57 protein-coding genes, 2 tRNA genes and 1 pseudogene are annotated in these 53,880 nt (G+C 64.6%); 23 read left to right on the top strand and 37 right to left on the bottom strand.

Annotated features, from left to right (window positions below; genetic code table 11):
- Nucleotides 1-108 precede the first annotated feature (108 nt).
- Nucleotides 109-438 carry an Arc family DNA-binding protein gene (locus tag D4Q52_RS19845; RefSeq protein WP_349627419.1) on the top strand — a complete coding sequence of 110 codons (330 nt, stop codon included), beginning with the start codon at nt 109-111 and terminating at the stop codon, nt 436-438.
- A gap of 262 nt (nt 439-700) precedes the next feature.
- On the opposite strand, the gene D4Q52_RS26550 is transcribed toward D4Q52_RS19845, so the two are convergent.
- Together D4Q52_RS26550 and D4Q52_RS19835 are read right to left on the bottom strand one after the other, a co-directional pair.
- A complete protein-coding gene (locus D4Q52_RS26550; protein ID WP_182915373.1) occupies nt 701-1,285 on the bottom strand; it encodes a hypothetical protein in 585 nt (194 codons plus the stop codon).
- Between the two features lie 398 nt (nt 1,286-1,683).
- Nucleotides 1,684-2,046, bottom strand: a complete 363-nt coding sequence (locus D4Q52_RS19835; RefSeq protein WP_147407833.1) for a hypothetical protein — start codon at nt 2,044-2,046, stop codon at nt 1,684-1,686.
- A gap of 150 nt (nt 2,047-2,196) precedes the next feature.
- Between D4Q52_RS19835 and D4Q52_RS19830 the strand changes: the two genes are divergently transcribed.
- Together D4Q52_RS19830 and D4Q52_RS19825 are read left to right on the top strand one after the other, a co-directional pair.
- The gene (locus tag D4Q52_RS19830; RefSeq protein WP_119858299.1) at nt 2,197-2,481 is read left to right on the top strand and encodes a hypothetical protein; all 285 of its coding nucleotides are present in this window, start codon (nt 2,197-2,199) and stop codon (nt 2,479-2,481) included.
- 540 nt (nt 2,482-3,021) lie between these two features.
- Complete coding sequence (locus D4Q52_RS19825; protein WP_119858298.1) at nt 3,022-3,591, top strand: hypothetical protein; 570 nt, start codon at nt 3,022-3,024, stop codon at nt 3,589-3,591.
- Nucleotides 3,592-4,105: 514 nt separating this feature from the next.
- On the opposite strand, the gene D4Q52_RS19820 is transcribed toward D4Q52_RS19825, so the two are convergent.
- Nucleotides 4,106-4,897, bottom strand: coding sequence for a hypothetical protein (locus tag D4Q52_RS19820; protein WP_147407832.1), 792 nt, complete (start codon nt 4,895-4,897; stop codon nt 4,106-4,108).
- A 449-nt stretch (nt 4,898-5,346) separates the two neighbouring features.
- On the opposite strand from D4Q52_RS19820, the gene D4Q52_RS19815 reads away from it, so the two are divergent.
- The 3 genes from D4Q52_RS19815 to D4Q52_RS19805 are packed head-to-tail and all read left to right on the top strand — an operon-like array spanning nt 5,347 to nt 6,683.
- Nucleotides 5,347-6,087, top strand: coding sequence for a hypothetical protein (locus D4Q52_RS19815; protein WP_147407831.1), 741 nt, complete (start codon nt 5,347-5,349; stop codon nt 6,085-6,087).
- Nucleotides 6,088-6,121: 34 nt separating this feature from the next.
- Nucleotides 6,122-6,367, top strand: a complete 246-nt coding sequence (locus tag D4Q52_RS19810; protein ID WP_234831260.1) for a hypothetical protein — start codon at nt 6,122-6,124, stop codon at nt 6,365-6,367.
- 49 nt (nt 6,368-6,416) lie between these two features.
- Complete coding sequence (locus D4Q52_RS19805) at nt 6,417-6,683, top strand: hypothetical protein (protein WP_182915372.1); 267 nt, start codon at nt 6,417-6,419, stop codon at nt 6,681-6,683.
- A 582-nt stretch (nt 6,684-7,265) separates the two neighbouring features.
- Here D4Q52_RS19805 and D4Q52_RS19795 read toward each other — a convergent pair.
- Nucleotides 7,266-7,924, bottom strand: a pseudogene (locus tag D4Q52_RS19795) (SOS response-associated peptidase).
- A 90-nt stretch (nt 7,925-8,014) separates the two neighbouring features.
- Here D4Q52_RS19795 and D4Q52_RS19790 point away from each other — a divergent pair.
- Entirely contained in the window at nt 8,015-8,440 is a 426-nt protein-coding gene (locus D4Q52_RS19790; protein WP_119858293.1) for a hypothetical protein, read from the top strand.
- A gap of 1,470 nt (nt 8,441-9,910) precedes the next feature.
- Here D4Q52_RS19790 and D4Q52_RS19780 read toward each other — a convergent pair.
- The 11 genes from D4Q52_RS19780 to D4Q52_RS27025 all read right to left on the bottom strand — a co-directional run bounded on the left by D4Q52_RS19780 (nt 9,911) and on the right by D4Q52_RS27025 (nt 18,701).
- Nucleotides 9,911-10,312, bottom strand: coding sequence for a hypothetical protein (locus tag D4Q52_RS19780; protein WP_119858291.1), 402 nt, complete (start codon nt 10,310-10,312; stop codon nt 9,911-9,913).
- 51 nt (nt 10,313-10,363) lie between these two features.
- Nucleotides 10,364-10,663: a hypothetical protein gene (locus D4Q52_RS19775; protein ID WP_147407829.1), complete on the bottom strand. Its 300-nt coding sequence runs from the start codon at nt 10,661-10,663 to the stop codon at nt 10,364-10,366.
- Nucleotides 10,664-10,676: 13 nt separating this feature from the next.
- Nucleotides 10,677-12,656, bottom strand: a complete 1,980-nt coding sequence (locus D4Q52_RS19770; protein WP_147407828.1) for a phage tail tape measure protein — start codon at nt 12,654-12,656, stop codon at nt 10,677-10,679.
- Between the two features lie 140 nt (nt 12,657-12,796).
- Entirely contained in the window at nt 12,797-13,615 is an 819-nt protein-coding gene (locus tag D4Q52_RS19760) for a hypothetical protein (protein WP_147407827.1), read from the bottom strand.
- Entirely contained in the window at nt 13,596-13,805 is a 210-nt protein-coding gene (locus tag D4Q52_RS19755; RefSeq protein WP_119858286.1) for a hypothetical protein, read from the bottom strand. Before D4Q52_RS19755 ends, D4Q52_RS19760 begins: the two co-directional genes overlap by 20 nt.
- Nucleotides 13,806-13,818: 13 nt before the next feature.
- The gene (locus D4Q52_RS19750; RefSeq protein ID WP_119858285.1) at nt 13,819-15,072 is read right to left on the bottom strand and encodes a S49 family peptidase; all 1,254 of its coding nucleotides are present in this window, start codon (nt 15,070-15,072) and stop codon (nt 13,819-13,821) included.
- A gap of 76 nt (nt 15,073-15,148) precedes the next feature.
- A complete protein-coding gene (locus D4Q52_RS19745; RefSeq protein WP_119858284.1) occupies nt 15,149-15,433 on the bottom strand; it encodes a hypothetical protein in 285 nt (94 codons plus the stop codon).
- 197 nt (nt 15,434-15,630) lie between these two features.
- The gene (locus D4Q52_RS19740) at nt 15,631-16,152 is read right to left on the bottom strand and encodes a hypothetical protein (RefSeq protein WP_119858283.1); all 522 of its coding nucleotides are present in this window, start codon (nt 16,150-16,152) and stop codon (nt 15,631-15,633) included.
- Nucleotides 16,153-16,561: 409 nt separating this feature from the next.
- Entirely contained in the window at nt 16,562-17,413 is an 852-nt protein-coding gene (locus tag D4Q52_RS19735; RefSeq protein ID WP_147407826.1) for a hypothetical protein, read from the bottom strand.
- Nucleotides 17,414-17,684: 271 nt separating this feature from the next.
- Entirely contained in the window at nt 17,685-17,882 is a 198-nt protein-coding gene (locus D4Q52_RS19730; protein WP_119858281.1) for a hypothetical protein, read from the bottom strand.
- A gap of 609 nt (nt 17,883-18,491) precedes the next feature.
- On the bottom strand, nt 18,492-18,701 hold the full coding sequence (locus D4Q52_RS27025; protein WP_210210156.1) for a type II toxin-antitoxin system PemK/MazF family toxin: 210 nt from the start codon (nt 18,699-18,701) through the stop codon (nt 18,492-18,494).
- Nucleotides 18,702-19,255: 554 nt separating this feature from the next.
- Here D4Q52_RS27025 and D4Q52_RS19720 point away from each other — a divergent pair.
- Nucleotides 19,256-20,584, top strand: a complete 1,329-nt coding sequence (locus D4Q52_RS19720) for an MFS transporter (RefSeq protein WP_119858280.1) — start codon at nt 19,256-19,258, stop codon at nt 20,582-20,584.
- Nucleotides 20,585-20,611: 27 nt separating this feature from the next.
- On the opposite strand, the gene D4Q52_RS19715 is transcribed toward D4Q52_RS19720, so the two are convergent.
- A complete protein-coding gene (locus D4Q52_RS19715; protein ID WP_119858279.1) occupies nt 20,612-21,355 on the bottom strand; it encodes a DUF4336 domain-containing protein in 744 nt (247 codons plus the stop codon).
- A 107-nt stretch (nt 21,356-21,462) separates the two neighbouring features.
- Between D4Q52_RS19715 and D4Q52_RS19710 the strand changes: the two genes are divergently transcribed.
- Nucleotides 21,463-21,942, top strand: a complete 480-nt coding sequence (locus D4Q52_RS19710; protein ID WP_119858278.1) for a DUF3833 family protein — start codon at nt 21,463-21,465, stop codon at nt 21,940-21,942.
- Between the two features lie 140 nt (nt 21,943-22,082).
- Here the strand turns inward: D4Q52_RS19710 and D4Q52_RS19705 are convergent, their stop codons facing one another.
- From D4Q52_RS19705 to D4Q52_RS19690, 4 genes are read right to left on the bottom strand one after another with little or no spacing between them, the layout of a single operon-like run.
- Entirely contained in the window at nt 22,083-22,976 is an 894-nt protein-coding gene (locus D4Q52_RS19705; protein ID WP_119858277.1) for a hypothetical protein, read from the bottom strand.
- A 20-nt stretch (nt 22,977-22,996) separates the two neighbouring features.
- The gene (locus D4Q52_RS19700; protein ID WP_119858276.1) at nt 22,997-24,115 is read right to left on the bottom strand and encodes a glycosyltransferase family 4 protein; all 1,119 of its coding nucleotides are present in this window, start codon (nt 24,113-24,115) and stop codon (nt 22,997-22,999) included.
- A gap of 46 nt (nt 24,116-24,161) precedes the next feature.
- Nucleotides 24,162-24,641, bottom strand: a complete 480-nt coding sequence (locus D4Q52_RS19695; RefSeq protein WP_119858275.1) for a threonine/serine exporter family protein — start codon at nt 24,639-24,641, stop codon at nt 24,162-24,164.
- Entirely contained in the window at nt 24,638-25,444 is an 807-nt protein-coding gene (locus D4Q52_RS19690; protein ID WP_119858274.1) for a threonine/serine exporter family protein, read from the bottom strand. Before D4Q52_RS19690 ends, D4Q52_RS19695 begins: the two co-directional genes overlap by 4 nt.
- 228 nt (nt 25,445-25,672) lie before the next feature.
- Here D4Q52_RS19690 and D4Q52_RS19685 point away from each other — a divergent pair, with 228 nt between their 5' ends.
- Nucleotides 25,673-26,005: a hypothetical protein gene (locus D4Q52_RS19685; protein ID WP_119858273.1), complete on the top strand. Its 333-nt coding sequence runs from the start codon at nt 25,673-25,675 to the stop codon at nt 26,003-26,005.
- Nucleotides 26,006-26,065: 60 nt separating this feature from the next.
- Here D4Q52_RS19685 and D4Q52_RS19680 read toward each other — a convergent pair whose 3' ends face one another.
- Complete coding sequence (locus D4Q52_RS19680; protein WP_119858272.1) at nt 26,066-26,527, bottom strand: FKBP-type peptidyl-prolyl cis-trans isomerase; 462 nt, start codon at nt 26,525-26,527, stop codon at nt 26,066-26,068.
- A gap of 560 nt (nt 26,528-27,087) precedes the next feature.
- On the opposite strand from D4Q52_RS19680, the gene dctP reads away from it, so the two are divergent.
- The 3 genes from dctP to D4Q52_RS19665 are packed head-to-tail and all read left to right on the top strand — an operon-like array spanning nt 27,088 to nt 30,010.
- On the top strand, nt 27,088-28,107 hold the full coding sequence (dctP, locus tag D4Q52_RS19675; RefSeq protein ID WP_119858344.1) for a TRAP transporter substrate-binding protein DctP: 1,020 nt from the start codon (nt 27,088-27,090) through the stop codon (nt 28,105-28,107).
- Nucleotides 28,104-28,655 carry a TRAP transporter small permease gene (locus D4Q52_RS19670; RefSeq protein ID WP_119858271.1) on the top strand — a complete coding sequence of 184 codons (552 nt, stop codon included), beginning with the start codon at nt 28,104-28,106 and terminating at the stop codon, nt 28,653-28,655. The genes dctP and D4Q52_RS19670 overlap by 4 nt, the downstream gene beginning before the upstream one ends.
- The gene (locus D4Q52_RS19665; protein ID WP_119858343.1) at nt 28,652-30,010 is read left to right on the top strand and encodes a TRAP transporter large permease; all 1,359 of its coding nucleotides are present in this window, start codon (nt 28,652-28,654) and stop codon (nt 30,008-30,010) included. The genes D4Q52_RS19670 and D4Q52_RS19665 overlap by 4 nt, the downstream gene beginning before the upstream one ends.
- Nucleotides 30,011-30,115: 105 nt before the next feature.
- Here D4Q52_RS19665 and D4Q52_RS19660 read toward each other — a convergent pair whose 3' ends face one another.
- Nucleotides 30,116-31,009, bottom strand: coding sequence for a LysR family transcriptional regulator (locus D4Q52_RS19660; RefSeq protein WP_119858342.1), 894 nt, complete (start codon nt 31,007-31,009; stop codon nt 30,116-30,118).
- Between the two features lie 148 nt (nt 31,010-31,157).
- Here D4Q52_RS19660 and D4Q52_RS19655 point away from each other — a divergent pair, with 148 nt between their 5' ends.
- Entirely contained in the window at nt 31,158-31,808 is a 651-nt protein-coding gene (locus D4Q52_RS19655) for a hydrolase (protein ID WP_182915370.1), read from the top strand.
- 118 nt (nt 31,809-31,926) lie between these two features.
- Here D4Q52_RS19655 and D4Q52_RS19650 read toward each other — a convergent pair whose 3' ends face one another.
- The 4 genes from D4Q52_RS19650 to D4Q52_RS19635 form a co-directional block, all read right to left on the bottom strand.
- Nucleotides 31,927-32,832: a hydroxymethylglutaryl-CoA lyase gene (locus tag D4Q52_RS19650; RefSeq protein WP_119858269.1), complete on the bottom strand. Its 906-nt coding sequence runs from the start codon at nt 32,830-32,832 to the stop codon at nt 31,927-31,929.
- A gap of 120 nt (nt 32,833-32,952) precedes the next feature.
- Complete coding sequence (locus D4Q52_RS19645; RefSeq protein ID WP_349627418.1) at nt 32,953-34,965, bottom strand: acetyl/propionyl/methylcrotonyl-CoA carboxylase subunit alpha; 2,013 nt, start codon at nt 34,963-34,965, stop codon at nt 32,953-32,955.
- Nucleotides 34,966-34,981: 16 nt separating this feature from the next.
- Nucleotides 34,982-36,586 carry a carboxyl transferase domain-containing protein gene (locus D4Q52_RS19640; RefSeq protein ID WP_119858341.1) on the bottom strand — a complete coding sequence of 535 codons (1,605 nt, stop codon included), beginning with the start codon at nt 36,584-36,586 and terminating at the stop codon, nt 34,982-34,984.
- Between the two features lie 246 nt (nt 36,587-36,832).
- Nucleotides 36,833-37,138, bottom strand: a complete 306-nt coding sequence (locus D4Q52_RS19635; protein WP_119858267.1) for an ETC complex I subunit — start codon at nt 37,136-37,138, stop codon at nt 36,833-36,835.
- A 218-nt stretch (nt 37,139-37,356) separates the two neighbouring features.
- Between D4Q52_RS19635 and D4Q52_RS19630 the strand changes: the two genes are divergently transcribed.
- Nucleotides 37,357-38,616 (top strand): OpgC domain-containing protein, encoded by a 1,260-nt coding sequence (locus tag D4Q52_RS19630; protein ID WP_119858266.1) that lies wholly within the window; start codon nt 37,357-37,359, stop codon nt 38,614-38,616.
- 51 nt (nt 38,617-38,667) lie between these two features.
- Here the strand turns inward: D4Q52_RS19630 and D4Q52_RS19625 are convergent.
- From D4Q52_RS19625 to D4Q52_RS19610, 4 genes are all read right to left on the bottom strand, one after another.
- Nucleotides 38,668-38,744, bottom strand: a tRNA-Pro gene (locus tag D4Q52_RS19625).
- A 56-nt stretch (nt 38,745-38,800) separates the two neighbouring features.
- Nucleotides 38,801-39,277, bottom strand: a complete 477-nt coding sequence (locus D4Q52_RS19620) for a DUF192 domain-containing protein (RefSeq protein ID WP_119858265.1) — start codon at nt 39,275-39,277, stop codon at nt 38,801-38,803.
- A gap of 344 nt (nt 39,278-39,621) precedes the next feature.
- On the bottom strand, nt 39,622-40,266 hold the full coding sequence (locus D4Q52_RS19615) for a cold-shock protein (protein WP_119858264.1): 645 nt from the start codon (nt 40,264-40,266) through the stop codon (nt 39,622-39,624).
- A gap of 206 nt (nt 40,267-40,472) precedes the next feature.
- Nucleotides 40,473-41,234 (bottom strand): SIR2 family NAD-dependent protein deacylase, encoded by a 762-nt coding sequence (locus D4Q52_RS19610; protein WP_119858263.1) that lies wholly within the window; start codon nt 41,232-41,234, stop codon nt 40,473-40,475.
- A gap of 492 nt (nt 41,235-41,726) precedes the next feature.
- Here D4Q52_RS19610 and D4Q52_RS19605 point away from each other — a divergent pair, with 492 nt between their 5' ends.
- Entirely contained in the window at nt 41,727-42,176 is a 450-nt protein-coding gene (locus tag D4Q52_RS19605; RefSeq protein ID WP_119858262.1) for a VOC family protein, read from the top strand.
- 314 nt (nt 42,177-42,490) lie between these two features.
- On the opposite strand, the gene D4Q52_RS19600 is transcribed toward D4Q52_RS19605, so the two are convergent.
- Nucleotides 42,491-42,748, bottom strand: a complete 258-nt coding sequence (locus D4Q52_RS19600; protein ID WP_119858261.1) for a PilZ domain-containing protein — start codon at nt 42,746-42,748, stop codon at nt 42,491-42,493.
- A gap of 278 nt (nt 42,749-43,026) precedes the next feature.
- Between D4Q52_RS19600 and D4Q52_RS19595 the strand changes: the two genes are divergently transcribed.
- Nucleotides 43,027-43,101 (top strand) — tRNA-Glu (locus D4Q52_RS19595).
- Between the two features lie 77 nt (nt 43,102-43,178).
- Here the strand turns inward: D4Q52_RS19595 and D4Q52_RS19590 are convergent.
- Together D4Q52_RS19590 and D4Q52_RS19585 are read right to left on the bottom strand one after the other, a co-directional pair.
- Nucleotides 43,179-43,475 carry a hypothetical protein gene (locus D4Q52_RS19590; RefSeq protein WP_147407825.1) on the bottom strand — a complete coding sequence of 99 codons (297 nt, stop codon included), beginning with the start codon at nt 43,473-43,475 and terminating at the stop codon, nt 43,179-43,181.
- A gap of 192 nt (nt 43,476-43,667) precedes the next feature.
- Nucleotides 43,668-43,877: a hypothetical protein gene (locus D4Q52_RS19585; RefSeq protein WP_234831259.1), complete on the bottom strand. Its 210-nt coding sequence runs from the start codon at nt 43,875-43,877 to the stop codon at nt 43,668-43,670.
- A gap of 258 nt (nt 43,878-44,135) precedes the next feature.
- Between D4Q52_RS19585 and D4Q52_RS19580 the strand changes: the two genes are divergently transcribed.
- Nucleotides 44,136-44,711 carry an HdeD family acid-resistance protein gene (locus tag D4Q52_RS19580; protein WP_119858259.1) on the top strand — a complete coding sequence of 192 codons (576 nt, stop codon included), beginning with the start codon at nt 44,136-44,138 and terminating at the stop codon, nt 44,709-44,711.
- A gap of 24 nt (nt 44,712-44,735) precedes the next feature.
- Here the strand turns inward: D4Q52_RS19580 and D4Q52_RS19575 are convergent, their stop codons facing one another.
- The 3 genes from D4Q52_RS19575 to epmA all read right to left on the bottom strand — a co-directional run bounded on the left by D4Q52_RS19575 (nt 44,736) and on the right by epmA (nt 47,406).
- Nucleotides 44,736-45,074, bottom strand: a complete 339-nt coding sequence (locus D4Q52_RS19575; RefSeq protein ID WP_119858258.1) for a hypothetical protein — start codon at nt 45,072-45,074, stop codon at nt 44,736-44,738.
- Between the two features lie 188 nt (nt 45,075-45,262).
- On the bottom strand, nt 45,263-46,354 hold the full coding sequence (locus D4Q52_RS19570) for a lysine-2,3-aminomutase-like protein (protein ID WP_119858339.1): 1,092 nt from the start codon (nt 46,352-46,354) through the stop codon (nt 45,263-45,265).
- Nucleotides 46,351-47,406: an EF-P lysine aminoacylase EpmA gene (gene epmA, locus D4Q52_RS19565; protein ID WP_119858257.1), complete on the bottom strand. Its 1,056-nt coding sequence runs from the start codon at nt 47,404-47,406 to the stop codon at nt 46,351-46,353. Before epmA ends, D4Q52_RS19570 begins: the two co-directional genes overlap by 4 nt.
- 140 nt (nt 47,407-47,546) lie before the next feature.
- Between epmA and efp the strand changes: the two genes are divergently transcribed.
- A complete protein-coding gene (efp, locus tag D4Q52_RS19560; protein WP_119858256.1) occupies nt 47,547-48,113 on the top strand; it encodes an elongation factor P in 567 nt (188 codons plus the stop codon).
- A 238-nt stretch (nt 48,114-48,351) separates the two neighbouring features.
- Complete coding sequence (locus tag D4Q52_RS19555; RefSeq protein WP_425328501.1) at nt 48,352-49,833, top strand: M23 family peptidase; 1,482 nt, start codon at nt 48,352-48,354, stop codon at nt 49,831-49,833.
- A gap of 7 nt (nt 49,834-49,840) precedes the next feature.
- On the opposite strand, the gene D4Q52_RS19550 is transcribed toward D4Q52_RS19555, so the two are convergent.
- Complete coding sequence (locus D4Q52_RS19550; RefSeq protein WP_234831258.1) at nt 49,841-50,737, bottom strand: lipid kinase; 897 nt, start codon at nt 50,735-50,737, stop codon at nt 49,841-49,843.
- A gap of 268 nt (nt 50,738-51,005) precedes the next feature.
- Between D4Q52_RS19550 and D4Q52_RS19545 the strand changes: the two genes are divergently transcribed.
- The 3 genes from D4Q52_RS19545 to D4Q52_RS19535 all read left to right on the top strand — a co-directional run bounded on the left by D4Q52_RS19545 (nt 51,006) and on the right by D4Q52_RS19535 (nt 53,744).
- Nucleotides 51,006-52,232, top strand: a complete 1,227-nt coding sequence (locus D4Q52_RS19545; RefSeq protein WP_119858254.1) for a lytic murein transglycosylase — start codon at nt 51,006-51,008, stop codon at nt 52,230-52,232.
- A gap of 11 nt (nt 52,233-52,243) precedes the next feature.
- Nucleotides 52,244-53,359 (top strand): FUSC family protein, encoded by a 1,116-nt coding sequence (locus D4Q52_RS19540; protein ID WP_119858253.1) that lies wholly within the window; start codon nt 52,244-52,246, stop codon nt 53,357-53,359.
- Between the two features lie 94 nt (nt 53,360-53,453).
- The gene (locus tag D4Q52_RS19535) at nt 53,454-53,744 is read left to right on the top strand and encodes a hypothetical protein (protein ID WP_119858337.1); all 291 of its coding nucleotides are present in this window, start codon (nt 53,454-53,456) and stop codon (nt 53,742-53,744) included.
- Nucleotides 53,745-53,880: the final 136 nt, after the last annotated feature.

The raw sequence follows: 53,880 nt of genomic DNA, 5'->3' as shown, positions 1-53,880 counted from the left end.
CCTGTCATTGAGACCGGGGGGACCGCATGGTTGCTGGCCCTCCCCCTATTCAGCAAGTGATTTGTTCTCTGGGGGATGTTATAGCACCGTCATATCACGGACTCAAGAATGAAGTCGCACGGTGCTACTATGGCAAAGAAAGCCGCAAAAACCACGAAAGCCGGCAGGGGATCGGATCAATTCGTACTTCGCATGCCGCCCGGGATGCGGGACATGTTAGCGAAGCTGGCGGATCAGAACGGGCGCTCCATGAACTCGCAGATCGTCATGGCGCTGGCGATCCACATTGCTCAATGGCCAGTGAAGCCGGAAGACGTTGAGACCTTTCCGCAGCTGGAGGCTACGCTTGCTCGGATGCAGGAAGATCTCGCAAAGCTGGTCGAGGCGGCGGGTCGGATTCGCGAGAAACAACGCAAGCCCCTGTCAAGGCCCCAATAGCGTTATCCCCGTTGTCCCTCCTATCCACAGGGTCTGTGGATGCGGTGGATAAGGCTTTTCCACAGCTGCCTGAGGCTGGTCTGTCAGCAGGTTCCAAGCGTAGGGTGTGACTGCCGGAAAACGGGGGCCGGAGGTTGCGCTCCAGCCCCCAAACGCCGGATGGCTCCCCAAACGGCGGTCTCGGTTCATTGCGGTCCCGAGACCGCCAACTTGCCACCGATGGGCCGGTGTATCAACACAGGCTAGGCGTTCGTCTCAGGTTTCATAGCCCCACCTCCCTGCGATCGAGCCGCGGCGACACGGCCGCCAGCTGCAACGCCGACAAGCCGGTGAGCCGCCGGCGCCAGGATAGCCGGTCGACGCTCACAGCGCGCCCCGGGCCCTGAAGACGGGGCGACGGTGCCTTGCCGTTATAGCGGGCCCACGCAGCCGCCAGCGCGTCCGCTGTGGTGCTCCCCTCCTCGTGGTCGCCGGAGTAGCCCAGCGCGCCGTCGATGGTCCAGCCAAGCGCGTCCTCGGCGTCGACGTCCGGCTCGCAACCGTCATGCTCGTCGCCGCCGTGCTGCAGCTCGTCGCCTTCGCGGTCGTCGCAACCGTCGTCTCCTTCCCGGTCGTCGGTGCTACCGCCGGCCCAGTTGGTGTGCTCCGCGATCGAGCCCAGCGTCGGCTCGTCGTCGCCGGCGGGCTCGAGGTCAGGGTCGGCGTCCGCAGCGTCCAGCGACTCGATCAGGACATCGATCAGGGCCTCGCGATCGCGTCGCGACCAGGCGGCGAACAGCTGCTCGGGAGAGACGTCGGTGGGGTGGTATTGACGGGGGTTGTCCCGGTTATCAGGGAATGTGGTCATGTGATGGTGCTCGCGAAAACGGCTTCTCAGGGCCGGGTGCCAGCGTCGGGCTGGCGCCGGGAGTCTGAGAACACGTCCGCGAGAACGTGCGCCACGGCCTTTCCCTTTCGGGTCTTGCATAGCCGTGGCACTCCCGGCATAGTGAGCCGGTCGCAGCCCACGGCAAATGGGCGCGTCAAGATTTCAGCGGACTGGTGAGCCCGGCAAGGCTCATGGCCCGCCTATCGCGGATGAAGCGCAATCCCCGGCAAGGGACCGCTTCGGGAGTTCTCAGGCTCCGCGATCATCCCATCACTGATTTGGTAAAAAATCCACCCCCTTGCGGGGCGCGCCTCGGCGCGCGCGCATAGTGGCGCTCGTGACGAATTCATCTGGCGCCCGCTTAGAGCGGTGACGCGTCAGGATGGGAAGAGCGCTTGCCAGATTGCGGAAAACGTCTGAAGCGCCGCTCCGGCCGCTGTGACCAGTACACCGAATAGGATCCGCCTCCTGCTTACCTCCAACGCGGATAGGCTCGCCGAAAAGCCGTCCTGGAACCGACCAAGCTTACCGCCGATAATCTCGGTCCTCGGAGTTCCGGGAGGGTCGGAACGATCTCCGTCGGAAATTACGACTGCCTCGAATGCATCCGCTTCACCGATCATTGCGTTCGCGTCGTCGATCGATGATCGATTAGTGTGTGAAAGGTCCCAAGCGAGAATTCCGAAGCCGACCAGCTCGATTGCGTTGCCGGCAGCTCCAACCCAGCTCACCCACACCATGTCCACTCCTCCGGCGCTGCCCCAAGCGATGCGCGTCCGCATTTATTTAATGCCCATGTTTCCTGTGGACGGCAGGGCGACGTGCTGATCGTACCTCCAAGCGAAGGGCATGCCTGCCGATCCTGTCACTTTAAGAATCAGGAGCCTTGAATGTCGATCTTTCTAGTTACATGGGACTTGAACAAGCAGAAGCTCAACTATGCCCAAGCTCGCCAAGCCCTAATTGATCACCTGAGCCGATATCCGCACATCTACGACCAAGGGCTCGATTCCGTTTGGTTTCTCGAGACTAGTGCCTCCGCCGATACGCTGAGCGCCGACATTCGGACCAAGCTCGACAATAACGACACACTGATAGTCACCAAGCTCCTGCCCGGTCAGCACCAGGGATGGCTGTCAAAGGAAACCTGGAATTGGATCAACCCCCGCCTTTGAAAAGCGGACGCTCTGCGAACGCATCCCTCGCAATGAGCGTTTTCAGGCACATAGTTCATCCGCGCGCCGGACATGCGCCGATCGGAGGATGATCGAACGATCATGCCGCCCCGAACGAGTCGTCGGGGAAACCGGCGACACGCCGGCGAGACGGCACCGTCACAGCACCGACACGCCGGACGCAAGACTTTGAAAACGCTCGCCGGGCCCGAAGCAAAATTGCGGGTGTGCTTCACGCGGGGGTTCGGCGCACGGTGCACCGGCCTCCCCGGTGCACTGCCGATTGTTTAGAGGCGGCCGAAGAGTTTGACGGTTGGGCGGGCGCCCTTGGAGCGCGGCGGCAGCCTTGCAACGGCCGCTGCGTGATGGAGTGCTAAAGATCGTGGCTCGTGGGGAGCAGAAGGACGAACCGACGGCGGCCAACTGCTAAACCTACTCGCTAACGTCGCGGCTATGACATTCGGCTTGCGCGCCGACGGCAATCGACGCCAAAATGTATCAGCAGGCCAGAGTGCGCCTGCGCGCCGGGCGGAGGCCGCGATGGTAGCGACGAAGCTGGCAACTCTGATCTTCGCCATGGCAACGTATTCGATCGCCGCGATGGCGGCCCCCCTATCCGCAGGATCAACTGGCTGCGGCCAAGCTGCAGACTGTCCGTCGCCGGAATGGCAGAAGGCCGGGGGCTCCGGCGGTGCGCTTGCCGACGTCGAGCAGGGAATTCGCAGGTGCATAGACCAGCACCAATCCGAATTCCGAATGCCGTACGGCCGAAGCTTCACCTCGATCATGGACTCTTGCAGATCCGAGATCGACCACTACGCTCGGATCTGTTCGGCAGACGGCCGCGAACCAACGCTATGCAAGCTTGATTCCGTCAAGTACGCCTCGTCGCTCCTGAAGCAGCACCCCATCGACAAATCGTTCGCCGACTGCCTTGTCCGGTCAGCCGCCTCCGTTCCACCGACGGACACGAGCGCCTTGACGGAAGACCTTTGCCGCGAAGAGATACGCGCCTTCGTTACGGATTGCCTCACGCGGCATGCGGCTCCTGTTTGCCAAGCAGCGGTAGCCGATGTAGCCGAGGCGGCACGACAGCTGGCCGCCAAGTGACCCATTGAGGCTTGCTGCGCGGGTCCGAGAGCTTCAATGGCCGCCCGTGGCCCACGACAGACGTCGCCGGTATCACCTCCGCGGATTCGGCGTCTTCGGGCATCCGCTAGCGCCACAGACGAAGTCGCCGGCTCTTGCCGGCCGATCCTCGCGATGCCTCGGCGACTGCTCGCGAGCGCGCCACGAGCGGCACCGCTTCCGCCGCAGCGGCTCGGCGCGCTGCCCGATCGCAAGCTGGATTGCTCGAGCCCGCGGAGCATTTCCGAACAGAAGCGAAAATGCGAACAACCAGGGAGCGATGCGACCGCATTGCCACCGCATAGCGATCGCACCCAATCCCGCCTTGCAGCAGACCGGCGAAGGCGGCCATGGCGTGGTTAGGACTCGATCAACGAAACTGAATGGCGCCGTGCCTTGTGCCATAGCAAAACGGTGGCAATTGCCAGGCCTCGCCTAAGCGAAATCAGCGCCTTGCCGGCCGCACCACCCCCCGAATTTGCACCCGATCGGGGGCCTACAACGTAGGATTGGAGACTGCAGAGCGGCCGGCGCCAGGCACCGCCGCTCTGAGCACGCTGGCCGAGACGCATTGGCCGGATTCGATTTGGCGCTCGATCTCGGCACGCCGCGCCCGCGACATCGTCGGTGACGACAGACGCACGAGCACCTCCCATGAGGCGGCACGCCAGATCGACGGGCGATCGCCGTACGTTCGCGCCACGTTCAAGAAATTGGACGGCTGACCGCCGATGCGCATATCGATCCGCCGGCCCGCCGCCCTCGCGGCGATCAACTCACGGCCGAAGGCGATCTTGTCGCCGTTGGCACGCTCACGCGCAGCGGCTTTACGCTCTCGCGCGGCCTGCTCTCTTTCGGCCCGAGCCTGCCTGATCTCCATTTGTGTGGATTTCTGCGGCGCCTGATCAGCGAAAGCGTCGCGCAGCACCAGGACGAGCATGCCCGCCAGATAGGACCATCCCGCGGCCGCCGCCGACTTCTTCAGTCGCTTGGCTGCGCCATACAATTCGAGCAGCGCCAGGCCGTCGAAAGCTTCGATCCATCGAAGGCCCGTGCCAGTCCATTCGGGGTGCGCGATCGCGACGGCGCTGACCGCCTTGATTACCGGCTCGATCAGTGCCCGGGCGTTGCCCTCGGATTCGGTGATCGTGCGCAGCACCAGCACGACGTGCTCGGCGCTGTGCTCGGCCAGCAAAGCGCGGAGCGTGTTCTGCGCTATTGTGCAATTTTCCAAACGGCGCTCAGTCGTCGCGATCACTCGGATGTCCAATGCATCCAGGATGGACATCAAATCCGCCAGCGGCGCCTTTTGCGCTCTCGTATGGCCTCGGCATGGCAGAGGCACCGGCTCCCCGGTCGGCCGCGGCATCGCCGCTGATGTGGTCTCAACGCAGACGGCAGCGAGGGGCATCGTCGGACCTCTGATAGTAACTGATGAAGTACAGATGCACTTCACCCAGCAATTAGGCAAGTTGATCGAACATCAGGCCCGGCCCAATACCTCAATCCCGCCGTGCAACAATCCAGTGTTGTTAGTATTTCGAGACCCAGCAAGAAGTGCTCTTCTTGCTTGATCTTAGCTTTCTAGCCTCGCCTTCCGCCACCTCATCCCGACGGCGATGTCGGGCGCCCCCACCAATGGCTAAGGGCCTTCTCCACTAAGTTGCTCGCGGTGCCTCTTGCACTTAGCTGGGAACGGAGTCCACATTACCTCCCGTTGCGGGGGGGACGAAGTCTATGCGTCGAGTTATTCCAGCGGTGCTCTGCGCCGCGCTGGCCGGCTGCGTGAGCGCTGGTGAGACAGTTTCACTGAAGGCTTCAAATCCAAACCAGCAAGCGCTGATGCGCGACGGTCAGCCGGCGCTGGTGTCCCGGCAGAAGAACTCGCTGGTGCTCGTCCGGCCTGCAGCGCGGCAGATCCAGGCAAACGGCCGCCCCGTCTTCGTCGTCGGCATCAACAATCTCAGCCGCGGTCCGATCGACTTCCGAGTTTCGCAGGTCGAGGCGAACCAGCGTGTCGCCGGCGCCGAGCACCCGATGCAGGTCGTCACCTTCGAAATGCTGCAGCAGGAAGAGAAGAACCGCCAGGTGGCTGCGGCGATCCTTGTCGGCGTCGCTGGCGCCGCCAATGCGTACAGCGCGTCGCGCGCCGGCTATGGCAGCTACACCACGCCGAGCGGCCGATCGGGCACTTTCTACAGTCCGACAGCCGCAGTGATCGCGCAGAACAACGCAGCAGTTCAGAACGAAGCGATGATCGCCGGCACCATCGAGCAAGGCCAGCGTAACATGGCGCAGCTTGAGCAAGCGGTGATCAAGGACAACACGCTTCTCCCCGGAGAGTGGTACGGCGGACAGCTCCACCTCGCCCCGCCTGTCACGCCGGACAGCGGAGCAAAGAACTATACGATCGTCATCACCGTGGGCAGCGACAGGCACGTCGTCGAGGTCGCGCAAGGTGCAGTCGGTTCGATCTGAAGCAAACCTACTCGCAGCTACAATGGAGTCTCAGATGCTCAAAGCGGCCGTTATTCTTTCTATCTTCGCTGTCGCCACTGCCACCCAGGCCAATGCCCAATACGGCTACGGCTCCAACTCTCGCAGCCACACCATCTCTCCTTACGTGAATAGCCACGGAACGTACGTTCAGGGCTCGCACGCGACAAACCCGAACAACACGCAGATGGACAATTACACGACGCGCGGCAACGTCAATCCATATACCGGTCAGATGGGCACTCGGACGCCGCGCTACTGAGGCGGCGACCTGTTCTGTGAACCATGGACTCGTTTTCTACATTTGAAACTTGCGGGAAACTGAGCGCGAGCTCGACGGCCACGGCACGGCGCGTTTGCGCAAGATCGTCCCCAACGGGAAGCTCGACTACATCAAGGTGGAATGCTCGTGCCGGCCAGGCACCGCCGGAACACTTCGCTGCAATTATGGCCGTTTCTGCGGCACCCTCAAATCCGATGGCGTCGACGTTGGCGATATCCTCATCCGCGAAGAGCTCGCCGTGCGCTTCACCTGTGGGCCAACCGGATGCCCGAAGACGCCGAACCCGTGGCGATAGCTACAAGCTTAGCTTTCCAACAACTTTGACAGGCCCACCGATGAGTATTTCGGTCGCCCCAGGTGGAATTTGCGTCCAATAATTGACCGCTCCTTCGGACCAAACATCGATCATTGGTCGGCCGCGGGCTGAGTTCGAGATGACGTCTAAATCACCGACGAAGATCGGTGTCTGCTCATCTGCCTCGATCTTGAATATTGGAAAAGTCTTGTGCCGATACCTGTTCCTAAAAGCAATCGCAGCATCGCTGGTTGTGCAGGCAAAGACGCAGTTCAGTCTGCTTGGCAGATCTGGATTGACCGATAAGCGCGCAGTTTCCAGAGCGACTTCCCATATAAGGCCGTTCATTAGGGAATTGTGGTCCGGAGGTTGTCCGCCATTAAGGAAGATCCGGCAGCTTTGGCCGTATCTGCCAGGGGGTATAATTGATCCAATTGGATGGTCGACCAACGGAGATACATGAAAATAGAACATTGTCTGTGTTTTCTCATTCCAATCGGAAAGTAGCTACTCTGACGGACGGCCGTTGAAAGCGCAAGTTCGCGACACCCACCTGGTCCAGCACTACCTGCGCGCTAACGGTTAGGTCGCCATTGGACCGAAGCTCCCGTCTGCCCGCTCCCCGCGCGCTACGATCTCGAGCAAACCGTCAGGCAGCGGCCGTTGCAGCGCCGCCGCTTCGCTCCACGGCGCCCGCATCCAGACGTCGAACTCCTCCGGCGTTGTTAGGATCACCGGCATCGCCTTCGGGTGGATCGGCGCGACGACGTCGTTCGGATCTGTCGTGAGGAAGCCGTAAAGCAGATGCTGGCCTTCGACCGGGTTGGCCTTCGTCCCCCGGGTGCCGGTCCATTCCGTCCAGACCCCGGCGAAGGCGATCAGCGGCCGGCTATCGTCGAGAGCGAACCACGTCGGCGTCTTCTTCGGCTTGGTATCCGCGTACTCGCAGAACGACGTGAACGGCACCAGGCAGCGCGCCTCCGGCTTCAGCCAGCGCCGCCAGTGCGCCGACTTGGTGTTCCGGATTTGGTGATCGGCGCGCCGCCGAACTGCGGCGGCCCGGGCATGCCCCAGCGCATCATCGCCAGTTCGCGCTCGCCGGCGGCGGCCCGCACCACCGGCGCCAGACCGTCGGGGAAGACCGCGGGCAGCGGCGGCAGGTTCCCGGCCGCGTCGCGCGTCACGCCGAACAGCTGACGGATCGCGTCTTGATTCCTGGTGATGCTGTAGAGATTGCACATTGACGCGAGCCCTTGGGCCTCCCGGCTCCCGGAGGCATCCAATCCTAGTGGCATTGCGTCCGGTGACCAAGCGGGTCTTGATGGCCCGCCATGGGGACCAAATCGCGCGAGGTGATCTTCGGAGGCCGGCATCGGCTGTGGAAGTCGCGCGTCGAGAGCACGCGCCAGGAGGCCCGCGCCGCGATCCGGAAGGCGCACCGCGCCCTCGCCGAAGAATGGTCCGTCGGGATGGAGGGGTTCGGCGGCCCGGCCCAGCCCTCCCCGACCATTGCCCAGTGCCTCAGTGGCGGCCTCGGCTGGCTGGAGGTCGAGTGCATGCGTTGCCACACGCGCGTCAGCCTGTCGCTCGACGCCATCCGCCGGCCCCGCGATACCCCGGTTTGGAAGCTCGAGGCCGGGCTGCGATGTCGGTCCTGCGCTACGCTCCGCTACAAGCCGCCGGTGCGCCTTGTCAAGCTGACCGACTCTCAGGAGCTCAACCCATACCCTTGGGACCGGCCGGGCAACGAGAGGTAAAGCCGATGATGCGACGCGCCCGAGTTGCTGTATCGATGGTTTCAACCGGACGAAAGGCATTGAAATTCTGTCCGCGTGGGCTGACAGTCAACTGTCACCCAACGGGTCCTGCGGGATAGTGACAGGTGATGAGAACGCCCATTGCTTCCGCCCCAATAAGCAGAGTGAAGCGCCATGCAAAGACGCCGCGTTCCGCAGACGACATCGTTGACGGAGCGGCTGCACCAGATGCTCTTACGTCTTCGGAGGCAATTCGCGGGGGCGGAGTGTTCTTCGGAACGCGAGCAGCTTTCTGAGCGCATCAGGTCGGCCGAGGAAGCGCTTCGAATAGAAAGATGGATGCAGTCGTCAGAATTACGACCGCCCCAACAGGACAGCCAGCCCCACAAAGGCGAACCCGGTTCCGAACCGGAGCAATCGGTTAAGCCACGGCGATCTTGAGCGCCTCTGCGATGCTCGGGCGGCACGGTTTTGCCGAGCCGCGGAGCGGCGTACGACTGTGCGTTGAAGACGCTCCTGGCCATTAGGATCGAGCTCTGAATTGATCGGCGTCAATGACCTCCCAAAAGGATGCGGCACGCTCGCTTATCAGGGGGAGCCATGCCGTACTTTCAGAAGGACGATTTTTTCTTTCATCCCTGCGCAGGCTGCGGCTCCGCAGCCAGATTATTCCGCAGATCCCCGGTGCCGAGCTCGGGTGAACTGCGCTGTTATGAATGCCCAAAGTGCTTCAGGGTGGACACATACGAAGTCCACCAAGATCAAGATCTTCCCTGGTTCCTGACGCAGACAAAAGCCGGCGGCCTTGAAGGGCCCGACGCCTGAAACGCGAAAAAGGCCCCGCCGACCTGCCCTATTGTTGGAGTGGCCGACGGGGCGAGTTTTCAGGAGGGCCGATCTGGGCGAGATTGCCGGCGGCGGAGGTCGGCGCCGACGGCGTTGGTACGGCGCGGGCATGCGCCGATTTGATCAGCGCCGCCGGTTGACACGGCGTCTCACAATTGCACTCGAACGGCGTCAACTCAGCAATACACGAATTCGTTCTAACTCAGTGACAGTCCTCGTGGCGATCGCAACTAACAAACGTTTCGTCAAACATCCTTGACTACGTGTCACCACTAAAGTTCGTGCGATGGACAAACCGGCGTTTAGCCGCCTACTATCACCAAAGGGCCGCACCCACTTCGATCACCGTTGTCCCGCGAGCCTAGAAGATGCGTCAAGATAATGAGCCAAGGCTCAAATGCGAGTTTTGCACCGGCTCGATGAGTTACGTCGGCCGGCTGCCGAGAACCGATCCGCGGAAGCTCATTGGCGTCTTCCGATGTGATAGCTGCGGCAACATCCAGACGCACTCTGTCGACCGTTCGCAATTATAATAGCTTCGCCGTCGCTCGACTGCAGACCGGGTACGATGCGCGCCGCCCTGATTGCACGAGCAGTTACGCGCTCGCCGCCGCAATGCGCGTTTCAAAATGAGCCCGATGGGCGTCCGGCAGCCCCGGACGAGCACAGTTGCAGCCCAGGGCGGCACATGAACAGCGGGACCAGAGATCGGGGCGTGCGCCCGTAATGCTGCGCCATGAGTGTTAGCTCGCGGGGATTGTACACCGCCTCGCCGCTCGCAAAACCGGATTTTCTGCCCGGGCCGTTGAGCAAGCCTATCGGGCCGCGCTGTTCGAGCAAGTTTGGCAGCATCGTTGCGGCGGCCGCGCGCCGCTTGTCCTTCTCGGCGCCCAGCGGCCATTCGCTCAGACAGCGCGGCAGCGGCGCCAAGCCATCAATTGCTTTCCCGGCTTTCTTCTCAGGACCTCGCACCGCCGCGCCGCTCTGGGACGCCTGATCGCTATTCGCGAGCACGGATTGCAACACGTCAAAATTCCTCAAATTTTTGTCGGCGCAACCTCTTGCCAATACTGCTGCTCAGTTCCTGACAGCGTTTGCGCCGCCGGCGGCGCGCGAAGCTTCAAGGCGGCCCATCAGCAGCACGATGTGCTCGGAGGCCCGGCAGCACACATCTTCCGCAAACGCCGGATCGGTTGCGCAGCAAGACAGCTCCAGACCTCGCTTTGCTGCAGCCAGGACGGAGGCGGCAACGTCTTCCGAGAGCGCGGACAGCAGCGGCTGCAGCACGTGCTGGAGCACCGCGTCCAACGCAATCACACGCGCGAGCAGATCCGCCGTGCCGTGGTCGCCCGTGGTCGCCTCAAATCTCATGCCCACCGGGGGTGGCTCCTCAGTAGCTGATCGGCGGCGACGGCGCGGCCGCGTCCGGCGACGACTTGCCGGTCGAGCCCGGACCGTTGGTGTTGAGCTGCCCCTGCAGCTTCACTGCCGTGTTCTGCGCCTGCTCGACCACCCGCAAGAGCGAGCTTCCCGCCTCGACGACGATCTTCAGTTTGGCCTCGCCGCTGACTTCCGCCGAGCCGGTGAGTTCGGCGGTGACCGGCTTGCTCGGCAAATCGAGGATGTTGTTCTCGCCGGCGCTGCCGTCATTCGGCTTCGCCGTCTTCCAACCGATCTTGCCCACAGCCGTGACGCGCTTGCTCGGCTTGCCCATGGTGCTGAGCGAGACGCCGCGCCGGCGCTCGCGATCGACTTCCTGCATGACCTCAAGCTCTTTGTCGCTGAACAACGGCCCCATCTCTTCCGGCGTCTGCGCTTTGAGCCTGCCTTCGAGCTCAAAAATCTTCAGACGCAAGGCCTGCAAGGCAGGCGACTGCATGAGCGCATCGGTCTCGGACCGCGACCGGCCTTCGCGCTTCTGATGCGGCAATCGGCCGGGCCCGCCGCTCCGTTTAGCGGCCTCCTCGCCTTTCTCAAGTTGCTCTCTGGCGGTCTCGATTTCCCGCTGCAGCGGCTCTTCGCGCCGACGCTTCATCTCGGCGCGGGCCTTCTCGGCCGCCGGCCGTTCGTCTTCCTCGGCGAGCCATTGGAGAACACGGTCGGCGCCGCGGACCAGCGAGCCGGCCCCTTTGTCCCAAGCTCTTGATCCAAGCTTTTGCAGAACGACATCGAGGCTGGCGGAAAGCTTGTCGAGTGCAACCTGCGGCCGCTCCAGCGCGCGCGCAAGGTCCTTGCCCCCCGAGCCGCCTACCTCTTTGAGGCGCTCCATGTAGCCATCGAATTCCTTCTTGTACATCAGCAGCGCCAGCAATCCGCGCCGCATTTCCTTATCAGCGGCGAGCAGCGGGAGCTTTGACAGGTCGCCCTTGAGCGCCTTCTCGGTTAGTTCGGTGAACGTCTCGATCAGGTCCTTGCCGGACTTTCGGGACTTATCCAGCTCTTTGCGGACGTCGATGCCGAACTTCTTGAACTTGTTCGCGGTCTCGTCGGTTTCCATCTTGCCGAGGAGATCGGAGAACGACGACGCTGCTTCCTCAGTCGTGCCGGACCCTGCGCGGATCGTCTGCAGCACGGCGACGATGCGCTTGAGGCCCTCCTCGCCCTTCAGGCCGATCGCAGCAGCCTGCGGCGCCATCGATGCCATGTAGCGCGCCATGTCCTTGAGCTCGAATTTGCCAGCCTTGCCGCCGGTCACGAGCGTGTCGAATGCACCCTGCATTTTGTCGGTGCTGATGCCCAGCGACTGGTTCAGCGCCAGAGCCGTGGTCGCCATGTCCTTGACCTCGGCCCCGGCCGCCTGCGCGGTCCTGGCGATCGCCGGCAGCGCCGGAAGCGCCTGAGGCAGATCCATGCCGCCCGAGACGAGGCTTTCAAGGCCGCTTGTGACGTCATCGAAGCTCTTGCCGGTTTGGGCCGAGAGACCGGCAATCGACTTATTCAACTTCTGAATCTCGGCGTCCGATGCGTCTGCCGTGATGCCGATCCGCGTGATCGCCATGTCGGTCTCGGCATAGCGGCGAACCGCCTTTTGCCCGACATAAACGGCCCCCGCGGCCGTACCGATGCCGCCGAGCCCAGCCATGCCAAGGCCGGCCCCCGCTCCCGCTCCTGCAAACCGTGCTGCAGCTGCCGATGCTGCAGCCGCACGGCCGGCGGACACGGAAGCCGCGGCCGATGCTCTGCTGCTCGCGCGGCCAGCGCCGGCGGCCGCAGCCTCAATGGTGCCGGCTCGCCGCGCCGCGCTGGCCGCCGCCGTGTTGGCATTCCGCGCCGTGGCGGTGAGCCTGGCGATTTTTTCAGAGATAGCGCTGAAGACGGTGCCGGTAGCATCCTTCGCGCTGATAATCGCGCGGGCTTCGATCGTTCGCATCAACGTCACTCCTCAAAGGTTTGGCCCGACAAGGGAGCTGTCCATCTCACTTGCCGGGCCGCCGCGCTTTGCAGCGCCGGCAGCGTGACCGCAGCAGCCGGGCCGCAGCCGCGATCACGAACTGGTAGCTCAGGCGCCATTTAGATCGGTTCGATCTTCGTCAATGGGCGTAGAGTGATCTCCTCCAACACCATCGGTTTCGCCAACTCAGCCAGCACATCGCGAGCGGACCTGAGCTCGCGACCATCGAACAAATGACCACCTGTGTTCCCAAGGCGAGGGAAGATGAGATCACGGAAGAACGGCGCGGCATCGGAGGCTGGGCGAAACGGCTGATACGCGATCCGGCGGAATGGTCGTTTGTGAGCGGTCCTCGATCGAGGCGGCGTCTCCTGGTCGGCGAAAACACCACCGGTTTCGCGATCCACCCACAGGTCGACCACTTCCTCCGAAATCGTCGCCTCTGAAATGGCCGGCCGACAGCGAACAGTTCGGTCGGGATCACCGATCCACTGGTCTGGCTCGAAATCAGCGGGCATCGCCCGCAGGACAGCGTCGGTCTCGATCTGGGCGAGCGCCGCCTGGCGAAGGACGTCGGCGATCATTTCCCAGGCGCGCGGCAGCACGGTGCGATAGAGCTCGACCACCTTTTCGTTCTGCGCTGCTGCCGCGGCGAACCGAGCGGTGAATGCGCTGCGCTCTTCAGCTCGTCGTGCGGCCTCGACCTCAACCTCGAGCGAGGCCACCAACTCGTCGGCGTGCCGCGCGTCCTGCTCAGCGACGCGCTTTTTGCGCGTCCACGACAGATAGGCCTCATCCGAGCCGAGGTGCGCCGTCTCTTCGGCGAGCAATGCTGAGATCCGAGACCGTGCTTCGCTCAGGTCGGCCCGGGCGGCATCCAGCCGGCCGCCGAGCGTTTCGGAATGAACCGTTGCGGGTTTACGAGTTGAAGCGCGCATGCTGCCGGTTCAATTCATCGATGTTCGCCAGATCCTTCATGCTCAGCACGACCTCGGCGTCGCCGATGTCGCCATAGCGATCGATCAGGTTGTTCGCCTCCTCGATGCTGAGCGTCACGGGCGTGCCCGGCGGCACGTACTGGCCTTCGTAGAACAGAGTGATCGGAGCGCGGATAGTTTTCATGGCCATGCGTAGTTCTCCCTTACGACTTCGCGCCCAGGTTCAGTCCTCGCGCGATGGCCCGGCCTCGCTCGAATTCTGACATCTGGCGCTGCTGATCGAGTTCGCCCGGAGCGGAAGCGCTCTGGACCAGAACCAAGCCGCCGGGGGCGTCTTGCGCGCGCCCCGCGGGCAGCGAAGGCGCCGAGGACTTGGGCAGGCCGGCGAGGATCGACTTGGCGGTGTCTGCCGTGATGCCGGCGGCGAGCGCCAGGCCGAGAGCCGAGGCCTCGCGCCCCTTCGCCTCGTCGAGCGCCATCACACCGGCGATGCGCGACCGTTCGGCGCTGGCGCCCTCGGAGCGAGCCGCCGCGACGGCAGCGTCGTGGTCGGCACGTGATATCGTATCCATTGACTTTCCTTTCGGGGGTTTGGTTGGCGAGTAGCTGCGCGTCGTGCTCGCCAACAGGTCGCGGAGGCTGCTGATCCGATCGGCGAGCCCGGCGTCGATCGCTTCGGATCGTCCGCTGGCATTGACCCTGCCGCGGTACATGCGGGCTTCGGTGGCCAGCGCAGCAGCTGCTGTGAGCCGATCGCCGCGCCCAGCTGCAATGTCGTTGACGAGTCCGATGCGAAGATCGTCGACCTCGTCCTGCATCGCCGCGCGGACGTCGTCCGGCAGGCGTTCGTAGGGACTGCCGTCGAGCTTATGCTGGCCGGACGCAACATGCGTCACCTTGAGGCCGAGTCGCTCCATCATGCCGGAGTAATCGATGTGTCCCGTGTAGACCCCGATCGATCCCAAGCGCGAGAGGGCGGTGATGACGATCTCATGTGCCTGCGCTGCAAACAGATAGCCGCATGAGGCGCCCAGGCCATCGACGTGTGATACCAGCGGCTTTGCGGCGCGCGCGGCGCGCAGCGCGTCGACGACGGTGTCCGAGCCTTCAACCACGCCGCCGGGCGAATTGATCTGCAGGACGATGCGCTCGACCGCGCCATCCGAGGCGGCGGCATGCAAAGCTTCCGCCAGATGGCCGAAACTGGTGGCGCCGTAGCGGCTGAGGTCAACATCTCCCCAATTCACGAGGCTGCCGCGCACAGGGATGACCGCCGTCGCTCCTGCCGTTGCGTACCGGGTGACTGCGACGCGAGGCGATGCCGATGCGGCAGCGGCGAGTGCTTCGGCACGGCTGGCGAATAGCTTCGCGATCTCGCCAACGCGGCTGTCCAACATGAACAGCGGCTCGTTGAGTTCGGCCGGCCAGTCTGCGGCGGTTTCAGGTGCCTTCGTCATGATCGAACGATGGCAGATGCCGCCCTCGCCTGTCCCTCGGCGAAGATGCCCTCGGGCTCGGCGAAAATACCCGCTCTCACGAGCCCGGCGGCACCTCGATGGGCAGCCGGTCGATGTTCACCATGCGCCGACCGCCGTGCATCCACGACGCGCCGGGCGTCCGCTGGGCAAGCGACCAAACCACCTTCTCGCTCTTCCCAACTCGGCGCGCGGCATCCTTCACCACGAGCCATGGATCTCGCGGGACTATCTCGGGACTGGATAGGATCGCCTTCAACTCCACTGCCGTTCGGTCGACGAGGTCCGCAGCCTCTCGACGGAAATTGCCGAGCAGAAGTTCTATGCGGTCGTGCTTTTGCATCGGCGGCTCAGCCCCGCGCAGGCCGGCGGGCGCGGTGAGCCCTCAGATGGATCAAGGTGCCGCTGGCGTCGGGAGCATCCGAAAGATCATCAGCATTTAGCGGCCGCAGATGGAATGCGATCCGATCACACAGCTCTGCGTGGAGTTTTTCACGTTGAACCGCAGTTAGGACAGGCGGGCGGCCGCCGCTTGATGTGTTACTTCGCATTGGTCTTCTCCCTCCTCGAGGTTCTTCCGGTTGGCTCCGCGCCGTTGGCACTGTGCATCATCTTGGCGCGATCGGCAGCGGCGTCGAAGGCTCGCTCGAGCTCGTCTTCGATCCTGGCTCGAAGCACCAAGTCCTTCGTCACCCGCGCAGGGATCGCAAGGCAGTCCGGTTTCAGGGGACCGAGTAGCTCGTCCATGACCGCGATCGCGTGGGCCTGAGCGTCTTGAAGGTGGGCTTTCTTGCGGGCTTCGGTCCGAACCTCGATTTCGGCGGCGCGGGCCTCCAGCAGCCGGCTAGAGGCGGCGGATTGCGAAGCGCGGCGGTCGGCGGCCTCGCGCGCCTTCAGCGCCCCGCTGGCGACGTCAACGGCGCGGTATTTGCCGGCGGCGGCGTCGGGGATGAAGCCGTCGCGGACAAGGTTTCTAACGTGCTGGATCGATTTGCCAATCAGCCGACCCGCATCGGCCAGGCCGACCCTCAAATCGTCAATCGGTCTCTGTTTTTCGGTCATTGGTCATCCCTCCATGGACATAGACTCAACCAAACCTCGATTTTGATCCGGGCAAATATCCTCAAATCCTGGGCCGCAGTTGCGCCGCCCGCAATGCGAATAGGAACACGGTCCCTAAACGTTGCAGCGCGGTAGGACTGCGGTCTGGCCATGGGCGGGATGACGGGTGCCATCGGGGTGGCGTCGACCGCGCCAGCCGCGGCGCACTGCGGAGGCCGGCGACGTGCCGTAGCGGTGGCGCCCTCCTGTCATCGGGCCGCCGCTCCCAAGCCGCTGTGTGGCGCCGGTGCGATCAATGGAAGCCGGTCGCCGCCCGAGGGACCTTGGGAGCTCGGCGAGGAACCTTGGGAGCTGGAACCAGCGCCTTGGGAGCTCGCCGGCAAACCTGGTACCGGCCGCATCTGCTCGATCATGCTGCTGCACCCCCCACGCCGCGAGCCGCGAGGCGCACCGCGCTGAGCAACAGCTCACCGGCGACGAGTTGTCGCCTCAGCGCCTCAAACCTGACGGCTCCCATCGCCACGGCAATCGGCACGCCGCGGTCGGAGTCGCCGTCCCCGAGCCGGTCCAGCAGCCACATTTCGGCGAGTTGCTCGTGCGAGATTGCCGGAACTGGCAGCTCAACCGGCGCCGACGGCCTCGCCTCTGCGATTTTCACCACTTTCCTCTCCTCAAAGTCTCCCTGTTGCCTGTTACTTCCTGGTCTTCCTTCAACTTGGCATGTCTTATTGACGCCAGCCCCGCGAGCGCCAGCGCGTGCTGCGCGTCGCTTCGCGTTGTAGCGGTCGCGGCGTGCCCGCTCCCGCCCGGCTTTGTCGACGTCAATCGACCCGGTTCGGCGCAACCCGAGGTGCTGCCGCTCCGCAAAAGTAAGGTTCAAAATCTTGGCGCGCTCATCGGCGGTGTAGTGCCGCGGCGTAGCGCCCATGCAGCGCTCCAAGTCGGCAGGGCCAAACCCGAACTCGCGTGCATATTTCAGTGCCTCGCGCCCTGCATCGCCGCGCAGGCGCAGATCGTTGATCAGCAGCGCAAAGTGATCCGGCGCTATACGGCGCCGAAGCCGGCAGACCGCGAGCGTCTCGCCAAAGAAGTGGTTGCGGACAGCATGCGGGACGGCCGGCCTCGGTGTGGGCTTCCGCCGCTTTGGCGCCCAGGCATCCATCCCGCAGGCGCGGCGAACGTAGTCCTTGATCGCGATCACGTCGACGCCGTCGCGGAAAACCTTCACGCCGATCTCGTCGCCGTTGATGAAGACGTGCATGCTGCGGTCCCTCTTGCGCTTCCCCGGATAGGGAGCGGCGACGTGGGGAATCCGACCTCGGACAACACGGCCACCAAGCACTTCTGCGATCGCTTCTAAGGATGGTGTCGACACCGCACCGGCTCGCTGTTGCGACCGGGCGCGGCAATCGACGGGTTGATATTTTCAACCTGGATCGTTACCTTCATGATGCTTCCCAAAAGCATTGCCCGATCTAGTGATAACCAGGCCGCTTCTGCCCGAAGCGGCCTGTGTGCTTTTTCGCGTGATCTCAATGAACCGGCGGCGGTTTCCCCCGACCTGAGAGCGCCCGACTCGCGTCGAGCCGCGATCGGAAGACGCCGAACGGATGACCGTCTGGCTTGATGGCTTGGTGCTGGCCGTCGTCGGTCTCGAGGATGGTTCCCAGAGGCACGCGGCCGTCGTAGACGGTGAGTTCGTTGATGATGGTGCCTGCGGAAGCGCTCATCGGCGCACCGCTTTGGTGCCGAACAGGCAGCGCGGACGCTCTACCCGAAGCCAATGCTCGCTGTGGCGATTGCGCTCCTCATATGTCGAGGGCCGCGGCAGTGAGCCAGTTCTGGAAATTGTCGTTTGAGAACAATGCCGGCCGTTATGCGGGTGAGCCAGCCTATCCCCTTGATTCCACGCCCGCTGTTTGTTCTGCTGGGATCGCCAAATTGCTTCGACTGAATTCAAGCGAGCCACGATAAGAAGAGCCCCGCTTCTTGCGAAACGGGGCCCTGAAATCAAGCCACGTAGGTGAGCTTGGAATCGCTCGGTCTACGCGGCCGCCCCTTGCGAGGTCTTGAAAGCCTGATGCCCAAGTCGGGCAGCGAAGGAACGTCCCTAAAATGGCGACTAGAGCGCAGCTGTCAAGCGCCCAAGACCAAGACTGTACAACAGGCACTCCTGAATTAGTCGTAGTTGCACACTTTCCAGCCTCGGCGTCAGGTATTTACGCTTGCCATCTGCATCTCGTCCAGTCCTGACCAATTCGAGCCGCGCGAACGACACGGTCGCTATCATATCGGCCTTCACCCACATCGACTCCGAGTCGAACGGTTCTGGTAGCTGATTAGATAGCGTTATGAAGCAGTGATGAAAGGCAGACCGGTTCAGGACGTGATGTACTCAGAGGCACAACCGTGACTAATCCGTCCCGCCGCTTTAACCGCGGAGATACCGTGACGACCGGGCGCTTCTTCACCATCTCTGGCGCCTTGAAGCCAGTGGAGTAGTCGCAAATGAGAATCGTACCCGGCTCGGGGTGAAATTTCAGCGTCATCGTCTATTATTGCTCAATCTATTTGAGTCACAACCAATCAAACGTACAACCAAGCGGCCGATATCCGGTATCGGATACTTGTGCTAATGAGACAAGGAAGCCCCCATGCATGGGGTACTCCGGCTGATGGCGAAAGGCTTCCCCTGGGTCCGAGAAGACCTCTCCCGCTGGACTGGCAATATGTGCAGCGCTGCGCCAGCGGCGGCGTAACCTCTCCCGCTTGCGGGAGAGGTCGGATCGCGGAGCGATCCGGGTGAGGGTACTCCTCTCCACGAGTCGCTGAGTTACTGCTCTGTAAGTCGCTAAACTCACTGCTTGGGGCGCCCTCACCCCAGCCCTCTCCCGCAGGCGGGAGAGGGAGCGCGCTGCGACGCGGCGGCTGGCGTCTTACTCCGCCGATTGTTGCATCCCGTATCGACATCGAGCGCTATTGCTCACCGTGGCGCTATTTCCGGCCCGATCAATCCATCGCAACCGGGAACCAACGACGATCGAGCGATGTTCTTCGCCAACTCAGTCGTTTGACGCCGCGGCCCCTCACCTCAGGCCCCTTCATGTCGCAAAGCCAATCGTCCGCTCACCCCCACCCGATCAAGCTCGCGGATGCCCAACGGCGCCTCAAGGCGATCTTCATCGGGTCGATCGGCAATCTGGTCGAGTGGTACGATTTCTACGCCTATACGGCTTTCGCGCTGTACTTCGCGCCGCAGTTCTTTCCCTCGGCTGATCCCGTGGTGCAGCAGCTCAACGCTGCGACGCTGTTCGCTGCCGGGTTCATCGTGCGGCCGATCGGCGGCTGGCTGTTCGGGCATCTTGCCGATCGCTATGGACGACGGCTGTCGCTGACGCTGTCGGTGCTGATGATGTGTTTCGGCTCGCTGATCATCGCCTGCACTCCGACTTACAGCTCGATCGGCTTCGCCGCCCCTGCTCTGCTGGCGCTGGCGCGGATCATCGAGGGGCTGAGCCTCGGCGGCGAATACGGGGCGAGCGCGACCTATCTGACCGAGATCGCCGATCCGGAGCATCGCGGCTTCTATTCGAGCTTCCAATACGTCACGCTGATCGGCGGGCAGCTGACGGCCATCCTGGTGCTGCTGTTGCTGCAGAACGTCTTCCTGACGCACGAGCAGCTGCTCGACTGGGGCTGGCGGATTCCGTTCGTGATCGGCGCCCTGCTCGCGGTGATCGCGCTGTTCATGCGCCGCCACATGGAGGAAACCGAGTCCTTCCAGCAGGCGAAAGGCGCCGGCAAGATCAAGCGCGAAAGCTCGTTGCGCGGACTGATGCGCTACCCGCGCGAGGTCGCGATCGTGGTCGGTCTCACCGCCGGCGGCACTGCCGCGTTCTACACCTTCACCACTTATATGCAGACCTTCGTCCGCCAGACCGTCGGCCTGCCCGACATCACCACCACCTATGTGATCGCCGGCTCGCTGATCTTCGCCTCGGTCCTGCAGCCGGTCTACGGGCTGATCTCGGACCGGATCGGACGCAAGCCGGTGCTGATGTTCTTCGGCATCGCCGGCACGTTACTGACGGTGCCGATCCTGACACTGCTGGAGGGCACAAAATCGCCCTGGATCGCCTTCCTGCTGATCTGCGGCGCCTGGCTGTTCACTGCCGGCTACACCTCGATCAACGCTGTGGTCAAGGCCGAGCTGTTTCCGACCGCGATCCGTGCCACCGGGGTCGCCGTGCCCTACGCGCTGACGGTGTCGATCTTCGGCGGGACCGCGCCGGCGATCGCGCTGTACTTCAAGCAGCAGGGTCACGAGCAGTGGTTCTACTACTACCTCGCCGGCATGATCTTCATCTCGCTACTGGTCTACACCACGATGCGCGACACCAAGCGCCGCTCGGCGATCGATCGGCACGAATGAGCCGGCTGCGCGGCGGGCGGCAGGACCTCAGTCCAACAGCCACCGTAACGAACGCCTCAGTCGCTCTGTGCCGCCCGAGTCGTACCAACGGCCGTGGGCGAAGATCACGCGTTCGGGCGCCCACGCCAGCATCTGCTGCGCGGCCGCTTTGACGGCGGCGCGGCGGCGGTTCATGGCAAAGCGATAATGTGCTGGGGCCATGCCATCGGGTGCGGTGGCGCCGGCCAGCTTAGCGAGCGGGCGGGCCACCGGGCCGAGCTTGTCCGGCTCGAGGTTCTCGACGAAATCGGTCAGGATCAGCGTCCCGCTGGCGCGATGAAAGAACGCGATCTCGTTGACACCGAAGCCGCCGGCGATCAGCAGTTGGTCGAGTTCGCCGGCCCATGCGGCCGGCGGCGATGCGTCGAGGTCGCGATCCAGCACCACGCCCGACTTGATCACGGGGGCGCGGCTGCGCAGGCCCGGAACGGCCCAGGTTGTCGCGTGCGGACAGCGCTGTTGCCAGTCCTTGACGTACTGCCAATGCGCGATGTTGGGCGCGACAAGATGCGCAATCGGGCTGAGACGCTGCAGCTCCATCCTCAACTGATCGGAATAGGCTGTCGGTGAATGCAGCCAAACTTGGCCCGATCGCAGCTGCACCGCGGTCATTCGCACCGGCACGTGCAATCCCATCGCGCTGATCGGCCCGCTGTCCACGATCCACAGGCCGTCCGCCACCGCCTTGAGCGTATCGGTCGGCAAGTATGCGACGGCATCGGCTGCAGACATCGTGGCCCCTCTCTACAGCAGGTCAAACAGCTCCTCTCTCGATCGTTCCGAACCCGGGCGGAACCACGCGGCTCGATCAGGGTTCCTCCGCAAATCAGGAGAACCGCATGTCGATCGACGATTTCAGAGGCACCTCACCGGAATTTCTGCCGGAAGAATTTTTCAACGGGCGGTTGGAAGGCTGGGGCGTGGTGGAAAGCCTGATCGGTGGCCTGCAGAAGCGTGCTTCGATCGAAGCCGAGGGGAATTGGGACGCGGCCGCGCAGCTGGTCCGCTTCACCGAAACCTATCGGTTCGACGACGGCCACATCGATACCCTGCAATGGGCGATCCGCAAACTCCGCCCTGGCCGCTACAGCGGCACAGAGCCGCATCTCGATGGCGAGGCCTCGGGCGAACAGGCCGGCTGCGCCTTCCACTGGCAGTATACGCGCGAAACGCCGCAGAAGGACGGGTCGACCACCAAGCTCAATTTCGACGACTGGTTCTACCGGATCGACGCCACCGGCGTCATGGTCCGCGGCAGCGCCGGCCGCGCCGGACTGCCGTTCGCCACTGCGCATGTGACGTATCGCAAGCTGAGCTGAGGGCTGTTTGACTGTTATTCACTGGCAAATGTTTCCGTCATGGCCGGGCTCGTCCCCGCCATCCACGCCTTTCCTGCATTTACTTTAGGAAGCCGTGGATGCCCGGCACAAGGTCGGGCATGACGTGGAGAGGCGGGACATCACCTCTGAGCACCGCTGCCCCTCGCCGCCACTAACTGCGGCGCCAGGATCTCCTTCACCACGCGGCGCTTGTCGCGCATGATCTCGGGTTCGCCCATCTGGCCGACTTCGTGCAGCCACGTTCCGCACCATTGCAGCGGGCCGTCATAGGTGTCGAGACCGTCGCGATACGGCACGAAGCGGGAGACCGGCTTCTCGAGCTCATCGAGTGCGTAGTTGCTGTACACCGGGCCCCAATTGGCGCCGCCGGTGTCGAGTCCGATGAACCAGTCCTGGCCGAAATCGAGATCGAGCTCGCACACCGCGGCGAACCGCATCATCGTGAAGCCGGCCCATAGAAACCAGCGGCCGTTGTCCGGCTCGGCATAGCGGACGTAGCCGTAGATCTCCTGCCGCTGCAGCGGCGCGAACGGATCGTCGGGGGCGGTCGGAAACAGGTCGTGATCGAGCAGCCCGAACGCCAGCGGCGCGCCGGGGAGGATGATATTAGCCCAGATCCAGTTCAGCGCGATGCCGTGCGAGCGGCTGCTCTTCTGCCAAGGGTTCGGCGGGGTCCGCAGATACGGCACGTTCTGCGCGGCGGCGACGCGCGCGATCGCCTGCGCGGCCACGTCCTCCGGCGAATTATCGACGACGATATACGGGTAGTTCGGAAAGTAGTGGCGTAGCAGCGTCGCCTGCAGCTCGATCGCCTCCGGATCCATATAGGCGACGGTGATCAGCAACTGCTTGCCGCCGATCGCACGCGCGACAGCAGCCGGGTCGCCGACCAGCGCCGGCGTCTGGCGATAGCGCCGGTCGATCCGCCGATAGCGCGCCGTCTTCAGCGCATGCGACAGCGGACGCAGACGGCGCCAGTCCGCCAAGGTGTATTCGCTTAAGGGCTTCGGCATTCTGTCTGCGCTCTAAATTGTCAGCGCGTCGCGCCGCGCAGCGGCCGCTCGATCAGCTCTGCGGCGCGGTCGAGCCCGTCATACAGCCGCTCGGTGGCGCCATAGGCGATGCCGCTCCGGCTCCAGCGATTACGCTTGCCCGCCGACGTCGCGGCACCGAGCGCCGCGGTCAACGCCTCCTGCTCGAACGGGCTTGCGATCACCACGCCGGCGTCGGCCTTCGTGACATGAGGCGCGTAGCCGCATTCGGCGGTGGTGATCACCGGCAGGCCGTTGACCAGGCTCTCGACGATCACGGTGCCAGTGGTGTCGTAGCGCGCCGGATGCACCAGCAGGTCCGCCGCAGCCATCAGTTCGGGAATGTCGGCGCGAAAACCGAGCAGCTCGACACGGTCGGCCACGCCGACGCCGCGCGCCCAGCCACGCACCTGCCCGGCCTGCTTGCTGTTCGACGCAATGCCGGCGATGGCGAGCCGCGCCTGCGGAATGCCCTTCATCGCGACCAACGTGCGGTCGAGGCCCTTGACGCTCGGCTGGTTGGCGATCGCCAGCCACAGCAAACTCTCCTCGCCGATCCCGAGGCTCTCGCGCAGCCGCTCGCGGGTGCCGTCGCTGCGATATTCCGGATGCCGGCGCTCCTTGTCGATGGTCGGCGGCAGCACCTCGATGCGCTTCGGCTCGGTCGACCACGCCGCGCGAAACTCGCGCGCCTGGTTGGCGCTGAGCAGCAGGCAGGTGGTGTTCTGCCCCTGCTTGAAGCTGGCCCCCTCCAGCCGCATCTGCGTGCGTCGCCGCGCACTCATTCTCGCCAGAAAACCGACCCGGCGCGCGGCGAGGCATGGATCGGCACAATAGATGACGTCGAGGTCGAGCAGCTTGCCGAAGCCGACCAGCCGGTCGTATTTCCCGGCGCAACGTTTGGCCACCGCCTCGGCAAATTTGAGGTCGCGCTTGTGATTGCTGACCGCCCAATTCGGCAGCAGCTCGACCTTGAGGTCGGACGGGATCTCGCCCTTGCGCCGCTCGGCGAAGATCGTGACGTCGTGGCCGCGTTCCGTCAGCTGGCGGGCCAGCGCCATACAGTCGCGTTGCAGGCCACCGGCCGAAAACAGCGTGACGATGGCAAAGGCGATCTTCATGAATTCACTCTCGGAACCGCGACGGCGGCGACGGCGCCACCCTTGCTCAGAACTGCCGGCTCCGCAACAAATAGGCCGGGATCGCCAGCCCGGCGCCGATCGCACCGACGATCGACACCACGCGGATGAAAGCCTGCGCCGAGGCCACCAGCTGACCAACCGATTGGCCGGATGTATCGGCCGCGACCGCCATATAGCCGAGCATCGCCTGGCCGAAGAACGCGCCCGGCACCATCGGGATGCAGCCGGCCAATGCGATCGCGTTGCAGGCCGGCCCGAGCCAGCGCCGCGCCAGGATCGCGACGCAGGACGTGCCTATCGCTGCCAGGAACGTCGCGGCCTCGAGGCTGACGCCGGATTTCTGGCTCACGGTGCGGATGGCAAGCGCGAGAGCGCCGGCGAGCGTGCACCAGATCAAGGCCCGTCCACCAAAATTGAACAGCACGCCGAAGCCGGCGGCGGCGACCGCGCCGAACAGTGCCTGATGCGCCAGATAGGGCAGCGCGGCGACGAGATCCTGCGTCACATCTGAATCCTCAGCACGAACTCGGCGAGCCACAGCCCGGTCACCGCGAACACCATGATCATGATCACCCACACCGCCCGGGCGCTGCCCATCGTCGGATAGCCGTCGAGCACGTCGGTCTGCGCGTTGGTCGAGGGCACGCCCGGCACCAGCAGCAGGATCGAGGCCATCATCGCCAGTTGCACCGTGCCGCTGCCGGCCAGCCGCGCGCCGAGGCCGCCGAGCGTCGCGGCGACGCAGCCGATGATTGCGGCGATCACGAACACATTGACGCGGCGGCCGAGCAGCCAATGTCGCAGCGCCTGCCCGATGCTTGCGGCCGCCAGCATCGGCGCGAACGAAAGCCAATCCGCGCCGAGCAGCCGGCCGAACGCCGCGCAGGCGGCGCCGGTCGCGATCGCCACCAGCCACCACGGATGTCTCGGCGTGTCGCGCACCAAGCGGTCGAGGTCGGCCTCGATCTCGTCCGGCGTCATCCCGCCGGCGGCGGCGCGCACCGCCAGATCGCGCACCGCGAAGTCGAGCCGGTGGTTCACGCCGTGCGGCCCGATCTGCATCATGCGGGTGATGGTGGCGCGGCCGCGCTCGAGCGTGATCTCGAACGAGGCGTAGCCAGAGCGCATCCCCATCACCTCGACGCCGAGGCCGCTGGCGATCATCCGCGCGCCCTCATGCACCACCCGCACCGACGCACCGCTCTGCGCCAAAATCGCGCCGACGCGCAACGTCACATGCGCAATGCGATCGAGCGCGAGATGATGATGGATCGGATCGGTGGAAGAGGTATCGGAATGACTATTCATGGCGCGATGTTTGATTCATCCGCATTCAACACGAACTGATCGCGCGGCGCCATGCACCATGGTAGCTCAACGTCATCGCTACTCGCACGCAAACAGGACGATGTTACCACTTGTTAGTTCATTCATTGTGTCAAGGCGGGTTTGATAGCAATCACTTCCAATTCACCCGCGGCGGACTATGCTGATTTGGTCGCTGGCGTGATGCCGTTTCGAGGAATGAGGTTGACCATGAAAATTCCGACCTTGGCCGTGGCGCTGGTCGCTGCCGCCGTCATCATCTTCGCCGCCAAGAGTTCGAAGCACGAGGGCAACGTTCCCGAACCGACCGAAAACGTGGTCGCTCAGATGCCCATCAGCCCGGTCAAGGCTCTCACCTCGGCGAGCTGCGCCAGCGATGGCTGCCCGGTATCCTGCGAAGCTGGCGACACGCTGCTGTCGGCGGTGTGCGTCAGCGGCACCAAGGGACGTTTCGCCGACACGCTGCGCGTCGACAAGGGCACCCTCACCGCGACCTGCGCGACCACCGCCAGCAATATCCTGGTGTATTGCGGACGCCCCTGACAGCCTCGCCGCTGCGCAGCCGCCCGCTCGGGCGAGCGGCTGCCGCTGCGGCGCGCGAGCCTATTTCACGCCGAGCAGTTCGACTTCGAAGATCAGCGTCGCGTTCGGCGGGATCACGCCGCCGGCCCCGCGCGCACCGTAGCCGAGCTCCGGCGGGATGATCAGCGTGCGCTTGCCGCCGACCTTCATGCTGGCGACGCCCTCGTCCCAGCCCTTGATGACGCGGCCCATGCCGATCGGGAATTCGAACGGCTCGTTGCGGTCCACCGACGAGTCGAATTTCGCGCCCTTGGCGCCGTTCTGATACAGCCAGCCGGTGTAGTGCATCACGCAGGTCTGGCCGCGCGTCGGCGAGGCGCCGGTGCCCACCTTGGTGTCCTGGACTTTGAGGCCCGACGGCGTGGTGACGATGTTGGCGGGTTCGGACATGGCGCTTGTACTCGTTGTCAGCGTCGCGGCGCAGGACAGCGCGACGACAAGGGCGAAAGCCAGCGTGGTGCCGGCACGGGAAGCGAAACGCATCGGAAGATCCTCGGAAAGGTCGACGTCGGTCGCGAGCGAGGCCCCGTTCTAGACAGAACGGCCCGGCATCACAACCGCGCCGCCCGGTGATGGAACCTCGTCGCTCAAAGCGAGGAATGTGCGAACCGGTCTCGTCTATCTGCTCCACCACACCCAACAGGGGCGACCAAGTGGTCGGCAGGGCCCGCTATCTCGCCTCAAGAGGCTGGCCGGACATGCACCTGAGATTTCGGCACTTCCTCTCCACGCGTCCTGCCCGGCCTTGTGCCGGGCATCCACGCCTTGCTGACGGAGATGCAGAAAAGGCGTGGATGGCCGGGACGAGCCCGGCCATGACGGCGTCCGTGAGCAAGCTAACCGGCTGCGGATATGGCGCAGAAATTCGGCCTTGGTTTTGAGACGAGCCCTGCCTTGCAGCGCAGCACATCTCAATCGATCTTGGTGCATCGCAACTAACAATTCCTGGCGAATTGCACGTCGGAGGCCTGCGACAGCTTGACCACCCCACAACGCAAGCGGTAGCCATCACAACCAACAAACAAATTCCCGGGAGTGAAATGATGATCTCACGTCGCCACGTTCTGGCTTCCGCGCTCGCTGCCCCTGCCATCCTCAGACTTGGCATCGGCACCGCACACGCCGCCACGACGCTGAAGATCTCGCACCAGTTTCCCGGCGGCACCATCGACAAAGGCGACTTTCGCGACCGGCTGTGCCGGATGTTTGCGGCCGAAATCAGCAAACGCTCCGGTGGCGATCTCGTCGGCGAGGTCTATCCCGGCTCCTCGCTGATCAAGACCAACGCGCAGTTCTCGGCGATGCGCAAGGGCGCGCTGGATCTGTCGCTTTATCCGATGCCTTATGCGGGCGGCGAAGTGCCGGAGACGAATATCGGCCTGATGCCGGGCCTGGTCGAAACCTACGATCAGGGTTTGGCCTGGAAGACCAAGCCGATCGGCAAGGCGCTCACCGACTTCCTCGCCGACAAGGGCATCATGCTGATCAGCTGGGTGTGGCAGGCGGGCGGCGTCGCCAGCCGTAACAAGCCGATACTCGCACCGGAAGACGCCAAGGGGCTGAAGGTGCGCGGCGGCTCGCGCGAGATGGACATGGTGCTGCAGCAGGCCGGCGCCGCCGTGCTGTCGGTGCCGTCGAACGAAATCTATGCGGCGATGCAGACCGGTGCCTGCGACGCCGGCATCACCTCCTCCACCAGTCTAATCTCGTTCCGGCTCGAAGAGGTCGCCAAGCATCTCACCTCCGGCGCCGACGCGTCGTACTGGTTCATGCTCGAGCCGCTGATGATGTCCAAGGCGATCTTCGACAAGCTGCCGAAGAACCACCAGGACATCATCCTCACCGTCGGCACCGAGCTCGAAGCGTTCGGCCGCAAGGGCGCTCAGGACGACGACATCGAGGTCGCCAAGGTCTACGAGAAGGCCGGCGCCAAGGTGCAAAAGCTGGACATCGCCACCGTCGAGAAATGGCGCGCGATCGCCCGGGACACCGCTTGGCCGGACTACGCCAAAAAGAGCGCGAACTGCGCCAAGCTGCTCAAGCTGGCCACCGACGCCGCATGATGCATGGTCCCGTCGCGGGTCAGGCTGACCCGACCAGCGCCGCCCATCGCGAAACGGGCGGCGTGCTCGGCCACGCACTGGCGCTGGTCAACCGCGCCATCCTGCTCGCCGCCGCGCTGGCGCTGATCGCCGCCTGCGGCATCCTCAGCTACAGCGTCGCGGTGCGCAGCCTGTTCCACAGTGCCACCTACTGGCAGGACGAGGCCGCGGTCTTCCTGCTGGTCGGCGCCACCTTCCTGACCGCCGCCTTCGTGCAGAGCCAGCGCGGCCATATCGGCATCGAGGCGTTTACCGGCCTGCTGCCGCCGCTGGTCAACCGCATCCGGCTGCTGCTGGTCGACGTCGCCAGCCTCGCCTTCTGCGCGTTCTTCGCCTGGAAGTCCTGGACGCTGACGCACGAGGCCTGGGTCGACGGTCAGGTCTCGAACTCGATCTGGTCGCCGCCGCTCGCCATCCCCTACGCGCTGATGGCCGCCGGCATGACGCTGCTGTGCGTGCAGATCGCGCTGCAGATCGCCCAGGCTCTCAAGAATTGGAATCGCTCGTGACAGTGCTTGGCATTGGGATCAGCTACGGCCTCGCGACTTTGTTCGCGATGTTCTCCGGCATGCCGATCGCGTTCGCGCTCGGCGCCGTCGCACTGGTGTTCATGGCGATCTTCATGCCATCGGCGTCGCTCGATACGGTGACGCAGAACGTCTACGAGGAGATGGCGTCGATCACGCTGCTGTCGATCCCGCTGTTCATCCTCAAGGGTGCGGCGATCGGCAAGTCGCGCGCAGGCCAGGATCTGTACTCCGCGCTGCACGCCTGGCTGCACCGCGTGCCCGGCGGCCTCGGCGTCGCCAACGTATTCGCCTGCGCGCTGTTCGCGGCGATGGCCGGCTCATCGCCCGCGACCTGTTCGGCGATCGGCTCGGCCGGCATTCCGGAGATGCGCAAGCGCGGTTACTCCGGCGGCTTTGCGGCCGGTATCATCGCCGCCGGCGGCACGCTCGGCATCCTGCTGCCGCCGTCGATCACCATGATCCTGTTCGCGGTCGCGGCGGAAAAATCGCTCGGCCGGCTGTTCCTCGCCGGCATCGGCCCCGGCCTGTTGCTGGTGACGCTGTTCGGCATCTATGCGGTGATCCGCTTCCGCAAGGAATACGCCACGGCGAAGCGCGCCTATGAGCAGACCGGCACCACTTCGCCGATCCTGACCGACGAGAAGTTCACCATGGCGCAGCGCTTCGGCGCGCTGCCGCGGGTGCTGCCGTTCATCATCCTGCTCACCGGCGTGATGATCGCGCTGTATGGCGGCTACGCCACGCCGTCCGAAACCGCCGGCCTCGGCGGCCTGCTGGCGCTCCTGCTGATCGCGCTGATCTACGGCGTGTGGCGGCCGAGCGACCTCGCCCCGATCATGACCTCGACGGTGCGCGAGTCGACCATGCTGATGATGATCATCGGCATGTCGCTCTTGTACTCCTACGTGATGAGCTATCTGCACATCTCGCAATCGGCTGCCGAAGCCATCGTGGCGATGAACCTGCCGCGCTGGGAACTGCTCGCCGCGATCCTGCTGCTGGTGGTGATGCTCGGCTTCTTCCTGCCGCCGGTGTCGATCATCCTGATGACCGCGCCGATCATCCTGCCGCCGCTGCGCGCCGCCGAATTCGACATCATCTGGTTCGGCGTGGTGATGACCATCGTGATGGAGATGGGCCTGATCCATCCACCCGTCGGCCTCAACATCTTCGTCATCCGCAACGTCGCCCCCGACATCCCGCTCAGCGACGTGATCTGGGGCACGCTGCCCTTCGTGCTGCTGATGATGCTGGCCGTGCTGCTGCTGTGCTTCTTCCCCGGCATCTCGACCTGGCTGCCCGATCTGGTGATGGGCCCGGAAAGCGCGCGATAATCGTACGGTGGGCAAAGGCGCGCAGCGCTGTGCCCACGCGGAACATTGACCAACGAACGTTGGTCCGCGTGCTCTTCGCTGCGCTCAGCACACCCTACGAATAAATCAGCCCTCGGCTTCCGCCAATCTCGGATCCTCTGCGAAGTAATCGACCAGCATGTCGATCAGCGCCCGCACCTTGCGCTCGGGATGCTGACCCGGTGGGCGGACCACATAGGCGCCGGCGGACGGCGGCGGGTGGCTGGTCATCACAGGAACGAGTTCACCCGACTCCAGATAGTCGTTGGTGATGCAATCCGGCAGCCAGGCGACGCCGAGGCCGGCGGCCGCCGCCACCGCAAGCACTGCGCCATTGTCGGCCTTGAAGCGTCCCTGCGGGCGCACCGTGACGACCTTCTCGCCGTCCATAAACTGCCACGGCTCGGTGCCCTGCATCAGGGCCTCGTGGGCGGCGAGTTCGTCCAGCGTCTCCGGCGCCCCGCGCGTCTTGATGTAATCGGGACTCGCGACGAGCTTGCCGTAGACCGCACCGACGCGTCGCGCGATCAGATTGGAGTCGGGCAGATAGCCGACCCGGATCGCGCAATCAAAGCCTTCGGCGACCAGATCGACGAACCGATCGGTGTAGAAGCTATGGATGTGCAGTTGCGGATAGCGCCGCGCCATCTCTGCCAGCGCAGGCGCAAAGTGCGTCGGCCCGAACGACAGCGGCACGGAGACGCGCAAGCGGCCGCGTAGATCGCCGTTGGGCAAGATCGCTTCACGTGCCGCATCGATCTCGGCCCCGACCCGGGCGGCATGATCGCGCAGCGTCGTCCCGGCCTCGGTGAGCGCGGCGCCGCGCGTGGTCCGTGCCAGCAGTTGAACGCCAAGCTCGGCTTCCAACCGAAGCAACCTCCGGCTGACGACCGACTTGGCGACGCCGAGCCGGCGCGCAGCCGCCGACAAATTGCCAGTGTCGGCGACCTCGACGAATGTGGCCAAGTCCTCAATGTCCAATTCGGCGTTCCCCTTCGCGCGACACAGCTTCGCGCCCACCAGCGCTACCCTATCACACATCGCGCTGACAGTTTCCGCGGACACGGGGCCGCAGGCATCCGCCCGGTCTCGGTGATTGATCGCTCAAACTTTCAGCAAAGGATGCTTGATGACCCGTCGTAACGGCCTCGATTCGCTTCTCCGTCCCGAAGATTCCGTGCTGGTGTTGATCGACCACCAGCCCTATCAGCTCGCCAACGTGAACAGTCACGAACCGCACATGGTGATCAACAACACTGCGGGTTTGGCAAAGGCTGCCAAGGCTTTCGGCGTACCTACGATCTTGACATCGGTGATCGCCGAGCGCGGCGGGCTGCTATTTCCGCAGATCACCGACGTATTCCCCGGCCAAGAGGTGATCGATCGCACTTTCATCAATACCTGGGAGGACATGAAGGTGGTCGACGCCGTCAAGGCGACCGGTCGCAAGCAGCTGGTGATCGCCGGCCTATGGACCGAAGTCTGCGTCGCGATGCCGGCGATCCAGGCGATCGGCGAAGGGTGGGACGTCACGGTCATCACCGATGCATCCGGCGGCACCTCGGTGGAGGCTCACCAGGTTGCGATCCAGCGCATGCTGGAAGCCGGCGTCAACATGATGACCTGGCTGGCCATCGCAGCCGAATGGCAGCGCGACTGGGCGCGGCTGGAGCAGGCCGCAAAGATCACCGAGGTGATCGTCCAGCACTCCGGCGGCAGCGGCATCGCCTTCCTGTGGGAGCAGCAGTTGCTGAACACGCCAGTGCCGAAAGCGGGTTAATCACTCTCGCTGGCGCGCGATATTCGTAGGGTGGGTTAGCGCGAAGCGCGTAACCCACCAATTTACGTCTCGTCGCAATGATGGGTTACGCGCCTTCGGCGCTAACCCATCCTACGGCTTAAACGGTTCGCTTCGTCTTCGCGTTCAGCGCATTGACGACGCGACTCACCGGCGGGCGGCCGAGCAGTGCCGCGATGCTGTTGGTCGCCGCGATCAGCTTGTCCATGTCGACGCCGGTCGAAACATCCATGCCTTCGAGCATGTAAACCACGTCCTCGGTCGCGACGTTGCCGGTCGCGCCGGGCGCATAGGGGCAGCCGCCGAGGCCGCCGGCGGCGCTGTCGATGACGCGGGCGCCCTCTTCCAGGCCGGCGTAGAGATTGGCGAGCGCCTGGCCGTAGGTGTCGTGAAAGTGCATCGCCAGCGACGCCATCGGCACCGCGTCGGCGCAGGCGCGCAGCAGTCCGCGCACCTTGGTCGGCGTGCCGATTCCGATGGTGTCGCCGAGCGAGACTTCATAGCAGCCGAGGTCGCGCAGCGTGGTGGTGACGTCGACCACCGCCTGCACCGGCACGTCGCCATCGAATGGGCAGCCGAGCACGCAGGACACGTAGCCGCGGACTCTTATGTTGTCTGCCTGCGCGCGCGCGATCACAGGTTTGAAGCGCTCGATCGATTCCGCGACCGAACAATTGATGTTGGCACGCGAAAAGCCTTCCGACGCCGAGGCGAACACCGCGATCACCTGCGCGCCGGCGGCGCGCGCGGCCTCATAGCCTTTCTCGTTGGGCACCAGCACGTGGAATTCGCCGGGTAGCTTCAGCGCCGCACGCAGCACTTCGTCGGAGCCCTGCATCTGCGGCACCGCCTTCGGCGACACGAACGCGCCGACCTCCACGGTGTGTAGTCCGGCCGCGACCAGCGCCTCGACGAAGGCCACGCGGTCCGCGACGCTGACCGGCGTCTTCTCGTTCTGCAGCCCGTCGCGCGGGCCGACTTCGACAATGCGGATGGTGTCGGTCATGCGCCCTCCAAGTAGCACTTCGTCATGCCCGGCCTTGTGCCGGGCATCCACGCCTTTCAGCGGCTCGACCTCCGAAGGCGTGGATGGCCGGGACAAGCCCGGCCATGACGGCTGTGGTTGTTACTCTTCGTCGGCCTCGAGCTCCGCGAGCTCGGCGCCTTCGGCGACGATATCGCCGACCTTGCACTTCAGCGCCTTGAGCGTGCCGGCGAACGGGGCGCGCAGGGTCTGCTCCATCTTCATCACTTCGAGCGTGAGGATCGCCGCGCCCTTCTCGAGCTTCGCGCCCTGCTCGGCGAGCAACGCCACCACCGTGCCGGGCAGCGGCGCGACGATCTTGTCCTCGCCGACCGCCTCCTCGCTCTCGCCGCCGAACGGATCGACCAGGTGCAGGTCGAACCGGCCGCTCTTCGTGCGGACATACAACTCGTGTCCCTCGACCACCGCGGCCACGCGCGAGCGCACGCCGTCCAGCAACACATCGATGCCGTCGCCGTTCGCAGACCAGGCGAAGGCAAGCCCGCGGCCGTCGATGGTCAGCGTCGAGGCGCCGCCGCCATAGCTGAGCTGAACTAGAGTGTCGGTGTGGTCATGCCCCTGCCCGCGCCGGAGCAGGAAGCTGCGCTTGCGCCGGCCGACCGGCATCCAGCCCGACGACCGCCATGGTGACGGCGCCTCGGCCTTCGCCGCCTCGTCGTCGCTGCGCAGGATGGCCGCCACCGCAGCGGCAAGTTCGAGATCTCCGAGCGTTTCCGCTGTCGCGGTCAACTCGGCGAGATGCCGCTCGATGAAGCCAGTGTCGATCGCGTTGGCGCGGACGTCGGGATGCGTCACCAGCGCCGACAGAAACGGAATGTTGGTGGTGACGCCGCGGACGTCGGTCTCGTTGAGGCCGCGGTCGAGCCGGTCGATCGCCGCCGCGCGGGTCGGCGCCCAGGCGATCACCTTGGCGAGCATCGCGTCGTAATACGGCGATACGCTGTCGCCGTCGCGATAGCCGGCGTCGATGCGCAGGCCATCGACCTCGGCGGGCGTGCGCCACGTCGTGATCCTGCCGACCGACGGCATGAAGTTCTTCGCCGGGATCTCGGCATAGACCCGCGCCTCGATGGCGTGGCCGTTGAGCCGGAGTTGATCTTGCTTAAGCGGTAGCTCCTCGCCGAACGCAACGCGCAGCTGCCATTCGACGAGGTCAACGCCGCTGATCAGCTCAGTGACCGGATGCTCGACCTGCAGGCGGGTGTTCATCTCGATGAAAAACACGTCCTTGCCGTCGGAGACGAACTCGATGGTGCCGGCGCCGACATAGTTGACCGCGCCGGCCGCCCGCCGCGCCGCTTCGCACACCTTGTCGCGCCCGGCTGCGTCGAGCGTCGGCGACGGCGCCTCTTCGATCACCTTCTGGTGGCGGCGCTGCAGCGTGCACTCGCGCTCGAACAGCGACACGAGATTGCCGTGACTGTCGCCGACGATCTGCACCTCGATGTGGCGCGGATTGTCGACGTATTTCTCGATCAGCAGCGTGTCGTCGCCGAACGCCGCCTTGGCCTCGCGCTTGGCGCTGGCGATCGCGTCGGACAACTCCTCCGCCTTGCGCACCACCCGCATGCCGCGGCCACCGCCGCCCGCCGAGGCCTTCACCAGCACCGGGAAGCCGATCTTGTCGGCGGCTGCAGACAACGTCGCGTCGTCCTGCGCCGCGCCGTGATAGCCGGGCACCAGCGGCACGCCGGCCTTTTCCATCAGCGCCTTGGAGCCAGACTTCGAGCCCATCGCGGTGATCATGTCCGGCGTCGGCCCGACGAACACCAAACCGGCATCGGCGCAGGCCTGCGCGAACTCGGCGCTCTCCGACAGGAAACCATAGCCGGGATGCACCGCCTCGGCCCCGGTCTGCCTGGCGGCCTCGATGATCCGCGCGATATTCAAGTAACTGTCGGCCGCCTTGGCCGGGCCGAGCAGCACGGCCTCATCGGCCTCGCTGACATGCTGCGCACCGGCATCGGCTTCGGAATACACCGCGACGGTCCGCAGCCCCATGGCACGCGCGGTGCGGATAACGCGGCAGGCGATCTCGCCGCGGTTGGCGATCAGCAGCGTGCGGAAGCGACGATACAGGGCTGGGTTGGTCATCATCAGATCCTGCTCATCACATCCGGAACAGGCCGAACCTGGTCGGCTCGATCGGCGCATTGCTCGACGCGGACAGCCCGAGCCCGAGCACCAGCCGGGTGTCGGCGGGGTCGATCACGCCGTCGTCCCACAGCCGCGCCGTCGCGTAGTACGGGCTGCCCTGCGTCTCGTACTGCGCGCGGATCGGCGAGCGAAATTCCTCTTCCTCCTCCGTGCTCCAGGCCCCGCCCTTGGCCTCGATGTTGTCGCGGCGCAGCGTGCTCAGCACCATCGCGGCCTGCTCGCCACCCATCACCGAGATCCGCGCGTTCGGCCACATCCACAGGAAGCGCGGCGAGTAAGCGCGGCCGCACATGCCGTAATTGCCGGCGCCGTAGGAGCCGCCGATCACCACGGTGAATTTCGGCACGTTGGCGGTCGCGACCGCCGTCACCAGCTTGGCGCCGTCGCGGGCGATGCCGCCGGCCTCGTATTTCTTGCCGACCATAAAGCCGGTGATGTTCTGCAGGAACACCAGCGGAATGCCGCGCTGGCAGCACAGCTCGATGAAATGCGCGCCCTTCAGCGAAGACTCGCTGAACAGGATGCCGTTGTTGGCGATGATGCCGACCGGGAAGCCCCAGATATGGGCGAAGCCGCAAACCAGTGTGGTCCCGTAGAGCTTCTTGAACTCGTCGAACTCCGAGCCGTCGACCACACGCGCGATGATGTCGCGTACGTCGAACGGTTTTCGCTGCTCCGCCGGCACGATGCCGTAGAGCTGCTCAGCCGGATACAGCGGCTCGCGCGGCGGGCGTATGTTGAGCGCTGCCCGCTGCGGCGGCTTCAGCGTGCCGACGATTTTTCGCGCGATGCCGATCGCATGGGCGTCGTTCTGCGCGTAGTGATCGGTGACGCCGGACTGCCGCGAATGCACGTCAGCGCCGCCGAGTTCTTCCGCGCTCACCACCTCGCCGGTCGCGGCCTTCACCAGCGGCGGGCCGCCGAGGAAGATGGTGCCCTGGTTGCGGACGATGATGCTCTCGTCCGACATCGCTGGCACATATGCTCCGCCCGCGGTGCAGGAGCCCATCACCACCGCGATCTGCGGAATGCCCTGTGCCGACATGTTGGCCTGATTGAAGAAGATCCGGCCGAAATGCCGCTCGTCCGGAAAAACCTCGTCCTGCTGCGGCAGGAAGGCGCCGCCGGAATCGACCATATAGATGCACGGCAGATTGTTCTGCCGCGCGATGTCCTGCGCCCGCAGATGCTTCTTCACCGTCAGCGGATAGTAAGTGCCGCCCTTCACGGTGGCGTCGTTCGCCACGATCATGCACTCGCGGCCATTGATCCGGCCGACGCCGGTCACGATCGAGGCCGAGTGCACGTCGCCGCCATACAGGCCGTTGGCGGCCAGCGGCGACAATTCGAGGAACGCGGTGCCGGGATCGAGCAGCAGGTCGACGCGATCACGGGCGAGCAGCTTGCCGCGCGCGGTGTGCTTGGCGCGGGCCGCGTCCCCGCCGCCGCCGGCGACGGCGGCGAGCTTGTCCTTCAGCTCCGCTACCAGCGCGCGCATGGTGTCGCTGTTGCGCGCGAAATCGGCCGAGCCGGGATCGATCTTGGAGTGCAGGGACATGGCGTTTCCGGCAGTTTTCATTCGCTTCGGGCGAAGCGATTGGGCGCATGGTGTCATCCCGCGGGCGCGGGACGCAACCCTAACCTCTCCGTCATCGAGGTGGATACGGAGGCTAGCGATGCAAAACGTGGTCGGCTTGTGCCGAGAGGTCGGCGGAGCGGAACGCCGGTCCTGCCGTCAGCGGCACGATCCTCGGCTTTTCGGCCGGCGCAGACCGCGCCGGCCAAGCCTGGTCGCAGCGCTCAATCAGTGCGTCCACGGCTCCGGACGGCGGAACGCAAAATTGTCCGCATAGGCGGCGCGGCGACGCGCGGAGGGCTTCGGTTCGATCACTTGGTATGGGATGCCCTCGCGCTCACAATAGGCGATGGCTTCCTCGCGGGTGTGGAAATGCAGGCTGATCTGTTGCTGCATGTCGCTGGATGAGGTCCAGCCCATCAGCGGCTCGATCAGCCGGGGCACTTCGGGCTCGTAGTCGAGCTGCCATTCCCGCGTCTTCGCGGTCCCGGACTGCATGGCGTTCTTGGCGGGCTTGAAGATTCGTGCGGTCATCGAAGGTTCTGGCCTGTCAGCTGCGGCATTGAGGTGGTTTGGTCAAAGCGCGGCTCATCGTGTAACGTTCCGAGGCGCGACCGTCGTCAGGCCGCGCACCTGTGATGCCTCGCTTGGCGATTTTCATTCCTGATTGGGTATATTCCGTCCCCGGCGTCGTGACAATCGAGCAGTCCTGGACCACATAGGCTTCCGAACAAAGACGGACGAACCGCCTCATGCAAATTCAGGCCATTCTGCCCGGAAAAGGGCGCGACCTGCGGCTGGACCTGTTCCGAGGAGTCGCCAACTGGGCGATCTACCTGGATCACATCCCCGACAACGTGGTGAACTGGATCACCACCCGGAATTACGGCTTTTCAGACGCCGCCGACCTGTTCGTCTTCATTTCCGGCTATACCGCCTCGTTCGTCTACGCCAAGATGATGCTGGAGCGCGGCTTCATCGTCGGCGGCACGCGCCTGACCAAGCGCGTCTGGCAGCTCTACGTCGCCCATATCGTGCTGTTCGTGATCTACATCGTGGCCATCGGCTACGTCGCGCAGCGCTTCAGCGATCCCGACATCATCAACGAATTCAACGTCGCGGGCCTCGTCGACAGCCCGATCGAAACGCTGAAACAGGGACTGCTTCTGAAGTTCAAGCCGGTCAACCTCGACGTGCTGCCGCTCTACATCGTGCTGATGGGGCTGTTTCCGCCGGTGCTGTGGCTGATGCTGCGCCGGCCGGACGCGGTGATGATCGCCTCGTTCGTGCTGTACTTCGCGGCCCGCCACTACGGCTGGAACCTGCCCGCCTATCCGGGCGGCAGCTGGTATTTCAACCCGTTCTGCTGGCAGCTGCTATTCGTGTTCGGCGCTTGGTGCGCGCTCGGCGGCACGATGCGGTCGCGCTCGATCATCAACTCCACCGCGATGCTGTGGTTCTGCATCGCCTACATGCTGTTCGCGCTGGTGATGACGATGGCGGGCAAGTTCCCGGCGTTCGGCGATCTGCTGCCGGTCTGGCTGAACGACGCCTTCAACCCCAACGACAAGACAAATCTCGCCCCCTACCGCTTCCTGCACTTCGCCGTGCTGGTGGTGCTGGTGGTGCGGTTCGTGCCGAAGGACTGGAAGGGGCTGGAATGGCCGGTCTTCGATCCGCTGATCAAATGCGGCCAGCAGTCGCTGGCGGTGTTCTGCGTCGGCGTGTTCCTGTCCTTCGTGGCGCATTTCGAGCTGCTGCTCAGCTCGGGCTCGCTGCTGGCGCAGATCATCGTCAGCATCGCCGGCATCACGCTGATGACCATCGTCGCCTATTACATCACCTGGTCGAAGCAGCAGGATAAGCCGACGAAGCCAGCCGCGAAGGCGCCCGCCGCGCAACCGGAAGGCATGGCGGCGCCGGCCTCGTCGGTCGCAGCCGCCGACATCGAGGCAGCGCCCGGCACTGCCCCCGCGGCCTCGCTGCCCTCAGCGGGGACTGCCCGGAGCTGAGCGGGGTTACGTGCGGCGAGACGACTGGCGTGGGCCGGGCCCAAATGGGCATGGTCGGGGCAGCTGGATTCGAACCAACGACCTGCAGTACCCAAAACTGCCGCGCTACCAGGCTGCGCTATACCCCGGGCCGTGTCGATGCGCGGTGGATACACGCTTCAGCGCAGCCGGACAAGCGGCGGCTTCAGCGGCCTTTGAACATCGGGTGGCCGACCCGGTCGCCGGGCGCGATGCCGAGTTTCCTGGCGGTGCCGCCGATCACCTCGAGCACGCCGGTCACCGGCCCGCCCGATGGGATAATTTTGGTCGACAGCGGCTCGGTGTTCTCGGCGATGCGCAGGATCCGGCCGTCCGCCTGAATGAAGATCATATCGAGCGGAATGTAGGTGTTCTTCATCCACATCGACACCGGCTGCTCCGGCCGGAAGTCGAACAGCATGCCCTGCCCGTCCGGCAACTCCTTGCGATACATCAGGCCGGTCTCGCGCTCCTTGTCGGAGGTGGCGATCTCGACGGTGAAGACGTGCACGCCGGTCTTGCTGGCGATCTCCAGCGTCTCGATTTTGGCCGCGGGCGCTTCTGCCGCCGTGAAGGCGCAGAGCATCAGCACAGCGGCAAACGCGCTCCAGGCGCGGGTCCATCCAAGTCGAAAGCCAGTCATCGGGCAGCCTGTTTGTATGCGGGGAATGATCGGCCGACCCTAGCCCGGCCACGCTGCCCAATGCCAGAGCGCGTAGCACAGATCCGCGATCGCGGCGTACGGCGGATCACAAGTTGGGGATGGCCAACTCGTCTATCTGACGAGCACTGCTGAGCGATACCTCTCCCATCGTCATGCCAGCCTTGTTCCGGGCATCCACGCGTTGCCGCGGAAGATGAGAGCAAGGGGGTGGATGGCCGGGAGGAGCCCGGCCATGACGGACTGAGAGGTTCCCGAATAACAGATTGCGTGCTGCGCGTGATGCCAGTGCGTGGGACCGCGCGGTTCGTCCGGCGAAAGCGAACTCAGTGCGACGACAGCCCCGGCGCGCCGTTTTCGGGCTGGATCTCGGCGGCCATCATGCCCTTGGAGCCGGGTCCGAAACGCACCAGTACGTATTGGCCCGGGCGGAGCTCGGTCATGCCGTAGCGCCGCAGCGTTTCCATGTGGACGAAGATATCCGGCGTGCCCTCGCCGCAGGTCAGGAAGCCGAAGCCGCGCAGCCGATTGAACCACTTCACCTGCGCACGCTCCAGTCCGCTGGTGGGCGTCACGCTCACATGCGTGCGCGGCGGCAGCATCTGGGCCGGGTGGATCGCGGTCGACTCATCCATCGAGACAACACGGAACGCCTGATAGCCTTTGGCGCGCTGCATGCACTCGACGACGATTCGCGCACCTTCATAGGCTGTCTGGAAACCGTCACGGCGCAACACCGTGACGTGTAGCAACACGTCGGCGGAACCGTTGTCGGGAACGATGAAGCCGTAGCCCTTCGACGCGTCGAACCATTTGATCACGCCGGTGATTTCGACGAGGTTCGCGGACTCGCCGAGGCCGGTGAACGAGCTGCCCATACTATCGCGGTGCGTGTACTCTACCACTGGCCGCCCGGCACCGATTGCCGGCATACCGCCCGGCTTCTTGGACTCAAATCCGTCCGACCCCATGACCCCGGACCCCGTACGTCAGATCAATTGTTGTCGTCGCTTGTGCGACGCCAATGATCCGCGGGCCTCAGTTCCGTCACTAATCGGGATACACCGCCGCGAATCTCTTGATTCGAAGATAACATCCCGATGCCGGTGGCAAAGACAAAAAACGTGCGGCGCTACGGCTATGAACAGGGTTGATTACCTGCGAATCATACGGGCACTCAGTTGCCGACGAACGGTCCCAGCGTATCGCCGATGTCGTGCCGGATCACCAGATCGGCAATCTCGTCCTGATCAGTCGGCTCGTTGTTGATGATTACCAGCTTGGCGCCGGACTCTTTTGCCAGCATCGGGATTCCGGCAGCCGGCCACACCACCAGCGACGAACCGATCGCCAGAAGCAGGTCGCAGTTTTGCGCCAACTCCGTGGCTCGGCGCATCTCGTCCGGCGGCATCGCTTGGCCGAATGAAATCGTGGCGGTCTTCACCGGCTCGTCGCACGCCGTGCAATGGGGCGCATTGCCGGTGCGCTCGAACCAGTGACGTACCCAGTCGAGCTCGTGACGTTTGCCGCAACCGATGCAGCGCGCGTAGGTGGTGTTGCCGTGCAGTTCGATGACATCGTGCGACGCAAAGCCGGACGCCTGATGCAGGTTGTCGATGTTCTGCGTCACCACCGCGGGAATCTTTCCGGCCTTGTACAGCGCAGCCAGCGCGCGATGGCCGCGGCTGGGCCGCGCCGCCGCGAAGGTCGCTTCCATCGCGAAGCGGCGCCGCCATGCCTCGTCGCGCGCGTCCTGCCGCGCCACGAACTCCTCGAACGGGATTGGACTGTTACGGGTCCACAGCCCGCCGGGCGATCGGAAATCCGGAATGCCGGACTCGGTCGAGATACCGGCGCCGGTGAACGGCACGATTACGGAGGCGTGCGCGATCATGTCGCCGAGTTGGTCTACTCCGCTACGAAGGTCGGTTGCGATCATGGCTGCTGCATTCTGAAAATTCGTCCATCGATTGGACGCGCTTCGCTGCGCGGCGTCGTCTCGCCTGCACACGATGCACGGGGCCGGAGCCGAACGGGGCGAAGTCGAAGCGGTTCCCCATGCATCAATTCGACCCCACATTTTTTTGAATTGCAACCGCGCGGCGCCGCGCCGATAGTCGGAGCGTCTCTACGGATGACCTCCCCCGAAAGAGCCCCGTGCCCTCCAAGGCGGGGCTCTTTTTCGTCGGCCGGCTTTGTCTGTCGAACGCGGTCTCCGCGCGATAACGATTTATTCGCCGCATTCCCCTGCACGCGATGGTCGACACCCGACGGGCTCCGCAGCACTGCTGCGGGGCCCGATGTCTTTGGGCCGCCCACACGCGGCTCCCGTCAGGAGCGTTGCGGAACACCACGCGCAGCTGTGCGCTTTCTATCGGGCCGCTTTCGGCGCAAGATCGCCCCTCATTCCCACCACGGAGACGACACCCCAATGCGTTACCTGCACACCATGCTGCGCGTCCGGAAGCTCGATGCAGCGCTGAAATTTTTCGGCGACGCGCTCGGCCTCAAGGAGGTCAATCGCATCGACAATGACAAGGGCCGCTTCACCCTGGTGTTCCTGTGTGCGCCCGACGACATGGATCTGGTCAAGCAGTCGAAGGGCCGCCCCGCCCCGACGGTCGAACTGACCTATAATTGGGACGAAGAGAACTATGGCGAGGATCGCTATTTCGGTCATCTCGCCTATGAGGTCGACGACATCTATGCGACCTGCGAGCGTCTCATGAAGCTAGGCATCACCATCAACCGCCCGCCGCGCGACGGGCAGATGGCGTTCGTCCGCTCGCCCGATCTGCATTCGATCGAATTCCTGCAGAAGGGCGCGGCGCTGGCGCCGCAGGAGCCGTGGCTGTCGATGCCCAACACCGGCCACTGGTAATCACTTCGCGTGCGGCCGATGGTTAGCCCGGTTGCGCAGTCATAGATGGAAATGTTCCACCATCGCTAGGTTTTAAAACTGAGCAGCCTCGCGGAACCAGCCCATCAGGATGGCGTTGGTTGGGAAATTAACGGAGGCTGACAGATGGGACGCGGACTACTTCTCTGGATGCTGGGTGTACCGATCCCGGTGATCATTCTTCTCTGGCTGTTCTTCGGTCGCTGATCGGAGCTGCGGAGACGACAAAAGGCCCCGCATCGTCGGGGCCTTTTTGTTGTGAAGTGCCTGACGACGAGCGCCCGGCACGCGCGCTCTCAGCTGACGAACTTGACGCCGACCGTGGTGCCGCGCCGCCAGATCACCTCGCAATTGCGCCCGGTGCGCGCGTCTCGCGAAAACGCCAGCCGCAGCTTGGGCCCGAGCGAGATCGCGTCCGCCATCGTCAGCTTGGCTCCGGTGGCCGACAGATCGACCACCTCGCATGGCCTTGCGGCGAATCCGCCGTCCAGCGTGATCCAGCCGCTTTGCCGCACCGATCGGCGGACTTCTCTCTTGGTGCGCTCTTTAGCCATCACGTACTCCGTTACACCCGGGTCTAGGCCCCCGTTCTTGAAAAAATCGTTGCAAAATTGATCGAAAAACCAGGGTATCCCCCGTTGTTGGCGCGACGGACTTGCCCACCCGGAAAAACGCCACTATACGTTCGCCCGCTGCTGCCGCCGCGACCATCGGCACGGCAGTCGCAACCTCAGTCGCTCGGCACATCGTGTTGATCAGGCTGCTGTTTGCGCAAACGACCAGGCGTTCCGCCGGCCCGCATCCGATTCCGGATCGCAAGCCGGACGGCTTCGCTCCCTTCGTCTATCGGTTAGGACGCCACCCTTTCACGGTGGAGAGAGCGGTTCGATTCCGCTAGGGAGCGCCACTTCCTGCAGTCAGGCGCCGCCTCAGACCTCCCTCTCGATCATCCCGCGCTCGTCACTACCCCGTTCGAACGTCTGATCAGCCCTCGGCGAATATGGGATCGTGGCCGGCGATCGGGATGTAGCGCACCAAACAGACCGCCACCGCGCCGTGATACCCAGGCGCCCGGGCCGTTTCATTGCTGACAAATTCCAGCGCGTAGCCGGTCCGCGTCACGCCGCCGAACAGGCGCAGCGTGCGATCGCACGTCGACGGACCAAGCGATGAAGCGCCGGCCGGTGCCGACATCGCGAGTAGACTGGCCGGATCGACGACTTCCGGCTTGTGTTCGTCACGCAACGGCACAGGCTGTTCGAGGTCTTCGGGAGGCGGCACGATCTCGATCGGCTTCGCCGCGCCTCCGATCAGGTCGATGCGTCGGCTGCGCGGCTGATCCGAACTGGTCTGGGCTGGCGCGGCGGGTCAAGGCCGATTGCAACCATGAAGATGACGACGGCCCACGGCGGTCAGCACGCCGAGGCAAACCGGCAGGGCCAGGCGTCGAGCCCCGCTCAGCGGATCAACGGCTCAGTGCCGAGCGGCCGCCGGCGCCGTTTCCGGCATCAGCAGCCAATACGGCTCCGGACCGCTTTTGACCGCATAGCGATCGACCTGGCCGCAGCTGGCACATTCGAAGGTGCGCAGTTCGTGGATGCTCTCGATCGGAGCGATCCGCGCCAGCGCCATGCGATCGCCGCACTCCGTGCAGGACGGACGTCGCGCCCATACCATCGCCATCTCCCATGCTCGCGAATCAGTCGCCGATCAGCTTTTCAGCTTCGATCTTGCCGCATTCCAATCTTCGAATGTTGAGGAAAAACAAGCGCGCCACCGTTTGGGTCAGGGCAGCCCGGTAAATTGAAAGTTAACCGGGCCGCGTAGCGACTGGCCGTGGCAGATCGGTATCGCGATGCGTCGGCTGATACCGGCGAAGATTCTGCACCGCGTCACGTTTCAGAGGTTATGCTGTGCGGGTTGAGCAAGCAGGAGAGTCCCATGACCTTCTCGAATGATACCGAGCGGCTGCAGGCCGCTGTCGAAGACACCATCCAGAAGCATTGGAAAGCGTATCTGATCGAGGGCATTCTGCTGCTGGTCCTCGGCTTCGGCGCGATCCTGCTGCCGCTGTTGGCGAGCCTGACGATCACCATCCTGCTCGGCTGGCTGTTTCTGATCAGCGGCGTCGCCGGCCTTGCCTTCAGCTTCTGGGCGCGAAAGGGGCCGGGATTCTGGTGGTCGCTGATCTCGGCGATCATCGCGGTCATCGCCGGCATTGTGCTGATTGCGCAGCCGGTGCAGGGCGCCGTTACCCTCACCCTCGTGATCGGCGTCTATTTCCTGGCCGAAGGTGTCGCCACCATCATGTACGCGCTCCAGCATCGCGGCCGGCTGTCGGAGCGGTGGGGCTGGATGCTCGCCGCCGGCGTGCTCGACATCCTGGTGGCGTTCATCATCATCTCGGGATGGCCGGGGACGGCTGCCTGGGCCATCGGCCTGCTGGTCGGCATCAACCTGGTGTTCGGCGGCACATCGCTGATCGCGATGGCGCTCGCCGCCCGTAACAAGGCCTGATCGACGGCAGCAATCTGCCGCGGGTCAGCAGCCGCGGCAGATGCTCTTGATCTTGCGATCCAGCGCCGCATCCTGCGGGTCGACCTTGTCGATCGAACTGGCTGGCTCGTTGACGTCGTCACGCCGCGGCTGCCGATGGCCGATCGGGGCCTGCCCGGTGACGCGCTGATCCGAGGATAGCGCCGGAGGCACGCTGGGATTGGCGGGGCCGCCAAGACCACCGGCGCCGCCGCTCATTCCGCCCGCGCCGCCGCTCATGCCCCCTGAACTAGCTCCTCCAGCTCCACCGGAGCCGGACTGCGCCAAGGCAGCGGCGCCGCCAGCGAGCGTCAGGATCGTGGTGGCGATGATGAATATCTTCATGGCAGTCTTCCTTTTCACCGCGGGCGCCCGGAGACGGCATCTCTCCGTTCTTAAGCGCCCGGCCATTCGGCGGGGCAACTCGGTCCCCGCCTGCCATCTTGTTGCCCGCGGCCAACACGGGCATGACCTCAGCATCAACGCAGATCTTCCGCAGCGGTTGCTCGTTTCGGCTTGCGGCCCACCGTCGCTCAGCCCGGCTCGGGCGGATACAGATGCACGTCGCCACAATAGTCGGCGACATGATAGCGCGAATCGGCGCCGGTTCCATCCGCGACATCCAAATAGTTAGGGCCGACCGGCGCCTTGCCGTAGCCCCCGGGAATGTCGAGCACGTATTCCGGTTGGCATAGCCCGGAGACGCGGCCGCGCAGCGCGCGCAACAGTGCCTGGCCTTCCGCCAGCGTCGTGCGGAAATGGGCGGTGCCTGGCGCAAGATCGGCGTGGTGCAGATAATACGGCTTGATCCGGCATTCGACGAAGGCGCGCATCAGCGCCTCGAGCGTCGCCGCATCGTCGTTGACGCCGCGCAGCAGCACCGACTGGCTGACCATCGGAATGCCGGCATCGATCAGCCGCGCGCAGGCGGCGCGCGCCGCCGGCGTCAGCTCGCGCGGATGGTTGGCGTGCAGCGCCATCCACACCGTCTTGCCGGGCACACGCAGTGCCTGCACCAGCGCCGCATCGATCCGCGCCGGATCGACCACCGGCAGCCGCGTATGGAAGCGGATGATCTTGAGATGCGGGATGCTGGCGAGCTCCGCCATGATCTCGCCCAGCCGGCGCGGCGACAGCACCAGCGGGTCGCCGCCGGTGAAGATCACCTCCCAGATTTCCGGATGCGCGCGGACGTAGTCCAGCGCCGCTGTCGTCGCCTCGCGTGACAGCGCGTTGTCCTTGCCCGGCCCCACCGTCTCGCGGCGGAAGCAGAACCGGCAATACACCGCGCAGACATGCACCAGCTTCAGCAGCACGCGGTCGCGGTGCCGATGCACGATGCCTTCGACCGGCGAATGCGCTTGGTCGCCGATCGGATCGTCGCGCTCGATCGGCAGCGACACCAGTTCGTCGACATGCGGGACGTATTGCCGGGCAATCGGGTCGTTCGGATCATCAGGGTCGATCAGCGCGGCGACATCCGGCGTCACCGCGATGGCGTAGCGCTGCGCGACGCGGTCGAGATCGTCACGGGCTTCTGCAGACACCAGCCCCCGCGCGACCAGCTCCTCCGCGCCTCGAAGCGTTGCGGCGGCTGCCGACGGCAGGCGTTCGACCTTGCTCATGACGCCTCGCTCGCTGGCGGCGTCCACACCACCTGATCGACGCTGCCGGCGCCGGTCGCCAGCATCACCAGCCGGTCGAAGCCGAGCGCAACGCCGCTCGCCTCCGGCATCTGCGCCACCGCCGCGAGGAAATCCTCGTCGAGCGGATAGCGCTCGCCATAGCGGCGCTGCTTTTCTTCCATATCGGCGGTAAAGCGCAGCCGCTGCTCGGCCGCGTCGGTGAGTTCGCCGAAGCCGTTGGCGAGTTCGACGCCGCAGGCATAGACCTCGAAGCGCTCGGCGACGCGCGGGTCGCCGGCCTTGGTTCGCGCCAGCGCCGCTTCCGGCGCCGGATATTCGTGCAGCACGGTCAGCCGCCCTTCCCCGAGCCGCGGCTCGATATGTTCGACCAGCACCTTGCTGAAGATGTCCGACCAGGTGTCGTCCGCCGTGACGCGCACCTTGCTGTTCGCCATGCGCGCCAGCGCGTCGCGTTTGCCTTGGCCGCCGTCGATCGTCGCGAGCAGATCGATGGCGGCGAAGTGCTCGAACGCATCGGCAACCGTCAGCATCTCGGGCGGCGCCAGCGGGTCGGCGCTGCGGCCGCGATACGCGAACGCGGCGATGCCGGTGGTGCGTGCCGCCAGCGCGATCAGCGCGACGCAATCGGCGATCACCGCCTCGTACGGCTCGCCGGCCCGGTACCATTCCAGCATGGTGAATTCCGGCAGATGCAGCCGGCCGCGCTCGCGGTCGCGGAACACGCGGGCGAATTCGAAGATCCGCGTTTCGCCGGCGGCCAGCAGCTTCTTGCAGGCGAATTCCGGCGACGTCCGCAAAAACAACGTCCGGCGCTCGCCATCGCCGCCGAGCAGTTCGGTCTTCGGTGCGTGCAGATGCGTTTCATTGCCGGGCGAACGCTGCAGGATCGCGGTTTCGACCTCGGCAAAATCCGCCGCCTCGAACCAGCCCCGCATGGCTGCCGTCACGCGCCTGCGCGCGCGCAAAAACGGCTGGCGGTCCAGATACCTGGCAGGGTCCCACCAGGGCGAGGCAGCGGCCTGGGCGTGCATCTCAAGTCGATCCCGCGAAAAAGCGCAAAACGCTGGCATAAGCGGGGCAAATGAGTATGTTGCGGCCCGAAACCGCTTCGCAGGCCTCGGGATACCAACGCCCGGATCGGGCCCCGACCTGAACCACAGGAAACATTCCTTTGAGAGTCATCGCCAGTTCTATTCGCAAGGGCAACGTCCTCGAGCAAGATGGGAAGCTTTACGTTGTCCTGTCGGCCGAAAACATCCATCCCGGCAAGGGCACTCCCGTCAGTCAGATCGAAATGCGCCGAATCAGCGACGGCGTGAAGATCTCGGAGCGCTACAAGACGACCGATCAGGTCGAAAAGGTCACGATCGAAGAGCGTAACTACACCTTCCTGTATGAAGACGGCGAAGGCTTCCACTTCATGGAGCCCGAATCCTTCGACCAGGTCCAGGTCGCCAAGGATGTGGTCGGCAATGCCGCGCCGTATCTGCAGGAGAACATGGTGGTGAAGTTGTCGATGCACGACACCACCGCCGTTGCCATCACTTTGCCGCAGCGCGCGACGCTCGAGGTCGTCGATACCGAGCCGGTCACGAAAGGCCAGACCGCTTCGTCCTCCTACAAGCCGGCCATGCTGTCCAACGGCGTCCGCACCGCCGTCCCGCCGCATATCGGCACCGGCACCCGGATTGTGGTTCTGACCGAGGACGGCTCCTACGTCGAACGCGCCAAGGACTAAGGTTTCACCTCATCCGACACGATCGAAGCCCGCCGGCCCGGCGGGCTTTTGTCGTTTAACCAATCGCATCAACCCTGTAGCGCCCCCGACTTGGCCAATCGCCTAAAATATCGCTAGACTTACCTCCTGCACGAACAGGAGGCACAACGCGGTGCGCACTGCGGCGGTTGGTCGGAGCGGTCGGCGAGGACGGATTGGCTTACCGCTTCTGCTGCTTGCGGCTCTCTCTGCATCGCCTGTGCAGGCCGAAGAGTTCAGCACGCCAGCGCTCACCGCGCTCCGGATCGACTGGCCTGCTGCGCTCGATCAACTTCGCACCGAATTCGCCCACTCGCCTGCCTTTGCAGCCAATTTCGGCTTCGATATCCGCCGTGACATGCGCGCCGACGATAGTCGCTCCCCGGCATTGGTGCGGCTCAATGCCATCACCGGCCTCCTCTATCCGGCGATCGGCCAAAGCGCCGTGCCGGTCCTGCTGCCGCTCGATGCCGCCGCTTTGCTGGCGCAGGATCCAGACCCGAACACCGAGAGCGCAGCGCTGCCGGGCGCGCAAGCCGGCTTTCAGGCGGCGATGTTCGACGCCGGGCCAGCGGGTTACGACGCCGTGTTCACGCTGGACGGGAACTTAGGCAACAGCCTTCCGGCGCGGGTCTTTGCCCGGCCGGTCGAGATCCAGATCACCGGCTCAAATCTCGTCTACGACATCGCCGATCCGCTCGGCGGCAAGGGCGAGCCGGTCAAGGACCTCGCCGCGCAATATCCCGATCTGCGCCGCTTCATCCGCGAAGGCCATGTTCGTTACGCCTTCAGCCGGTTCGGCGCCGCCTATGTGGTGTCGGTGCAGTGCCTCGACTCGGTGCCGAAGCCGCGCCGCCTCGCCTGCCGCGAAGCCTACCCGGTCGCGAAGCGGTTTCTCGGCGCGCTGCGCCTCGCCGGCGGCATGCCGCAGCGCCAGCTACGCGACATCGCCGCGATGCCGGCCGATCGCCCCGTCGCAAACTCCCCCGACTTCACCTATTGGCCGAGCGGCGAACTCATCCCCGGCTCAGGCTTCCGCAAGCAGGACGGCCGGCCGGACTCGACCGTCTACGCGCAGATCCGCTTTCCGATCGCGCAAACTCCGGCCTATGCGCGGTCGCAATCCTACACGCCGCGAGCGGAAAGCGGCGCCAACGGCCCGTTCGCCTATCCCTGGCGCGACAATTTCTGCGAAAGCCGCAGCTTCGGGGTTGGCCAGTGTGCAATGGGGTTTGGCCATCAGGGCCAGGACATCCGGCCCGGCTCGTGCCAGCCCGAGCAACGGGGCTGCGACGTCAAGCAACAGGGCGTCGTCGCGGTGCGCGATGGCGTGCTGATCCGCTCGTCCAAGCAGCAGGCGGTGACGCTGCTGGTCAACACCGCACGCGAGCATATTCGTTTCCGCTACATGCACATGGATCCGGTGCAGCTCGATCGCGACGGCGTGCTCGACGGCCGCCGCGTCGCCGAGGGCGAACGCTTCGGCGTCGTCGGCAATTATCTCGATTTTCCGAACGGCACGACGCGCCATCTGCATTTCGACGTGCAGGTGTTCACGCCGGATGGCTGGCTGTGGGTCAATCCCTACACCACGTTGGTGGCGTCCTACGAGCGGCTGATCGGCGGACGTGGCCGCGATCTGACGCCAACTCCGCCTGCGCCGGCGGTGGCGCGCGCAGGACAGGACAGCGCGCTGCCCTGAACTTCGATCACTCCGGGGCTGTCTGCGGCACAAATACCGTTACGGCCTTCCGCAGCTGGGAGAACTGCGCCGGCGTGAACGTCACCAACTCGCCATCGGCGTTGACCGGGCGCGGCTTGCGAGTGCGTACCTCGAACGACGTCCCTGTTGCTGCACGCACCTCCTGCCACAGACCGTGGCGGCCACGGCGGAAGTCATAGGCGAGGGCTAACAGTTTCCAGACGCGGCCGACCTCGAGCGAGTAGAGATCCAGTTGGCCATCGTCGATTTCCGCATTCTGTTCGACCGCCATGCCGCCGCCGTAGTAACGCCCGTTCCCGACCGCGATCTGCATCGTGCGCACCCGCACGGTGCCGTCCTCCGATACGATCGACGCACGAAACGGCCGGGCCCTGCCGAGCACCTTGGCGGCGGTGAGCGCGTAGCCGATACGGCCGAATTTGCGTTTGATCTCGCCGCTGAGTTCGCGCGCCAGATCGGCGCTCAACCCTACGCTGGCGACGTTGAAAAACTTGTGGCCGTTGACGTCACCGACATCGATCTGCTTGCAATGCCCGGCGGCGATCACATCCGCCGCTTCTTCCATGTCGAGCGGCAGGCCGAGCGACCGCGCGAGATCATTGGCTGTCCCGGCCGGGATGATGCCAAGCGGCAGCTTGGTCTTGACCACGGCTTCAGCGACCGCATTCAACGAGCCATCGCCGCCGGCCACGACAATCGCCTGCGCGCCCTCGGCATGCGCCTCGATCCAGGGCCCGACCTCGTGCCGGCTGCAAGGTGCCGACAGCACCAGATCGAAGCCGGCGGAGCTCAGCCGCGCGCCGGCGAGACCGATCGCCTGTGCACCCGAGCGGCTACCGGGATTGACCACGACCAGCAGGCGCCGTGACGACACCGGCTTCACAGCGATCCGTCCTGCCGAACGTCGCCCAATGATGCGAATGCGAGATTTCGCACAAGGTCGGGCTGTCGATCGATCGGCATGATTTTGGTCCGGTGGGAGACAAGGTAGGTCGCACACCAATTGGGCTTGCGGTCAAACGACGCAAGGGCAACTTCGACGGCATTGTGACGCGCTGCCGCAGCGGAACTTTCTTCCGGCAGCGTGACTCGGCGAACCGGAAAGCGCGATCGTTTTGGCGAGTTGGCGCGAAGCAGCTAGACTGCGCGGCATGATTTGGCTCGAATCCCGCTCTCACCCGACCCGCCGCCGCCTGCTGCAATCCGCGCTCGGCGCGGCGGCCCTGTTGCCGTTCGCGGCGCATGCCGCCCCAGCCGGCTTCGACGATTGGCGCGAACGTTTTCGCGCCCGCGCACTGGCCAAGGGCATCACTCCGCAGACCTGGGACCGCGTGATGAGCCGGCTCGAGCCGGACATGAGCGTGTTCAAGAATTTCCAGAAGCAGCCGGAGTTCAACGAGCAGCTCTGGCAGTACATCAACCGCCGCGTCTCCGACTGGCGCATCACCAATGGCCGTGAAGCGCTGAACAAGAACCAGGCGCTGTTCGGCCGGATCGAACGCGACTACGGCGTCGAGCGCGGCACGCTGCTGGCGTTGTGGGGCGTCGAGAGCGCCTACGGCGATCCGTTAGTTCAGCAGAACCATATGCGCCTGGTGTTTCCGTCGCTGGCCGCGCTCGCCTGGAACGAGCCGCGCCGCAGAGCCTATTGGGAAACCGAGCTGATCAACGCACTGAAGATCGTCGACAAAGGCTGGTCGACGCCCGAGGAGATGCGCGGCTCCTGGGCCGGCGCCATGGGACACACCCAATGGATGCCGGAAGTCTGGCTCAATGTCGGCATCGACTACGATCGCGACGGCCGCGTCTCGCCATTCGGTCGGCCCGATGACGCGCTCGGCTCGACCGCGAAGTATCTGGTTAATCGCGGCAAGTATCATCGCGGCGAGCATTGGGGCTACGAAGTCCGCGGCCCCGGCGGCGCAATTAGCGGCAGCCGCTCCTATCTGGCGTGGTCGCGCTCCGGAGTGACAAGAGTCGACGGCGAGCCGTTCCCGGATCCGCAGGCCAGCGCGACGATGTGGGTACCGGTCCAGGGCGGCCCGCAATTCCTGCTCGGGCCGAACTTCTACGCGGTGCGCAGCTACAATCCGTCGATGAACTACGCGCTGGCGATCTGCCATCTCGGTGATCGCATCCTCGGCGCCGGCCCGTTCGCGCAGCCGTTCCCCGGATCCGAGCGCGCGCTGACGCTCGCCGAGATTCAGGAGATGCAGACCAGGCTGACCCGCGCCGGCTTCGACACGGGCGGCACAGACGGCAGGGTCGGCAACGACACCATGAAGGCGGTACGCGACTTCCAAAGCCGCGCCGGCCTCTTGCCGGCCGACGGCTATGGTGGCCTGAAGGTGCTGGCGCGTTTGCGCCAGGGCAACTAACCCCGAAATCGATGCGACATCATTGGACATGGCACCGGGTGAAGGCGCTGGCGCACGAGGAGTGGCGTGCGCTCATCACCATCAATCCGAGCGACCGGCCCTGGCAGATGCCGGCCTCGGTCGCGCTGGCCGCCGGCGTGCCGATGCTGATCGGCGCGTATTTCGATCATCTCGACTATGGCCTGATTTCGTCGCTCGGCGGCATGGCGTTCCTGTATCTGCCGCGCACGCCGCTGCATCACCGCATGGTGACGATGATGGCCTGCGCGTTTGGCTTTCTCGGCTGCTACGTCGTCGGCCTGGTGGTGCATCTGCTGCCGTTCCTGCTGGTGCCTGCGCTCACGCTCGTTGCCGTTCTGGTGACGATGGTCTGCCGCTACTATCGGGTCGGACCGCCGGGCAGCCTGTTCTTCGTGATGGCCGCGTCGATCGCCGCCTACACGCCGAGCGACCTCCTGCAGCTGCCACTGAAGGCCGGCCTGTTTGCGCTGGGAGCGCTGTTGTCGACCCAGATCGCGTTCGTGTATTCGCTGATCGCGCTGCGGATCCGCACGCCGGCGCCGGTCGAGCCGCTGCAGCCGTTCGACTTCGATACTGTCGTGCTCGACTCGGTGCTGATCGGCGCCGCCGTCGGCGTTGCCTTGGCGATTGCGCAGGCACTGCAGCTCGACCGGCCCTATTGGGTGCCGGTGAGCTGCCTCGCGGTGATTCAAGGGATGTCCATTCGCGCGATCTGGAATCGCCAGCTGCATCGCATTCTCGGCACCGCGATTGGCCTCGGCGTCGCCGCTGTGCTGCTGGCACTGCCGCTGGAGAAATGGAGCATTGCGCTGTCGATCATGACGCTCAGCTTCGTGATCGAAATGGCGGTGATCCGCCACTACGGCTTCGCGGTGATCTTCATCACGCCGCTGACGATCTTCCTCGCCGACGCGGCCTCGCTCGGCCATGCCGTGCCCGGCGCGATCATCCAGGCGCGTTTCATTGACACCGTGCTCGGCTGCTTCATCGGTCTGGTCGGCGGAATCTTGCTGCACAATGCGAGCTTCCGCGCCGCGGTGGGGCCGGTAATCCGTCGGCTGACCCCACTGGCGCTACTGCCCGGCCGAACGCCGCCGCAACCTTGACCGGATCGGCCAAAAGTCCGAATGCAGATCGGCGAGCCGCATGGGATACTCCCCGCCTCCGCCCGCATTGCCGAACTTGTCGCTGGATCGCGCCGTGACCGACGTCCGCCCGCAGGCCGAAACCTTTCAGGCTCCGCTCGAGGAGATCGTCTGGAACACCGCGTTCCGCCGCGGCTTCGCCGAAGCCCGCTCGGGCCGTCTGCCGCGCTACGACGACGAAGTGATGTTTCAGGACGGGCTGGCCTGGGTCTACGAATGGGGCCGGCAATTCGCGTTCCTGGCCCCGACCGACCTAGCGCTGGTTCTGCCCGACGAAGGCGCGCTGAATCCGAAGGCCGTGGAGCTGTTTCGCGAGAAGATCATGCAGGGCGAGATTTGTACGTAGGACTTCTCGCGTCACATCCCACGGTCGTCATGGCCGGGCTCGACCCACTGCTGTCCGGCTTAGTTTTAGTGGACAAAGCGCATGGCGTTGATTCTTCTGTATTCCGAGCGTCTGGCAACGTTTCGGGACACGGGAG

This window comes from Rhodopseudomonas palustris, assembly GCF_003591005.1.
Classification (GTDB): Bacteria; Pseudomonadota; Alphaproteobacteria; order Rhizobiales; family Xanthobacteraceae; genus Rhodopseudomonas; species Rhodopseudomonas palustris_K.
Note: the sequence above shows the minus strand (reverse complement) of the source record. Positions and strands in the feature narration are given on the sequence as shown.

What these genes read in the sequence shown, in the direction of transcription:
- D4Q52_RS27025 (WP_210210156.1), bottom strand. Translation starts at nt 18,701, where the DNA reads ATGACGCTGAAATTTCACCCCGAGCCGGGTACGATTCTCATTTGCGAC.
- epmA (WP_119858257.1), bottom strand. Translation starts at nt 47,406, where the DNA reads ATGCACGCCCAGGCCGCTGCCTCGCCCTGGTGGGACCCTGCCAGGTAT.
- D4Q52_RS19770 (WP_147407828.1), bottom strand. Translation starts at nt 12,656, where the DNA reads ATGCGAACGATCGAAGCCCGCGCGATTATCAGCGCGAAGGATGCTACC.
- D4Q52_RS19540 (WP_119858253.1), top strand. Translation starts at nt 52,244, where the DNA reads ATGCGACATCATTGGACATGGCACCGGGTGAAGGCGCTGGCGCACGAG.
- D4Q52_RS19815 (WP_147407831.1), top strand. Translation starts at nt 5,347, where the DNA reads ATGCGTCGAGTTATTCCAGCGGTGCTCTGCGCCGCGCTGGCCGGCTGC.
- D4Q52_RS19810 (WP_234831260.1), top strand. Translation starts at nt 6,122, where the DNA reads ATGCTCAAAGCGGCCGTTATTCTTTCTATCTTCGCTGTCGCCACTGCC.
- D4Q52_RS19825 (WP_119858298.1), top strand. Translation starts at nt 3,022, where the DNA reads ATGGTAGCGACGAAGCTGGCAACTCTGATCTTCGCCATGGCAACGTAT.
- D4Q52_RS19575 (WP_119858258.1), bottom strand. Translation starts at nt 45,074, where the DNA reads ATGAAGATATTCATCATCGCCACCACGATCCTGACGCTCGCTGGCGGC.
- D4Q52_RS19720 (WP_119858280.1), top strand. Translation starts at nt 19,256, where the DNA reads ATGTCGCAAAGCCAATCGTCCGCTCACCCCCACCCGATCAAGCTCGCG.
- D4Q52_RS19740 (WP_119858283.1), bottom strand. Translation starts at nt 16,152, where the DNA reads ATGACCGAAAAACAGAGACCGATTGACGATTTGAGGGTCGGCCTGGCC.
- D4Q52_RS19545 (WP_119858254.1), top strand. Translation starts at nt 51,006, where the DNA reads ATGATTTGGCTCGAATCCCGCTCTCACCCGACCCGCCGCCGCCTGCTG.
- D4Q52_RS19570 (WP_119858339.1), bottom strand. Translation starts at nt 46,354, where the DNA reads ATGAGCAAGGTCGAACGCCTGCCGTCGGCAGCCGCCGCAACGCTTCGA.
- D4Q52_RS19735 (WP_147407826.1), bottom strand. Translation starts at nt 17,413, where the DNA reads ATGCACGTCTTCATCAACGGCGACGAGATCGGCGTGAAGGTTTTCCGC.
- D4Q52_RS19710 (WP_119858278.1), top strand. Translation starts at nt 21,463, where the DNA reads ATGTCGATCGACGATTTCAGAGGCACCTCACCGGAATTTCTGCCGGAA.
- D4Q52_RS19645 (WP_349627418.1), bottom strand. Translation starts at nt 34,965, where the DNA reads ATGACCAACCCAGCCCTGTATCGTCGCTTCCGCACGCTGCTGATCGCC.
- D4Q52_RS19835 (WP_147407833.1), bottom strand. Translation starts at nt 2,046, where the DNA reads ATGGTGTGGGTGAGCTGGGTTGGAGCTGCCGGCAACGCAATCGAGCTG.
- D4Q52_RS19745 (WP_119858284.1), bottom strand. Translation starts at nt 15,433, where the DNA reads ATGCAAAAGCACGACCGCATAGAACTTCTGCTCGGCAATTTCCGTCGA.
- D4Q52_RS19655 (WP_182915370.1), top strand. Translation starts at nt 31,158, where the DNA reads ATGACCCGTCGTAACGGCCTCGATTCGCTTCTCCGTCCCGAAGATTCC.
- D4Q52_RS19760 (WP_147407827.1), bottom strand. Translation starts at nt 13,615, where the DNA reads ATGCGCGCTTCAACTCGTAAACCCGCAACGGTTCATTCCGAAACGCTC.
- D4Q52_RS19845 (WP_349627419.1), top strand. Translation starts at nt 109, where the DNA reads ATGAAGTCGCACGGTGCTACTATGGCAAAGAAAGCCGCAAAAACCACG.
- D4Q52_RS19705 (WP_119858277.1), bottom strand. Translation starts at nt 22,976, where the DNA reads ATGCCGAAGCCCTTAAGCGAATACACCTTGGCGGACTGGCGCCGTCTG.
- D4Q52_RS19640 (WP_119858341.1), bottom strand. Translation starts at nt 36,586, where the DNA reads ATGTCCCTGCACTCCAAGATCGATCCCGGCTCGGCCGATTTCGCGCGC.
- dctP (WP_119858344.1), top strand. Translation starts at nt 27,088, where the DNA reads ATGATCTCACGTCGCCACGTTCTGGCTTCCGCGCTCGCTGCCCCTGCC.
- D4Q52_RS19830 (WP_119858299.1), top strand. Translation starts at nt 2,197, where the DNA reads ATGTCGATCTTTCTAGTTACATGGGACTTGAACAAGCAGAAGCTCAAC.
- D4Q52_RS19600 (WP_119858261.1), bottom strand. Translation starts at nt 42,748, where the DNA reads ATGGCTAAAGAGCGCACCAAGAGAGAAGTCCGCCGATCGGTGCGGCAA.
- D4Q52_RS19700 (WP_119858276.1), bottom strand. Translation starts at nt 24,115, where the DNA reads ATGAAGATCGCCTTTGCCATCGTCACGCTGTTTTCGGCCGGTGGCCTG.
- D4Q52_RS19680 (WP_119858272.1), bottom strand. Translation starts at nt 26,527, where the DNA reads ATGCGTTTCGCTTCCCGTGCCGGCACCACGCTGGCTTTCGCCCTTGTC.
- D4Q52_RS19715 (WP_119858279.1), bottom strand. Translation starts at nt 21,355, where the DNA reads ATGTCTGCAGCCGATGCCGTCGCATACTTGCCGACCGATACGCTCAAG.
- D4Q52_RS19605 (WP_119858262.1), top strand. Translation starts at nt 41,727, where the DNA reads ATGCGTTACCTGCACACCATGCTGCGCGTCCGGAAGCTCGATGCAGCG.
- D4Q52_RS19820 (WP_147407832.1), bottom strand. Translation starts at nt 4,897, where the DNA reads ATGTCCATCCTGGATGCATTGGACATCCGAGTGATCGCGACGACTGAG.
- D4Q52_RS19755 (WP_119858286.1), bottom strand. Translation starts at nt 13,805, where the DNA reads ATGGCCATGAAAACTATCCGCGCTCCGATCACTCTGTTCTACGAAGGC.
- D4Q52_RS19610 (WP_119858263.1), bottom strand. Translation starts at nt 41,234, where the DNA reads ATGATCGCAACCGACCTTCGTAGCGGAGTAGACCAACTCGGCGACATG.
- D4Q52_RS19650 (WP_119858269.1), bottom strand. Translation starts at nt 32,832, where the DNA reads ATGACCGACACCATCCGCATTGTCGAAGTCGGCCCGCGCGACGGGCTG.
- D4Q52_RS19790 (WP_119858293.1), top strand. Translation starts at nt 8,015, where the DNA reads ATGGGGACCAAATCGCGCGAGGTGATCTTCGGAGGCCGGCATCGGCTG.
- D4Q52_RS19690 (WP_119858274.1), bottom strand. Translation starts at nt 25,444, where the DNA reads ATGAATAGTCATTCCGATACCTCTTCCACCGATCCGATCCATCATCAT.
- D4Q52_RS19630 (WP_119858266.1), top strand. Translation starts at nt 37,357, where the DNA reads ATGCAAATTCAGGCCATTCTGCCCGGAAAAGGGCGCGACCTGCGGCTG.
- D4Q52_RS19620 (WP_119858265.1), bottom strand. Translation starts at nt 39,277, where the DNA reads ATGACTGGCTTTCGACTTGGATGGACCCGCGCCTGGAGCGCGTTTGCC.
- D4Q52_RS19750 (WP_119858285.1), bottom strand. Translation starts at nt 15,072, where the DNA reads ATGACGAAGGCACCTGAAACCGCCGCAGACTGGCCGGCCGAACTCAAC.
- D4Q52_RS19730 (WP_119858281.1), bottom strand. Translation starts at nt 17,882, where the DNA reads ATGAGCGCTTCCGCAGGCACCATCATCAACGAACTCACCGTCTACGAC.
- D4Q52_RS19615 (WP_119858264.1), bottom strand. Translation starts at nt 40,266, where the DNA reads ATGGGGTCGGACGGATTTGAGTCCAAGAAGCCGGGCGGTATGCCGGCA.
- D4Q52_RS19580 (WP_119858259.1), top strand. Translation starts at nt 44,136, where the DNA reads ATGACCTTCTCGAATGATACCGAGCGGCTGCAGGCCGCTGTCGAAGAC.
- D4Q52_RS19585 (WP_234831259.1), bottom strand. Translation starts at nt 43,877, where the DNA reads ATGGCGATGGTATGGGCGCGACGTCCGTCCTGCACGGAGTGCGGCGAT.
- D4Q52_RS19635 (WP_119858267.1), bottom strand. Translation starts at nt 37,138, where the DNA reads ATGACCGCACGAATCTTCAAGCCCGCCAAGAACGCCATGCAGTCCGGG.
- D4Q52_RS26550 (WP_182915373.1), bottom strand. Translation starts at nt 1,285, where the DNA reads ATGACCACATTCCCTGATAACCGGGACAACCCCCGTCAATACCACCCC.
- D4Q52_RS19685 (WP_119858273.1), top strand. Translation starts at nt 25,673, where the DNA reads ATGAAAATTCCGACCTTGGCCGTGGCGCTGGTCGCTGCCGCCGTCATC.
- D4Q52_RS19670 (WP_119858271.1), top strand. Translation starts at nt 28,104, where the DNA reads ATGATGCATGGTCCCGTCGCGGGTCAGGCTGACCCGACCAGCGCCGCC.